Annotated in this window: 49 protein-coding genes and 2 tRNA genes (2 of these 51 cut by a window edge); 29 read left to right on the plus strand and 22 right to left on the minus strand. The window is 42.6% G+C overall.

From position 1 onward, the window contains the following. From D2V05_RS00600 to D2V05_RS00610, 3 genes are all read right to left on the minus strand, one after another. On the minus strand, positions 1-414 hold the 5' end (the start) of the coding sequence (locus tag D2V05_RS00600; RefSeq protein ID WP_119645686.1) for a MerR family transcriptional regulator. It extends 486 nt beyond the left edge of the window; the window shows 414 of its 900 coding nt (coding positions 1-414); its start codon is at positions 412-414; the stop codon falls past the left edge of the window. Positions 415-569: 155 nt separating this feature from the next. Beyond that, positions 570-653: transfer RNA gene (locus D2V05_RS00605), tRNA-Leu, on the minus strand. 104 nt (positions 654-757) lie between these two features. Then, entirely contained in the window at positions 758-1,399 is a 642-nt protein-coding gene (locus D2V05_RS00610) for a porin family protein (RefSeq protein ID WP_119645688.1), read from the minus strand. Between the two features lie 266 nt (positions 1,400-1,665). On the opposite strand from D2V05_RS00610, the gene D2V05_RS00615 reads away from it, so the two are divergent. The 4 genes from D2V05_RS00615 (at position 1,666) to D2V05_RS00630 (ending at position 4,797) form a co-directional block, all read left to right on the plus strand. After that, positions 1,666-2,676 (plus strand): sensor histidine kinase, encoded by a 1,011-nt coding sequence (locus D2V05_RS00615; RefSeq protein WP_183114757.1) that lies wholly within the window; start codon positions 1,666-1,668, stop codon positions 2,674-2,676. A 3-nt stretch (positions 2,677-2,679) separates the two neighbouring features. Continuing rightward, positions 2,680-3,444 carry a LytR/AlgR family response regulator transcription factor gene (locus D2V05_RS00620; protein ID WP_119645692.1) on the plus strand — a complete coding sequence of 255 codons (765 nt, stop codon included), beginning with the start codon at positions 2,680-2,682 and terminating at the stop codon, positions 3,442-3,444. A 144-nt stretch (positions 3,445-3,588) separates the two neighbouring features. Beyond that, positions 3,589-4,032: a DUF6515 family protein gene (locus tag D2V05_RS00625; protein ID WP_119645694.1), complete on the plus strand. Its 444-nt coding sequence runs from the start codon at positions 3,589-3,591 to the stop codon at positions 4,030-4,032. A 3-nt stretch (positions 4,033-4,035) separates the two neighbouring features. Then, the gene (locus D2V05_RS00630) at positions 4,036-4,797 is read left to right on the plus strand and encodes a hypothetical protein (protein WP_119645696.1); all 762 of its coding nucleotides are present in this window, start codon (positions 4,036-4,038) and stop codon (positions 4,795-4,797) included. 194 nt (positions 4,798-4,991) lie between these two features. Here the strand turns inward: D2V05_RS00630 and D2V05_RS00635 are convergent, their stop codons facing one another. The 6 genes from D2V05_RS00635 to D2V05_RS00660 are packed head-to-tail and all read right to left on the minus strand — an operon-like array spanning position 4,992 to position 10,670. Then, positions 4,992-5,873, minus strand: coding sequence for a DUF6268 family outer membrane beta-barrel protein (locus tag D2V05_RS00635; RefSeq protein ID WP_147378199.1), 882 nt, complete (start codon positions 5,871-5,873; stop codon positions 4,992-4,994). 6 nt (positions 5,874-5,879) lie between these two features. Then, positions 5,880-6,560 carry an ABC transporter ATP-binding protein gene (locus D2V05_RS00640; RefSeq protein WP_119645700.1) on the minus strand — a complete coding sequence of 227 codons (681 nt, stop codon included), beginning with the start codon at positions 6,558-6,560 and terminating at the stop codon, positions 5,880-5,882. 4 nt (positions 6,561-6,564) lie between these two features. After that, a complete protein-coding gene (locus tag D2V05_RS00645) occupies positions 6,565-7,812 on the minus strand; it encodes an ABC transporter permease (protein ID WP_183114758.1) in 1,248 nt (415 codons plus the stop codon). Beyond that, positions 7,809-8,915: an efflux RND transporter periplasmic adaptor subunit gene (locus tag D2V05_RS00650; RefSeq protein ID WP_183114759.1), complete on the minus strand. Its 1,107-nt coding sequence runs from the start codon at positions 8,913-8,915 to the stop codon at positions 7,809-7,811. Before D2V05_RS00650 ends, D2V05_RS00645 begins: the two co-directional genes overlap by 4 nt. Next, entirely contained in the window at positions 8,905-10,257 is a 1,353-nt protein-coding gene (locus D2V05_RS00655) for a TolC family protein (protein WP_119645704.1), read from the minus strand. The genes D2V05_RS00650 and D2V05_RS00655 overlap by 11 nt, the downstream gene beginning before the upstream one ends. Then, on the minus strand, positions 10,242-10,670 hold the full coding sequence (locus D2V05_RS00660) for a DUF2147 domain-containing protein (RefSeq protein WP_119645706.1): 429 nt from the start codon (positions 10,668-10,670) through the stop codon (positions 10,242-10,244). Before D2V05_RS00660 ends, D2V05_RS00655 begins: the two co-directional genes overlap by 16 nt. Positions 10,671-10,937: 267 nt before the next feature. Between D2V05_RS00660 and D2V05_RS00665 the strand changes: the two genes are divergently transcribed. From D2V05_RS00665 to D2V05_RS00690, 6 genes are all read left to right on the plus strand, one after another. Continuing rightward, complete coding sequence (locus D2V05_RS00665) at positions 10,938-11,501, plus strand: RNA polymerase sigma-70 factor (protein WP_119645709.1); 564 nt, start codon at positions 10,938-10,940, stop codon at positions 11,499-11,501. 121 nt (positions 11,502-11,622) lie between these two features. Continuing rightward, positions 11,623-12,579, plus strand: coding sequence for a FecR family protein (locus D2V05_RS00670; protein WP_119645710.1), 957 nt, complete (start codon positions 11,623-11,625; stop codon positions 12,577-12,579). Between the two features lie 145 nt (positions 12,580-12,724). After that, entirely contained in the window at positions 12,725-15,979 is a 3,255-nt protein-coding gene (locus D2V05_RS00675) for a SusC/RagA family TonB-linked outer membrane protein (RefSeq protein ID WP_119645711.1), read from the plus strand. A 19-nt stretch (positions 15,980-15,998) separates the two neighbouring features. Then, positions 15,999-17,744, plus strand: a complete 1,746-nt coding sequence (locus tag D2V05_RS00680; protein WP_119645742.1) for a RagB/SusD family nutrient uptake outer membrane protein — start codon at positions 15,999-16,001, stop codon at positions 17,742-17,744. A gap of 84 nt (positions 17,745-17,828) precedes the next feature. After that, on the plus strand, positions 17,829-18,959 hold the full coding sequence (locus D2V05_RS00685) for an alkaline phosphatase (protein WP_235855349.1): 1,131 nt from the start codon (positions 17,829-17,831) through the stop codon (positions 18,957-18,959). Between the two features lies 1 nt (position 18,960). Then, entirely contained in the window at positions 18,961-20,727 is a 1,767-nt protein-coding gene (locus D2V05_RS00690; protein WP_119645712.1) for an alkaline phosphatase, read from the plus strand. 76 nt (positions 20,728-20,803) lie between these two features. Here D2V05_RS00690 and D2V05_RS00695 read toward each other — a convergent pair whose 3' ends face one another. Then, positions 20,804-21,154 carry a winged helix-turn-helix transcriptional regulator gene (locus D2V05_RS00695; RefSeq protein WP_119645713.1) on the minus strand — a complete coding sequence of 117 codons (351 nt, stop codon included), beginning with the start codon at positions 21,152-21,154 and terminating at the stop codon, positions 20,804-20,806. A 116-nt stretch (positions 21,155-21,270) separates the two neighbouring features. On the opposite strand from D2V05_RS00695, the gene D2V05_RS00700 reads away from it, so the two are divergent. The 5 genes from D2V05_RS00700 to D2V05_RS00720 all read left to right on the plus strand — a co-directional run bounded on the left by D2V05_RS00700 (position 21,271) and on the right by D2V05_RS00720 (position 26,534). After that, positions 21,271-21,870 (plus strand): nitroreductase family protein, encoded by a 600-nt coding sequence (locus D2V05_RS00700; RefSeq protein WP_119645714.1) that lies wholly within the window; start codon positions 21,271-21,273, stop codon positions 21,868-21,870. 79 nt (positions 21,871-21,949) lie between these two features. Continuing rightward, positions 21,950-22,543 (plus strand): NAD(P)H-dependent oxidoreductase, encoded by a 594-nt coding sequence (locus D2V05_RS00705; protein WP_119645715.1) that lies wholly within the window; start codon positions 21,950-21,952, stop codon positions 22,541-22,543. Between the two features lie 22 nt (positions 22,544-22,565). Further along, positions 22,566-22,853, plus strand: a complete 288-nt coding sequence (locus D2V05_RS00710) for a putative quinol monooxygenase (protein WP_119645716.1) — start codon at positions 22,566-22,568, stop codon at positions 22,851-22,853. A gap of 112 nt (positions 22,854-22,965) precedes the next feature. Next, complete coding sequence (locus D2V05_RS00715; protein WP_119645744.1) at positions 22,966-24,222, plus strand: mechanosensitive ion channel family protein; 1,257 nt, start codon at positions 22,966-22,968, stop codon at positions 24,220-24,222. Between the two features lie 197 nt (positions 24,223-24,419). After that, positions 24,420-26,534, plus strand: a complete 2,115-nt coding sequence (locus D2V05_RS00720; protein WP_183114761.1) for a M28 family peptidase — start codon at positions 24,420-24,422, stop codon at positions 26,532-26,534. A 90-nt stretch (positions 26,535-26,624) separates the two neighbouring features. Here D2V05_RS00720 and D2V05_RS00725 read toward each other — a convergent pair whose 3' ends face one another. The 6 genes from D2V05_RS00725 to D2V05_RS00750 all read right to left on the minus strand — a co-directional run bounded on the left by D2V05_RS00725 (position 26,625) and on the right by D2V05_RS00750 (position 34,854). Continuing rightward, positions 26,625-27,305 (minus strand): DUF6624 domain-containing protein, encoded by a 681-nt coding sequence (locus D2V05_RS00725; RefSeq protein WP_119645717.1) that lies wholly within the window; start codon positions 27,303-27,305, stop codon positions 26,625-26,627. 128 nt (positions 27,306-27,433) lie between these two features. After that, positions 27,434-28,030 (minus strand): hypothetical protein, encoded by a 597-nt coding sequence (locus D2V05_RS00730; protein ID WP_147378200.1) that lies wholly within the window; start codon positions 28,028-28,030, stop codon positions 27,434-27,436. A 170-nt stretch (positions 28,031-28,200) separates the two neighbouring features. Next, the gene (locus D2V05_RS00735; RefSeq protein ID WP_119645719.1) at positions 28,201-29,019 is read right to left on the minus strand and encodes a formylglycine-generating enzyme family protein; all 819 of its coding nucleotides are present in this window, start codon (positions 29,017-29,019) and stop codon (positions 28,201-28,203) included. Positions 29,020-29,098: 79 nt separating this feature from the next. Then, the gene (locus tag D2V05_RS00740; RefSeq protein WP_119645720.1) at positions 29,099-30,775 is read right to left on the minus strand and encodes a serine hydrolase domain-containing protein; all 1,677 of its coding nucleotides are present in this window, start codon (positions 30,773-30,775) and stop codon (positions 29,099-29,101) included. Positions 30,776-30,845: 70 nt separating this feature from the next. Next, positions 30,846-31,943 carry a helix-turn-helix domain-containing protein gene (locus D2V05_RS00745; protein ID WP_119645721.1) on the minus strand — a complete coding sequence of 366 codons (1,098 nt, stop codon included), beginning with the start codon at positions 31,941-31,943 and terminating at the stop codon, positions 30,846-30,848. 100 nt (positions 31,944-32,043) lie between these two features. Then, entirely contained in the window at positions 32,044-34,854 is a 2,811-nt protein-coding gene (locus tag D2V05_RS00750; protein WP_235855350.1) for a triple tyrosine motif-containing protein, read from the minus strand. A gap of 404 nt (positions 34,855-35,258) precedes the next feature. On the opposite strand from D2V05_RS00750, the gene D2V05_RS00755 reads away from it, so the two are divergent. The 8 genes from D2V05_RS00755 to D2V05_RS00790 all read left to right on the plus strand — a co-directional run bounded on the left by D2V05_RS00755 (position 35,259) and on the right by D2V05_RS00790 (position 48,060). Next, entirely contained in the window at positions 35,259-38,381 is a 3,123-nt protein-coding gene (locus D2V05_RS00755; protein WP_119645722.1) for a SusC/RagA family TonB-linked outer membrane protein, read from the plus strand. Positions 38,382-38,391: 10 nt separating this feature from the next. After that, positions 38,392-39,903, plus strand: a complete 1,512-nt coding sequence (locus D2V05_RS00760; protein WP_119645723.1) for a RagB/SusD family nutrient uptake outer membrane protein — start codon at positions 38,392-38,394, stop codon at positions 39,901-39,903. A 24-nt stretch (positions 39,904-39,927) separates the two neighbouring features. After that, on the plus strand, positions 39,928-40,779 hold the full coding sequence (locus tag D2V05_RS00765) for a hypothetical protein (RefSeq protein WP_147378201.1): 852 nt from the start codon (positions 39,928-39,930) through the stop codon (positions 40,777-40,779). A 67-nt stretch (positions 40,780-40,846) separates the two neighbouring features. Then, positions 40,847-42,376: a glycoside hydrolase family 30 protein gene (locus D2V05_RS00770; RefSeq protein WP_235855351.1), complete on the plus strand. Its 1,530-nt coding sequence runs from the start codon at positions 40,847-40,849 to the stop codon at positions 42,374-42,376. 24 nt (positions 42,377-42,400) lie between these two features. Then, positions 42,401-43,876 carry a glycoside hydrolase family 30 protein gene (locus tag D2V05_RS00775; RefSeq protein WP_119645725.1) on the plus strand — a complete coding sequence of 492 codons (1,476 nt, stop codon included), beginning with the start codon at positions 42,401-42,403 and terminating at the stop codon, positions 43,874-43,876. A gap of 12 nt (positions 43,877-43,888) precedes the next feature. Further along, positions 43,889-45,625, plus strand: a complete 1,737-nt coding sequence (locus D2V05_RS00780) for a cellulase family glycosylhydrolase (RefSeq protein ID WP_119645748.1) — start codon at positions 43,889-43,891, stop codon at positions 45,623-45,625. A 23-nt stretch (positions 45,626-45,648) separates the two neighbouring features. Next, positions 45,649-46,716: a family 16 glycosylhydrolase gene (locus tag D2V05_RS00785; protein ID WP_235855353.1), complete on the plus strand. Its 1,068-nt coding sequence runs from the start codon at positions 45,649-45,651 to the stop codon at positions 46,714-46,716. Positions 46,717-46,728: 12 nt separating this feature from the next. Next, on the plus strand, positions 46,729-48,060 hold the full coding sequence (locus D2V05_RS00790) for a glycoside hydrolase family 16 protein (protein ID WP_119645727.1): 1,332 nt from the start codon (positions 46,729-46,731) through the stop codon (positions 48,058-48,060). A gap of 229 nt (positions 48,061-48,289) precedes the next feature. On the opposite strand, the gene D2V05_RS00795 is transcribed toward D2V05_RS00790, so the two are convergent. Next, positions 48,290-48,362, minus strand: a tRNA-Lys gene (locus D2V05_RS00795). A gap of 119 nt (positions 48,363-48,481) precedes the next feature. Between D2V05_RS00795 and D2V05_RS00800 the strand changes: the two genes are divergently transcribed. Next, positions 48,482-48,994 (plus strand): shikimate kinase, encoded by a 513-nt coding sequence (locus D2V05_RS00800; RefSeq protein WP_119645728.1) that lies wholly within the window; start codon positions 48,482-48,484, stop codon positions 48,992-48,994. Here D2V05_RS00800 and D2V05_RS00805 read toward each other — a convergent pair. Beyond that, positions 48,986-49,480, minus strand: a complete 495-nt coding sequence (locus tag D2V05_RS00805) for a phosphoribosyltransferase family protein (protein ID WP_119645749.1) — start codon at positions 49,478-49,480, stop codon at positions 48,986-48,988. The genes D2V05_RS00800 and D2V05_RS00805 overlap by 9 nt on opposite strands. Positions 49,481-49,515: 35 nt before the next feature. Then, positions 49,516-49,887, minus strand: a complete 372-nt coding sequence (locus tag D2V05_RS00810) for an RNA-binding S4 domain-containing protein (RefSeq protein WP_119645729.1) — start codon at positions 49,885-49,887, stop codon at positions 49,516-49,518. Between the two features lie 78 nt (positions 49,888-49,965). Between D2V05_RS00810 and D2V05_RS00815 the strand changes: the two genes are divergently transcribed. Continuing rightward, positions 49,966-50,916 (plus strand): FKBP-type peptidyl-prolyl cis-trans isomerase, encoded by a 951-nt coding sequence (locus D2V05_RS00815; RefSeq protein ID WP_119645730.1) that lies wholly within the window; start codon positions 49,966-49,968, stop codon positions 50,914-50,916. Between the two features lie 55 nt (positions 50,917-50,971). Here the strand turns inward: D2V05_RS00815 and D2V05_RS00820 are convergent, their stop codons facing one another. Genes D2V05_RS00820 through D2V05_RS00830 form a run of 3 tightly spaced genes read right to left on the minus strand, consistent with a single transcriptional unit; the run spans position 50,972 to position 53,445 of the window. Beyond that, a complete protein-coding gene (locus tag D2V05_RS00820; protein ID WP_119645731.1) occupies positions 50,972-51,583 on the minus strand; it encodes an outer membrane beta-barrel protein in 612 nt (203 codons plus the stop codon). Positions 51,584-51,629: 46 nt separating this feature from the next. Then, on the minus strand, positions 51,630-52,583 hold the full coding sequence (locus D2V05_RS00825) for a transketolase family protein (protein ID WP_119645732.1): 954 nt from the start codon (positions 52,581-52,583) through the stop codon (positions 51,630-51,632). 16 nt (positions 52,584-52,599) lie between these two features. Further along, positions 52,600-53,445 carry a transketolase gene (locus D2V05_RS00830; protein ID WP_119645733.1) on the minus strand — a complete coding sequence of 282 codons (846 nt, stop codon included), beginning with the start codon at positions 53,443-53,445 and terminating at the stop codon, positions 52,600-52,602. A 153-nt stretch (positions 53,446-53,598) separates the two neighbouring features. Here D2V05_RS00830 and tgt point away from each other — a divergent pair, with 153 nt between their 5' ends. The 4 genes from tgt to dnaB form a co-directional block, all read left to right on the plus strand. Further along, positions 53,599-54,729 (plus strand): tRNA guanosine(34) transglycosylase Tgt, encoded by a 1,131-nt coding sequence (gene tgt, locus D2V05_RS00835; protein WP_119645734.1) that lies wholly within the window; start codon positions 53,599-53,601, stop codon positions 54,727-54,729. Further along, positions 54,729-55,811 carry an LptF/LptG family permease gene (locus D2V05_RS00840; protein WP_119645735.1) on the plus strand — a complete coding sequence of 361 codons (1,083 nt, stop codon included), beginning with the start codon at positions 54,729-54,731 and terminating at the stop codon, positions 55,809-55,811. Before tgt ends, D2V05_RS00840 begins: the two co-directional genes overlap by 1 nt. Positions 55,812-55,923: 112 nt before the next feature. Then, positions 55,924-56,877: an acetyl-CoA carboxylase carboxyltransferase subunit alpha gene (locus D2V05_RS00845; RefSeq protein ID WP_119642224.1), complete on the plus strand. Its 954-nt coding sequence runs from the start codon at positions 55,924-55,926 to the stop codon at positions 56,875-56,877. Between the two features lie 167 nt (positions 56,878-57,044). Then, positions 57,045-57,671 carry the start of a replicative DNA helicase gene (gene dnaB / locus D2V05_RS00850; protein ID WP_119645736.1) on the plus strand. The gene runs 921 nt beyond the window's last position, so only the first 627 of its 1,548 coding nucleotides appear in the window; its start codon is at positions 57,045-57,047; its stop codon lies beyond the right edge, outside the window.

Here is a 57,671-nt window from a genome sequence, read left to right on the forward strand (position 1 = left end):
CTCGTTCAAAAAAGGGATAAATACCTCATTGAAGATTTGGGTAAAGGATCTTTCCTTTAAAAGACTGTTATAGGTTTGCAGAAAAAGCGATTGATCAAAATTGAGCATGGCCAGTTTAAGGGAATTCAATGCATGGCTCTTTTCGCTGTTCTTGGCAACGATATCCCTGACCAAAACAGGTATCTTGGTGTCATCCAATTTGGCAATCTTGGAAATTTTGTACCCATTGTTGTAGAGCATGGTCACGTTCAGCAACTTTTGAAGGCTTACCACATTATAGGTGCGGATGTTCGTATCGGTCCTTTCCGGGCTGAACAGGTTATATCGCTTTTCCCAGATTCGAATCGTATGGGCCTTGATGCCCGACAGGTTTTCCATATCCCGAATACTGAAAGATTTTTTTACGTTGTTCATCTTTTTTAAGTAAACGTTAAACAAATTTACAATTTAAACGATGCCAACCTATTTTTTTATCTTAAAATTTGAAAGGATTTCTAAAAGGCCTAGGTTTTCGTGGATGTATTAAGGAATATCCATAAACAAAAAAACCGCAACAATTTGCGGTTTTGTGCCCACGACTGGATTCGAACCAGCACGTCCTTACGAACACCACCCCCTCAAGATGGCGTGTCTACCAATTTCACCACGTGGGCCTTCATGGATTTAAACAAAAAAAGTTAAGCAAAGCACTTAACTTTTGGTTTGCAAATATAATTGTTTTGCACAAATCGATGGACTACAAACTCGGTTTTTAAGTTTACTTCAGATAACCGATATAGGAGAAGGAAAACCCATGGTTCTTTGCCCCTTCCAAAAATAGATAGGCATTGCCTTCTTTGGCCACATCGCTCAACCCATAGTTGTATTTGAACACGATCTTTCCGTTGGGCAGGTTTATCCCTATGCCGCCTATCAGGCCAAAGTCTACTTTTTCAAATTGGTCATTGTCCAATTCGCCATAGCCATAGTAGTAAGGGGTACTGTAATCAAAATTACTATCCAATAAAAACCCTGCATATCCTCCCATAACAATATCCACAACACTTCTGGTATGGATGTTCAGCAATAGTGGGGTTTCAATGTATTGCAATTTAAACCTGATGGTGCCGTCATAGTAGTTGTTGATGTAATAGTCCCCTTTACCACCTTTTCTGGAATAAAGGAGTTGGGGTTCCAGACCAATGCGTTTGCTGAGGGGCAAGCTCAGGGATCCGCCGATGAAGAAACCAAATTGGAACTCGGAATCATAAGGGTCGTTATGGAAGCTGGTGACCTGGGGCCCAAACGTGATTCCAAAATGTGGGTCGTGGATACTGTAAATGGGATAATAACCGGAATTTTCCTGGGCACTGGCCCCAAATGTGATGGCCACAAAGGCCAAAAGCAAGATTCTTCTCATGTTCGATATTTAAATTGATGAATTACGTATGGCGAAAGTATTCCCTGAGTTTTGTCCCAAGATTTCAAAAAGGAATGAAACGTCTGTATTGGTGGGTGAAGAAACCAAATACCCCGCTTAGATAAATGTCCTTAATATTTGTTTTCCCGACCCTCGGTTTTGGGTTGTATTGCCTCAACGGGGAAATAGGTTACTTCACCCTGAATATTTTCTGTTTGGGGATATATGTATGTAGCAGTGCACGGCATGTCCAATACTTTTGCCCGATGAAAAAGGTGAATTGGGGCATAGGGATTCCGTTTTCGGTAATTTTATCAGTATTGGGTTCATTGCCCATACTGCTTCATTTTTCCACGGATGAAGTAAACCTGTTCTTGAGATCGATTTCCTATAATCTTATCATTACCTTGCTTTCATGGTATATTTTCCATCGGGTTTTGGAAAGCAGATATTTTAACCTCTCCAAAGGGCGGGGTACTTATTTTGCATTTTGTACTTCCATTACCATTGTCTTTGCCTTTGTCCTGAACTTTTTTTTCACCTCCTTGATTGGATTTTCAATAAAACCCATTATGGATTCGGGAAGCCTCCGATATTTCCTTCTAATTCTTTTTAGGGGATTGATGTTGGGTGCACTCATTTCTTTTGTGGTCAATTACTTGGATGTAATCCGGGAGAAGCAAAGAAATGCCTTGGTAATCGAACAGTTGAAACAGAAACAATTGGAAGCCAACCTGTCTTCCCTGAAGGAGCAGATGAGCCCTCATTTTTTGTTCAATTCGCTCAATTCACTCATATCCGTCATCAAAAGGGATAGCAACGGAGCGGTAAATTTTGTGATACGACTATCGGAGGTGTATCGCTATCTGTTACAACATCGGGAGCATCAAACGGTCAGTCTAAAAGAAGAACTCGATTTTATTGACGCCTACATTTTTCTGCTGAAGGTCCGGTTCAAGAACAACATTCGGGTTAAAGTAAACATCCCTGAAAAGTATATCAATACAAGAATACCTCCCTTGACCTTGCAACTGCTCTTGGAAAATGCGGTGAAGCATAACATCGTATCAAAGACCAAACCCTTGGATATTGAGATCGGCGTGGATAACCAAATGATCATAGTGAGCAACCAAGTACAACCTAAGGTGTCCTTGGAAACCTCCCACGGTTTCGGTTTGGGAAGTATGGAAGAACAATATTGGCTGCTTGCCCAAAAGGAGATATTGATCAAGGAAGACAACAATAAGTTCAAAGTTTTATTACCATTATTGATATAGGCCATGGATATTTTGATCATAGAGGACGAACCGGCTACGGCCAAGGATTTGGAAGAAACTATCCATAACCTAAATATGGATTTGAAGGTTTTGGATATTGTGGACAGCATTTCTGAGGGAACGGAATGGTTTCGAAAAAACGGACAACCCGATTTGATCTTAAGCGATATTCAACTGGCGGACGGTCTCAGTTTTGAGCTCTTAAAAAAAGCGGATGTTAGCTGTCCCGTAATATTCTGCACGGCCTATGACGAATATGCCATAAGGGCATTTGAGGCCAATGGCATTGATTATCTGCTGAAACCCATCAACGAGGACAAGCTTTCTAAAAGCCTAAAAAGGTACCAGTTGTTGAACGACCATTTTGCAAGGAACAATCCACATCTGCAGCAACTCTTGCAGAAAGTGCGAGGTCAACTGCAGACATACCGATCCAATTTTTTGATTTCCTTCCAGGATAAGATGATTCCGATCGGGGTGGTGGACATTGCCTTTTTTTATACCGAAAACGGCATTACAAAATTGTACACCTCGTCTGGCAAAAGTTATACACTGCCCTATACCTTGGAGCAGTTGGAACAATTGTTGGATCCCAAAATGTTCTTTAGGGCCAATAGGCAATATATCATTTCGTACAGTGCCATAAGTTCGGTGGAATCCTATGTTTCCAGAAAGATGTGTGTGAATATGTTGGTGGATGTTCCAACACCATTGCTGGTAAGCAAAAAGAGAAGCCCGGTCTTCTTGGGCTGGCTCAAAGAGCGATAATACTTCTCCTTTAGGGATAATCTTAAAAACTTCGGGGACCCATAATGTTACTTCAGCATTGGATTTGTCCACTTGCATTGATTATGGACAATTCAGTATGAAGACCTAGGGTAATATTGCTACTGAACTTTAAAAAGTAGCGTTATGAAAAAAATCATTCAAACATCAAAATTGTGGGTGGTCCCCCTTTTGTTTTTTGCACTTACTTCTGAACTGAGTGCACAGGTAGTGGTGCGTAGGCCAGCGGTAACGGTAGTAAGACGACCCGTGGTAAGGCCCTATGTATATCCTGTGGCCCGTCCAGTTGTGGTGGCACCGGTTCCTCTTCCCAGATATTACACACCCGTTTATTACGCAGGCAATCCCTACTACTATTCAGATGGTGTGTTTTATGTAAGGATTGAACAATCGGAGTCGTATAAAGTGGTTGTGCCACCTGTTGGCACCATAGTGCCCAGCCTGCCCGAAGGTGCAAGAGTGACCATTATAGATGACAGGGAGTATTTCGAATATGGAGAGGTGATTTATAAAAGAATCCTCGTGGAGAATTTGGTGAAATATGAAGTAGTGGGTTATACAAAACAATAATAAATGGAAACCAAAAAGATGATGATGAAAAGAGTTTTGTTTTTGATATTGATGTCCATGCTCTTGGGAGCATTAGCTCTCTTACAGAGTTGTGATGACGATGATGAAATCATCGTGATAACTCGGTATTATGCCTATGAAGATGCAGAAGAAGCGGTAGCCGTCTCACTTTCCTATGCAACCTATGGCTTGGTGGCCAATATGAACAAGGCCAGTAACGAAATTCAAGAAAATAGTGATTGCGATGTGTTGTACCAAGAAAGCGATTCTTTTTACGACGAGACCATTACTGGCTATATCAGCTATGAATACAACTATCAGGAGGAATATATGTGGTCCTGTGAACCTGATATGGCAGTAGATTATGAACTCTCCGCAACGCAGAACATGAAATCACTCAGATATACCTACGATCATGACATTGATTTGAGTTTTGACATTACAGGTTTGGAAGATACCAGCGCCGATGAAAATTATGAGGGAAGTTATCAGCGTGAAGGTGAATGGGAATCCAATTATAATGGTGAAACGTATAGATTCACTTTTGAGAGCGATATTGATGGGGTTTTGGTATCCAAGGAATCGAATAAGATATATAATGGAACCGCCACTTTTTCATTGGTGCAGACGTATAGTTACTCCAACGTCACCTATACCTATAAAGGCACTGTGGAGTTTGTTGATGAGGATGAAGCTCGGGTAGAGTTTGACAGTGGAGAGGTATTCTATGTCGATTTGAACAACATTAGTATTTCTGAAGACTGATATAACGATTGTATTCCCCCCAATTGCCCCCGATCCCGGATAGTGTTGCATGCAGTATCCGGGATTTTTTATAGGGTGGATGCAGATGTAATGAAAACTGCCAGTCCATAAAAAAAGCCCTGGGAAAAATATCCCAAGGCTCTTACAAACATCACTAACCTAAAAAAATGCTTGTTGAAATAATATAGAAAACCCTAAAAAGAGTACAGGAAACCTATTTGAACAAAGGGCCCATTATTCTGTAATTCCTCAATGGGTTCCGGTTGGTCGGACAGGGGAATCGTCACAATGGTCCATCCTCCGGAATCCGAATCGTTGAACCATTGGAATTTTTGACCTGCAATACCCCCGGATAGTTTCATATGCCAATTCTTGTAAAGCCTGTGGCTATAAAAAACTGTACCATTAAAATGACGGTATTGGAGGTATTCACTATTATGGGTTTCTTCGGATAGCCGATAGCTGTCAGCACCTAGGTTCCATTCCAATCCAGAGGTGCTCCTTCCTCCCATGTTCCAAGCCAAGGTACCCTGTATGGGGAACCTTCCATAAAAATGTAACTTTTCACTGATCTGATAGTCAAAATCAAAAAGAGGGATAAGCTGGTCGCCAAAAAATTGGTGGGAATATCCCAATCCCAATCCTAAGGTTAATTTTTCCGAGAACTTTCGATGTAAGCCAATGCCCACTGCAAATGTGAAATCCTCAGCGGAGATATCCTCCAAATCACTACTCAATACCATCTTGGTGGCCAAGAACATCTCATCCCTGTCGTTCAGTTTCAGTTTTCCGCCAATAGGGATTCCCAATCCATATAACCTATTGCCAATATCCATCGGAAAGTTTTCCAAATACATCACTTCGGGGGTTATTCCAGTGGCTAAGCTGAATGTTTTTCCTCTGTGTATGGGTAGCAATAGTTGTGCTTCCAGTTGGGAAATATGACCACCGTCCACTTCTTCAATAGGGGTATGGCTATATTTGATGTAGAATGGGGATTTTTCTTGACCAAAGCTTTTCAATGATGAAAAGGATAGGAGTATTATAACGAGGCTACGGTATAGATTTCTGTTCATGCTTTTTTATTGGTGGATCAATTTTCCGTCCATCAGTTCCAAGACCCTGTCACAATTGGCGGCAAAATCATCATCGTGTGTCACGGCGATGATGGTCTGGCCCCTTTCCACGGCCAATTCCCTGAAAATGTCGAATACGATCTGGGTGTTTTTGGAATCCAGGTTTCCAGTGGGTTCATCGCCCATAATAATGGTCGGTTCGTTGATGAGTGCCCTGGCAATGGCCACCCGTTGCTGCTGTCCGCCCGAAAGTTTGTTGGCGGGTTTCAATGCCTGATCTTCCAGCCCCAAGAGTTTAAGGTTGGCCATCGCCTTTTCCTCGATTTCCTCCATGGTTTTTTTCTCCAATTTTAATGCTGGGAGCATCACATTGTCCAATGCGGAAAACTCAGGTAGCAGATAATGGAACTGGAAAACAAAGCCGATATGCTCGTTCCGAAAAGCGGCCAGTTCATTCTGGGCCTTGCCTGTTAGCGTTGTACCATTGATGGTCAGGGAGCCTTCATAGGCCGTATCCATAGTGGAAAGAATATAAAGCAAGGTAGATTTACCGGAACCGGACTTGCCCGTAAGTGCCAAAAACTCCCCTTTTTTAATGTCGAAAGAGATATCCTTCAACACATGAAAGGTCTGTGGGTCATAAAAATATTTGTTCAGTTCCTTGACGGATAATGCTAAGTTTTCCATCCTTTTAACCTCTAATGATTTCAACAGGATCTACTTGTGATGCCTTTCTGGATGGAAGATAACCTGCCACAAAAGTGGTGATCAGGCCAAATACAAAGGCCATGATGTAATCTTTGGTTCTATAGGTTATGGGCAAAGTTTCCAATGAGGCAATCTTGAAAGGGATGTGGTTGACCAATAAAGAGACCAAATACCCGAGTATGATACCGACAACACCTCCCAAAATACCGATGATCACGGATTGAGTAAGGAATATCTGGATGATGTCCTTCCCATCAAATCCCATGGCCTTGAGAATGGCAATCTCCCTAATCTTCTCGTTCACTGTCATGTTCATAATGTTGTAGATGCCAAATCCGGCCACAATGAGTATGGTCAGGGATACGGCCACGGCAATAATGTTCCGAAGTTTGTTGGCGGCCTCCAATTGTCCGTTGGCCTCTTGCCAGGGTTCCACTTTATAGGGTGTCATCTTACCAAGTCGCTCGGAGAGCTCCACTGTTTTGTTGTAGTCTTTCAAATTAACTTGGATATCAGTGACATACCCCATGTTTTTGGAAATCAGCTGTCGCGCAAACCCAATACGGATATAGGCTTTGGCATTGTCCACACTGGCCAAGGTGGTTTCCACGATGCCGATGACCTTGTAATTTTTAGTGATGCCTTCCTCTGTGGTCACTACAACATTATCGTTGAGGTGAAGACTTAATTTTTTGGCCAGTCCACTGCCCAAAAGAATACCGTCGCTCCTTCGGTTCAAGTCCATCCAATCACCTTCAACAACATATTGTGCGGTTCCAAAAAGTTGGTCCTCATTGACCACGTCGATACCCGACAGCATCCCATTGACTTTGGTGGCACCGTTCCTGAAGAATACATTGATGTTCAATTGAGGGGTGACCCCACTGATCTCTGGAACGGAATCTAATAGATTCAATATTTTGTCCGAATTTTTGATGCCTTCGGTGTACTGGATCACTTTGGGATTTCTAATGTTGACCAAGGTGTTTTTGTCCACCCGACTGGCAAACAAGTTGGTGTTGTCCTTGGGGATGTCATTGTAAATCCTGATATGGGCCAGGGTGCTGAATGCGAGACCTGTCTGTGTGTCATTCACCCCGGTCATAAAACTGTTCATGAAAATGTACATGGAAATGCCAAAGGTCACACTCAAGATGGCCACCAAGGTTTGCTTTAACCGAGAGGTCAAATGGGCGTTGGCAATCTTGTAATTGGTTTTGTTCACGATCATTCCTTCTCCTTTTTTGGGGTGATGATACGTGTGGATTCATCCAAACCTTCCAGAACCTGTACCCATTCACTGGTTTTGATGCCGATTTTGATTGGTACTTCCTTTTTGTCCTTCTCCAAAATCACTATGTCTTCCTTCACCAAATAATCAGTTGGGATGACCAGTGCATTTTTAATGTCGGCGATCACAATATTGGCCTGTAGTTGTGTCCCTGCATACATGGAAGTCGGTGCATTGGTAAAGGTGGCCTCAACCACAAAGGATTGCTCTTTCTCGTCAAAGGCGGGATAGATCTTTGTGATCACGGCATCAAAAGTGGCATCTTTTTCCGTGTTCAGGGATATTTTTGCCCGTTGGCCCAAAGCAATTCTTGAAATATCTTCTTCGGCCACAAACAGTTTGAGGATGTTTCCGCCACCGCCAATTTTTGCGATGCTTTCCCCTCGTTTTACAAGCTCTCCCTGTTCTTTGTACACATTCAATACAGTGCCCGAAATTTGGGATTTGATAAAGTAATCGTCGTTGTTCTCTTGTTGGATTCTTAACTGGCTCTTGGCATTCGCCAAATTCACCTGCAATGATTGTTGAAGGTCGGACAGTGATTTTTTTAAGATTTCCACATGGGCCTTGGAATTTTCGAACTGTACCTTGACTTTGTCAAAATCCAATTGGGATACGGCATTTGTTTGGAGGAGTGCACTGTAACGATCTAGGTTTTTACGGTCCAGTTCCAATTGGGTCTCTGCCTGTTCAATTTGAAGCTGTAATTGTGCAATTTGAGGAGAATCTGGTTTTGCCTTGGTCACCGCATCTTGGTAGTTCACCAAGGCATTGTCCAGTTGATTGGATTGTACACCATTGGACAATTGGAACAGATCATTACCGACTTTGACTTCGTCCCCTTCCTTCACCAAGCTGAGGTTGAGAAACCCTTCGGTATTGGCTGTAACGGTATACTCGTTGGTTTTGGCCAAGTAGCCACTGGCGAAGACCACATCGATGATATCCCTTTTCATTGGGGTAGTGGTATTGTTTTTGCCACAACCAATAAGGAATGAAAAGCTGAAGCCCAGCAAGATTTTGTATATGGTTTTATAGTTCATTGTCGTTTTTTCTGGAAAGGATGGTTGCATAATTGCCGTACACGTTTGAGAGTGTGTTCAAATAGTTGTTCTCGGCTCTTAGATAGTCTTCAAAAACCTTGAAATAGGCATCGAGCCCAATGATTCCCTGTTGCAACTTCTGAAAGGTCAAATCCACATTGTCTTGGTACAACATGAAATTATCATAGGCGGTGGTCGAGGCTTGAAGGCTTATGTCATACTCTTTCAATAGCAGGTCATCCTGTAATGCAGATTGCTGCTTCTGCTGTTCCAGGTTTTTTTGGGCGATACCGTACTCAATTTTGGAAACCTTGGTTTTATTATGGTTGGCAAGACCTGTAAAAATGGGTACTGAAAGGTTGAGACCCACATAGCTATAATCTGTCCATGCCTCACCATCCAAGGAGAAGGTAAAATCGTTCTGGAATTGTTGCTGCCCAAAATAGGCGTTTAGGGAAAGCTTAGGATAATGTAGGGCCCTTTGCTGTTTTACATCCAATCGTGCTTGTTCCAGTTGGTGTTCATACAACAGAATGTTTTTGTCCATGGCCAATGTTTCAGATATGGGAAATCCCTGTTCTTCAGTTTTTTCGACTTCTTGCAGTTCTATATTTGAATCTGCTGGCAACCCGAGCAAGTTTTTCAACTGGTTGAGGGACTGCTCCAACGAACTATGGTTGGCGAGTACACTTTGCTCAATATTGTTAACGTTGATGATTGCCTGATTCAGTGATGATTTGTCGATCAATCCATTGTTGAACTTATCTTGGGTCAATGTGCGGATACTATCGGCCAGCGATTGGTCTTTTTTATTGATTTCCAGTGCTTTTTGGGCTATGATGGCATTATAGTAGAACAAAGCGATCTGCTCCATGAGTTTCTCATCAAAAAGACTTGATTGCACTTGAGTGATCTCTTTGCCTACCTTGGCAATTCTGGCCTTGATACTGTTTTGCCAATCCAGCACCGTTTGCGTGATGGTGATACCCGCATTGTAGTTGTATTCCTGCCCAAATTGAACATTGACCAGTGTACCAGGCTGTCCCACCAACTCCCCCGGAATAGGAGTAGTGGCCAAGTTCAGGTTGTTTTGGGCGGTAAAGCTCCCTAAAATTGTGGGTAGAAGATAGCTTTTTGATAGTTTGTGTTCCGCGCGGGCCCTATCTTGTTGAAGCTCTTGGATGTTTCTATCTATATTGTACTTTTTGCCATATGCAATGGCCTCGTTCACATTGAACAATACAATAGTGTTGGGATCCTGTTGGGCAAACAGGTTTTTGGAACATACCAAGAACATCAAAATCCATAGCAATCTCGCCACCTTCATTATAATCTTGTCCATGTTACGCTGGTAGAAAACCAGAGTTTGGTAATATGGAGCGCTAAACTATTGTGGTCTTCGGACAGCTCCGCACTACAATCGGCTTCTTTACCTTTTTTGGGTAGGTACACTTTGCCATCTTCCCAAGTTTTACCGTCAAAAGACAGGTCTGATATGATGTCAATACCCATTATTTCTCTGGTCCGTAAGGATTTGGTTGGATTGTTTCGGTCCGTTTTGGGCTCTCCATTGGGTGTATTGGGTTCCTTCAACCAAACAATTTTCCCGAAGAAATTGCCACCTTTTTGATAAATTTCTACATGGGCATCCTTCTTATCGTTCAACCACGTTCCCGTGATATCCGTGCTTTTGGTTTGCCCATGGGTTTTCAATAGCAACAAACAGAAAAAAGCCAACGCCATCAATGATCTCATGATTACTCTTTTTGATTGATACAGGGGCAAAATTGGTCAAGGCATTATGGTTGGAATAGGTGGAATATGGCAAAGGGTACATTATGGTAACCGAAGGGGACAATTTTTAGGATTAATTTTTTTTGAAATGACCTAGACCTCTTGGATTGCCAGTGAAATCAAGTGAAATAAGAGAATGTTTTTTGGTGTACAGGATACACAAAACCCATGTAAAGTTTACAATATCATAATCTCCGGCCTCTCTTATTTTTATGAAATTTGTGTTCGATGATAGAGTACTCATACGACAAGGCTACTCCAGAAAAGCTCGCCAAAATGATCAACCAATCGGATAGGAACGCATTCAATTCCCTGTTTGAAATGCTTTGGGAGCCCATGTACATTTATGCGTCATCATTGATCATGGACGATTCCATTGCTAAGGATTTGGTACAGGAAGTCTGGATTGATTATTGGCAGCGCAGGGAAGCTGTCGAAGTTGAAAATATAAAATCCTATCTCTTTAAGGCGATTCGTTATAAGTGCTACAATGCACTTAGGGATATGAAGTTCAATCAAACACAGATTGAGGCGGCCCATGCAGTTTGCATTAACTCAGAAGTGGAAATGGAAGCGGATGTCATGGACTTGTCCAAAAGAATCAACGAGACCATTTCAAGTCTGCCCAAAAGATGTCAGGAAGTTTTCATTTTGAGCCGTATGAACCACATCAACAATAAGGACATAGCCGAAAAATTGAACATTTCCCAACGCTCCGTGGAAAATCAAATCTCTTTTGCCCTTCGAAGACTACGCAAAGAACTTTCCACTGTTAAATCATTGTTTTTTTAAAACCCCTCCGTTTTACCTAAAGGTTAATTAGGCGCCAGGAAGTTTAAGGAATCATTAAAACCCATTTTTGGAATGTGCGTACCTGCATGCCAATGGTACTTGTTATTGAAACGAGCATACAATGACCGAAAATGAAATCAAGGGATTAATGGAAAAGTACCTTAATGGTACGATTACCAAAAAAGAGGAATCCCTTCTGGAACAGTTTGACGGCAACCTTTTGTCCAAAAACCGTAAAGGCATCTTCAAAAACGAGAGGCATAAAAAGCGTATTGCAAAGCAACTGTCCCAAAATATAGTTGGCCCAGATAAAAGAATTTCCTTTTTAAAGTGGACCAGGGTTGCGGCATCATTGGCCGTGATGGCAAGTTTAGGGTATCTTCTTTATTCCAAAACAGAAACAAAGGAAGTGGAAGAACCTATTGTGGAGATTGTACGAACAACGGAATGGGGTCAGAAGTTGAACCTTACCTTGGCCGATGGTACCCAAGTACGTTTGAATTCAGGCAGTACCCTAAAATATCCCAACCGATTTGAAGGAGATATGCGCCATGTAGCGTTGATCGGCGAGGCCTTTTTCGACGTGGCAAAAAATCCCGATAAACCTTTCGTTATAGAATCCGGAGAAGTACGGACCACGGTTTTGGGCACTTCGTTCAATGTAAACACTTATCCGGACAATGACCAAATTGCGGTAACCGTGGCCACTGGAAAAGTGAAGGTGGCATCCCAAGAAAGCGAGATTTTTTTAGAACCCAATGAGCAAGGGGTGTTCAACACAAAAACAAAATCCATGACCAAGGAAAGAGTGGATATTACAACAGCCCTGAATTGGAAAAAGGGCGTTATCCATTTTGAGGATGTGCCACTCTCGCAGGTCTTGGAAACCTTGGAAAAGTGGTATGGCGTATCCTTTGTGTTGGACAACCAGAATGCCGGAAATTGCCATATCAGCGCAAGCTACGATAATGAATTGCTTTCCACGGTAATGGAAAGCATCGTATTCGCCAAAAAAGGATTACGATACGAATTTTTGGAGGATCATAAAATCCTGATCAAAGGAAAATGCACTGACTAAAAAACCAGCTTAATCAAAAATCAATGCCTATGAAATGAAACAACCTAACAAAAAAACAGCCTGCAACACTTTGGCGAGCGGAAACAGGCTGTCGAAAGTTCAATGATTACAAATACTTATAACCATTTAAACATTATGTGAAATTATGAATTCACTAACTATTAAACAATTTATCAAGTTGACATTCCGTACATTTTGCTTTATGATCATCTTGGCACTGTTGAATCCAGTGTTGGCAGCCAATGTAAGGGGTCAAAAACTGGAGAACTACAGAGTGGATGTATCCGTGAACGATGCCACGGTAGTTGAGGTCTTGAAGCAGATAGAGGAACAAACAGACTTCAAATTTGTGTATGACCGCAAAGTGGAGCGATTGCACAAGACTTACGACATTGCTTACAACAAAGTTTCCCTTAGGTCCATTTTGGAATTGATGGCCAAGGATGCGGACCTTACGTTTAGAAGGATCAACCATACCATTTCCATCGATGTAAAGCCCCAAGCCCCAAAAAGGGTAGTGGAAGTTGCCTTTGTTACCGTTACAGGTACCGTAACCGACGAAAACGGGGTTCCATTGGCGGGTGCATCCGTACAGGAAAAGGGAACGGGAAATGGTTCCATTACCGATTTTGATGGTAATTACACTATTGATGTAGAGAGCAACGCAGTGCTCCAATTTTCGTATTTGGGATACACCCCAAAAGAAGTTGCCGTGGACGGCCGTACTACCATTGATGTACAATTACAGCAAGATGCCACACAATTGGAAGATGTAGTGGTAGTTGGGTATGGAACCCAAAGAAAAACTGATGTGACCGGTTCCATCGCTTCAGTGGAAAGCGAGGATTTCAACAAAGGAATCGTAATGAACCCAGGGCAGCTTTTGCAAGGTAAGGTTGCAGGTGTAAACATTTCCAATGTAAGTGGTGAGCCAGGTGCCGCACAGGATGTGATCATCCGTGGGGTGGGAAGTTTACGTTCCGGTACTACACCTTTGTATGTAATCGATGGTTTTGCACTGGACAATACAAGTACAGGAGTGCCTACCAACCCCTTGAACTTTATCAACCCACAGGATATTGAAAGTATCGATGTGTTGAAGGATGCCTCCGCCGCAGCTATTTATGGAGCCAGGGCGGCCAACGGGGTAATCGTGATCACCACCAAAAAAGGAAAATCGGGACGTACCCAAATGGACTTGAGTGTCTCTACAGGTTTCTCGTCTTTGGCCAATAAAGTGGATGTATTCAGCGCCAATGAGTTCCGTCAACAAGTGGTGGCTGCAGGTGGAAATTTGGACGATGGAGGGGCCAATACCGATTGGCAAGATGCCTTAAGTCGTACCGGTTTTTCCAAAAACGTGAATTTGTCCATGGGCGGTGGCGCGGACAAGTTTACCTATCATGCCTCTTTGGGTGTGAATGATCAAGAAGGTATTTTGAGGGCCAACGACCTGAAAAGGTATTCAGGGCGTTTGAACTTGGTTCAAAAAGCCTTGAACGACCGTTTCAAGGTAGAATTCAACATGACTGCCAGTAGAACGGAAAACCTTAGGGCAGATGCAAGGTCCATAGTGGGGGACATGCTTCAGTTGAACCCAACCCTTCCCTTGTATACCGACGGGCAACCCACCTTGTTGGACAATGCGTTGAACCCTTTGACCAGGGAAAAAATCTTTAGTGATGAGGCCGTTAACCATAGAATTTTGGCCAATGTGGCACCTTCCATTGAGATCATTGATGGGTTGACGTATAAGCTAAACTTGGGTGTTGATTACTCCACTACCGATCGCGATGAGCAATACATACCCTATTCTTTGTTGGAAGGCTATGCCAATGGATCGTTGACTTCAACGTACACGACCAACAAGAACACCTTGGTAGAAAATACCCTTACCTATAATTTCGAAAAGGACAAGCACAACTTTACGGTTCTGGCAGGGCATACCTACCAGAAAACTTTTGTGCACCAAAAGAGCTTTGAATTGGAAGGTTTTGCGGACAATGGCATAGAGCCTAAATACCAAGATCAGATCAGTGGGGAAAGTACACAGACCTATATGTACACCTATGCCACTGAAAATGAACTACAGTCTTTCTTTGGTAGGGTCAATTATGCTTTTGACAATAAATATTTGTTGACTGCGACCATGCGTGCCGATGGTTCCTCAAAATTTGGGGGTAACAACAAGTATGGTTATTTCCCTTCCGTGGCATTGGGCTGGAACATCATGAACGAGGATTTCATGAGCACCAACACAACCATCAATAACCTGAAGTTAAGAGCTAGTTGGGGTAAGACCGGTAACCAAGAGATTCCATCCAAGATCACCAAATTGAGCTATACCGATAGCAAGGATGGAAACGATTCCTATCCTATCAATGGAGATGAGAGTTCCTTGGAGGACTATCCATACGGTACTATTTTTACTCGTTTGGCAAATCCCGATATCCAGTGGGAGGTATCCCAACAGACCGACATCGGTTTGGATTTTGGATTGTTCAACAATCGCTTGTCAGGAACCGTGGATTATTTTCAAAAAGTGTCCAAGAACATTTTGTTGGAGGTGACCCCTGCAGACCCGATACAACCGACGGATAAATTCTGGACCAATATTCCCGATATGGAAATCAAGAACAACGGTATTGAATTTGCCTTGGATTACCACAGCGACTATAGCAAAGATTTTTCCTATAACATTGGAGGAAACTTGGCCTATACCAAAAATGAAGTGGCCAATTCGCCATACAAGGTGTTGACCACAGGTGCTGCACAGGGAGCAGGCCAGACCGATGCTACCATCAACGGAAACATCAATGGTGAACCAATAGGTTCGTTCTATATGCAAGAGTTTTTGGGTATCGGTGATGACGGATTGAGTATCTTGTCCGAAGACAGAAAAGTGGTAGGCAGCGCCCTTCCTCCTTTAGTGTATGCCTTTTACCTGAACTTCAAATACAAGGACTTTGACCTTGGGTTGAACTTCAACGGGGTTTCTGGCAACAAGGTGTACAACCACACCGCCATGTCCTTGTTCAAAAAGGGATTATTGGCTTCCAATTACAACACCACATCGATTGCATCGGAATATCCAAATGAGGACATTACCAACTCCAACGCGGTTTCTACCCGCTATTTGGAAGATGGGGATTTCTTACGTCTGAACAATGCCACTTTGGGTTATAACTTGAGACCGGCCCTTATCGGTTTGGATGGATTGGTAAATACCATACGTCTTTCCGTGACCGGCCAGAACCTTTTTGTAATTACCGATTACACTGGTTTTGATCCTGAGATCAACTCGAACTTGACCATTGATGGCATCCAGACCTTCGGGATCGATTACTTCAATTATCCTAAGGCAAGAACGGTTGTATTTGGCTTAAATGTATCATTCTAATCAAAAAAACACTTCAAAGATGAAGAACAAAATAATAATAGCACTATTGGGGATTTCCTTATTCTCAAACCTGAGCTGTACCGATTTGGAAGAAGAAGTTTTGGACGAATCCTTGGAAGGAAGCGGACAGGCGGAACTGATCAGCGGAGCCATTGCACCAGCTTATGGGCAAGTGGCATGGACTTGGAGGCATACCAATTATTACGGATTGCAATTGATTGCAGCCGATGAGGCCATATTGCCTTACCGTGGAGGAACGGATTGGTATGATGGTGGTAAATTCTTGGAAACCCATGCCCATACCATTTCAACAGGTAATGATTTGGTGGGAAGCTCTTGGAACGAAGTGACCAAGAACATTTCAAGGGCCCTTTCGGCCATTGAAGTATTACAACCCCTTGCCGAGGCAGGTGATACAGAGGCCGAAGGAGCACTTTACGAAATGATCGCACTTCGAGCCTATATGAACATGTTGGTGCTCGATAGTTGGGGATTGGTGTTCAAAAAAGAGACTTCCGAGGATCTTTCCGAGATTTTGAGGGGGCAGGATGCCATTGACTATATTGAAAGTGAGTTCTTGTCCGTTGTGGATGTCATCAACACCAGCAAGGGCCCCGGAAGGATTACCCAAGCGGCGGTATGGGGCTTTTTGGCACGATTGAACCTAAATGCAGCGGTCTATCGTGACCCCTACGGAACCCCAAGCTTCAGCAATGAGGATATGGACAAAGTGATCCAATACACGGACAATATCATCAACTCGGGAGCATTTTCATTGTCGCCAGAGTACTTTGATCTGTTCAACGATGACAACAATGATAACTCCGAAATCATTTTTGCCGCCGATCAACGCGGTGTCATGAAAAATGAGCACAGCCGATGGGCCTATTGGTCATTGGCAGGCTCTTGGTTTCCTAGACCTGAATTCCCGGATGCAGATGGTACCGACGGTCCGGCCATTACCTCCGATTTCTACCAAACCTGGGTAGATGCCTATGGCGCTACCGACCCAGCTGAAGCTGATGCAAGGTTCTTCAAGGAAAACCAGATAATCCCTGCTGAATTGCAGGATTTGACAGGGGTTACTCCAGAAAATGATGAAGACCATTATTACTGTATTTCCGCCGAGGATTTCGAGATCAATAGGGGAATTCTCCGAGGTGTCATTTGGGGACCAAGGAAAGATGAAGGTGGTTCTTTTTATACGTGTGATGGTGGATACCGAATCTACCCTGTCATCCAAAGAAAAGGAAACGGCCCCGATAAGGATGTGGATTATGTGAACCACGTGTTGCAAGTTGATTTTACAAACGAGGGAAGGTTGCACCGAAATGGCTACAGGGTATCCAAGTACCAGTTTAGCCATACCTCGCCCAATGGTAACAACTATAGCAGCGTGGACCTTGTGTTGATGCGTTTGGCTGAAATCTATTTGATGCGTGCCGAAGCAAAATTGAGAAAAGGCGACAGCGCAGGTGCCTTGGCCGATGTAAATTTCATTAGGACCGAAAGGAATGCACGCCCAGACCAAACTCCAGAGGCCTTGCCTTCCATTGACTTGGAAATCCTGTTCCGTGAGCGTGGTTTTGAGTTATACTGGGAAGGTTTTAGGAGAAGCGACCAGATCCGATTTGGCCACTACGAGGATTCCTGGACTGAAAAAACGGATAACGATGTTCACCATAGATTGTTCCCCATCCCACAGGATGCCATCGATGGAGCATCGAATGTGCCAGGCTATCTGGAACAGAATGAAGGCTATTGATCAAGTGTATTTTTTAGCACATGCGGCAAGATGGATTTTCCTCTTGCCGCTTGCTTTTTATGAACAAATCAAACGAATGGAAAAATGAAGATTTCATATCACAAGACCATTGCTTCGATTTTAGCGATGTTAGTACTGGGCTGCACGGCAAAGAAGCAAGAAGAGCCATCCAAAACAACCCAAGAGGAACCCTTGAGCATTATCTTTATGATTGGTGATGGCATGGGGATTCCACAGGTATCCTCAGCCTATTACTTTGGTGAAGGAACCCCCAATTTTTCAAGGTTTACCCATATCGGTTTACACAAGACCTCTGATAAAAGTTCTAAGATTACCGATTCCGCTGCCGGGGCCACAGCCTTTTCAACCGGGCAAAAAACGTATAAAAGGGCCATTGGGGTTTCGGTGGACAGCATTCCGCAAGAAACCATTTTGGAACAACTTCAAAAAGAAGGTTATCAGACCGGTTTAATCAGCCTTACTTCCATTACCCATGCTACGCCGGCCAGTTTTTATGCACATGTAAAGGACCGCGACATGCATGAGGAAATAGCCGCGCAATTGGTGACATCCAAGGTGGATTTCTTTGCGGGCGGTGGAAAAAAATTCTTTAACCAAAGGGAGGATGGAAAAGATCTCTTTCAATATTTGGTGGAAGAAAATTATCATTTGGATACCTTACAACTTTCCAATCCAGTTTTGGGTCAATCCAATGCCTATGTGTTGGCCGAGGATGGGATTCCCTCAAAAATAGAAGGTAGGGGAGATTTTCTAAAGGATGCCACGGAAATGGCCTTGGATTATTTCGATCAAAAGGGAAAACCTTTCTTTTTAATGGTGGAAGGTTCTTATATTGACTGGGGCGGACATGCGGAGGATGCCGATATGATGGTTGCCGAAGTCCTAGATTTTGATAAAACCTTGGGAGCGGTACTGGATTATGTAAAAGAGCATCCCAACACATTGTTGGTGGTCACCGCCGATCATGAAACAGGAGGGGTGAGCATCGGCAAGTACTATGAAATGGATGAAAGCACTGGAAATAAGAAGGAAGTGGCCGATAAGGTTGCTGTATATTTTAATTCCAACCAGCATAGCGGGGAGTTGATCCCTGTTTTTGCGGAAGGAAAAGGAGCTGAAAATTTTCAGGGAATCTATGAGAACAACGAAATTTATCATAAGTTTTTACAATCGCTGAACCAGAACAAGCAATAAGATGAAAAAAATCATTGGAGTAGCAGTGCTGATATTATGGTTTTTGGGTGTGCAACATAATTTGTTGGCTCAGGAAACCTACAAAGTCCATTCCCACAACGATTATGAACAGGAACTGCCGTTTTGGTATGCCTATAGCAATGGGGCAGCATCCATTGAGGCGGATGTATTCCTTAAAAATGGAACGCTGTATGTGACCCATGCCGAAAACGAAATCAAGGAAGGGAAAACCTTGGAAAAACTTTATCTGGACAGATTGGCAAGTTTGGAGAAATCAGGGGAATTAAGGAACCTTCAATTGCTCATTGATGTAAAATCCGAGGCCCATTCGACCTTGAAGAAGCTGGTTGAGGTGTTGGGACACTACCCATCCTTGGGCAAGGTTAAGTTTGTCATTTCGGGAAATCGCCCCAAAGCCGAGGAATATCAAAACTACCCTGATTTTATTTGGTTCGACCATCAAAATTTGGAGGAACTGGACAACATCGATTTAACCAAGGTAGGTTTGGTGAGCGTCAGTTTTAAGGATTTTTCGGTTTGGAACGGATATGGTAGAATGACGGCACCAGATTTTGAAACCGTTCAAAAGGCCATTGCTAAGGCCAAGGCATCAGGAAAACCATTTCGTTTTTGGGCCACACCCGATACCAAGACCGCCTGGACCCGATTGGCTAAAATGGGAGTGGATTTCATCAATACCGATGAACCAGCCTTGGCAGTACAATATCTGGAAAAACTTGTTGGAAATATCTTCCAACTTAAAAACGAAATTCCTGTTTATGAGCCAAAATATGGTTACGATCCCCAGTCAAAACCCAAGAATGTCATTTTAATGATCGGGGATGGCAATGGATTGGCCCAGATTACCTCGGCGATGATTGCCAACCGCGGAAAGCTTACCGTTGCTGGGTTGAAGAACATCGGTTTGGTAAAGACGGCATCTTATGATGATTTGATTACTGATTCGGCTGCAGGTGGAACGGCCATGGCCACTGGCAACAAAACGAACAATCGTGCCATTGGTGTGGGACCCAAAGGCGAAATTTTGACCAATCTGGTTGACATTACGAACCAAAAAGGTTTCAACACCGCCATTATTTCTACGGATGCCATTTACGGGGCCACCCCATCCGCTTTTTTTGCCCACCAAGTGGAGCGAGACAATACCGAGGGTCTTGTGGCAGATTTGACAAAGAGCCCATTGGATTTTTTCATGGCAGGCGGCCAAAATCAGGAGAGCACTATTTCCTACGTTTTTAAAACCATAAGTTTTGATGCGTTTGAAGATTTTTCCGGACCAACTGCGGTTTACCTAGGTGAGAACAAAGTACCCTCCATGAAGAATGGAAGGGGAGAAGCATTGCCCGAAGCGGTTAAAAAATCATTGGATGTATTGGGAGCCAAGTCCGAACCTTTTTTCTTAATGGTGGAAGGAGCGCAAATCGATAATGGGGGACACTCTAACAGTACCATTGATATTGTCCAGGAAATGTTGGATTTTGACCAGGCCATTGCAGAGGCCATCCGTTTTGCGGATGCCGATCAAAATACGTTGGTAATCATTACCGCGGATCATGAAACATCAGGTTTTGGAATCGTTGGAGGAAGCTTGCAGGATGGTACAGTTCAAGGTGATTTCTTGACCGTAGACCATACTGGAATTATGGTGCCGTTGTTTGCTTATGGTCCCCATGCGGAAGATTTTAACGGGGTATATGAGAATACCGAGATTTTTCAAAAAATCTTGTTGGCCCTGGGGCTCAAATAAAATTTTAGGTGCGTCTGCCTTTGGTAGGCGCACTTATTTATAGCCTTGCAAGCGTCTAAACCCAAATGGATATCATTCAAGGCTCAATCTTGATTTTTTTATGAGCCTTTGAAGCCTCTTTGCCCCAATGGGATATGGCATCCAGAACGGGGATCAGTGTTTGTCCAAATGAGGTAAGTCCGTACTCCACCTTCAACGGTGGCTTGCTGGTGTACACTTTTCTGCATACGAGACCGTCGGCTTCCAATTCCTTTAATTGAAGGCTCAAGGTACGTTCGGTGATTGTGGGGATTTCCTTGCGGAGTTCATTGTACCTTTTTTTATCCTTGGTGAGATGTATTAATATCACCGATTTCCATTTTCCTCCTATGTATTTCATTGTGAGGCTGGTACTGCAAGGGAAATGTTTGTTGTCAACACAATACATATGTTAAAATTGTTTTAAAAATGTATGCTATACATTTTGACCGTTATTGCAAAGATATAAAACTGTATATATGTTTGTAACTATAAAAAGTATAGTTTATATAAAACACTTGAACAATGGATTTTTTACATCTGGCAGAACAACGTTACACAACAAAAAAATATAATCCCGATCAAAAAATACCCGAAGATCGAATACGTGCACTGAAGAACATACTTCGGTTAAGTCCCTCTTCCATCAACAGTCAGCCATGGCGATTCGTATTTGTATCTGATGAAGCCATAAAAGAGGAGCTGGCCAAACAGTCTTTTTTCAATGAGCAAAAGATCAAGGATGCCAGTCATTTGGTAGTGTTTACAGTAGTCAATGACATCAATAAGTTTGAGGAACAAATAGAAAAACATTTACAGCCGGGGAGTGTAGGATACTTCAAACAATTTTTAAAACCACTACCGGAAGATCAGATCAAATCATGGCTTTCGCACCAAGTATATTTATCCCTTGGCTTCTTTCTAGGAGCCTGTGCCTCAATGGGTATTGATTCCACACCTATGGAGGGCATCCAAAAGGAGGGATACGACTCCATTTTGAAACTGGATGGATATACCACTTTGTTTGCCGTTGCCATAGGATACCGCGATGAGGACGATGCCAATCAGCCAGCCTTAAAGCAAAAATCCAGGATGGATCTCGAAGCCGTGGTCCAATCCCTATAACTCCCTATTTACATTTTAAAATATTGATACGGAAGACGCTGGGATCATCCGTCCAAATACTATTTTTTAAAACAAACCAATGAAGCACTTACACATTATCAACGCCCATCAATATTATCAAGGGATTGCCGAAGGAAAACTGACCAAAACCTTGGCAGAGACCACCAAGACTTTCTGTGAAGATCACGGATATACCTATTCCGAAACCATAATTGAGGATGGGTATGACCCTGCGGAGGAAGTGGAAAAATATGTAAAGGCGGATTATATTGTATTGCATACGCCCGTCTATTGGTTCAACACGCCTTGGATCCATAAAAAATACGTGGATGAGGTCTTCAATACCGGGTTGGCTTTGAGTAAATTGTTGAAAGATGATGGCCGTACCCGAAAGGATCCCTCCAAAAATTATGGCACTGGCGGGCTGATGCAGGGAAGAAAAATGACCATGGTAACTTCATGGAATGCCCCGGAAGAATTTTCGGGAAACAAAGATCAATATTTATTGAGTGGAAAGACCGCAGACGATGTACTGTACAATGTTGGGGTCAATTACCGATTTTGCGGATATGAGGTGCTGCCCAATTTTCATTGTTTTAATGTGATCAAAGATCCACAAATTGAGATGTATCTTCGCGATTACAGAAATCATCTCGAACACATCATAAAATAGATAAACCATTTACAACAGCATCATGAAAGTATATGTAATTGCCATCATTACCAGTAAACCGGAATACGTTAGTGAGGTTAAAAATGCCTTGGTAGAGCTTATGGAGGAAACCCATAAGGAAGAAGCCTGTATTCAATATGACCTTCATCAGGACAAGGAGGATGAAAACCGATTCATCTTTTATGAGATTTGGGAAGATCAAGAAGGTTTGGACAAGCATAATGGACAGCCCCACATTAAAAAATTCCAGGCTTTTGCCAACGGAAAACTGCAGGAAACCCCAGTGGTCATCAAGGCAAACAAGGTTTAGTCTGTTGGTTTGATAAACCCCCGAAAAAACCATTTCTGAATAAGGAGTTAATAATTGCATACAGCTCGATCAGATGCTGTAGTTTTGCACCATGTTAGCGGAAATTATAGCCATGTACAAGGATTGGGGGAGGTTGCTTTACGATTACCTCCTTAAAACAGGGATGGGGGAAGGTTTGGCTTCCTATATCAACCTGTTGATATTGTTGTTGGGAGTTTTGATCGTGGCCTTCGTGCTCGACCTGATCTTATGGAAGGTGTTGCGTGCGGTTTCCATCCGGTTGGCTCGTAAGTCGAAGAATAACTTTGACAATTTTTTAGTGATGCACCAGGTGCCCCGCTACGTGGCACATATATTTCCATTGGTGCTTCTACTTGAGTTTGTTCCAATTGCCTTCATGGATTTCGACTATGCTGGGACCATTGCGTTGAAGACCATCAAAATTCTTTTTGTATTCCTTACCCTGGTCATTTTTAGAAAATTCTTCAAAAGTACCAACGGCTATTTAAAAACATTGCCAAGGTTCAAGGATAAGCCCATCGACAGCTATGTGCAGGTGTTCATGATCTTTGCTTGGGTGGTGGGTATCCTTACCATATTTGCCATTGTGACCGAGACCACGGTCTGGAAGTTTTTTACAGCATTGGGCGCCGCCTCGGCCATCATATTGCTCATTTTTAAAGATTCTATTTTGGGGCTGGTAGCCAGTATTCAGGTCACCATCAACGATATGGTACGGATAGGGGATTGGATCACTTTTGAAAAATATGGCGCCGATGGGGATGTGATCGAAATTTCCCTGGCCACGGTAAAGGTCCAGAATTTTGACAAGACCATTACCACCATCCCAACCTACGCTTTGATTTCGGATTCCTTCAAAAACTGGAGAGGGATGCAGGTATCGGGTGGAAGACGTATCAAGCGGGCTTTGATCATCCGTCAAAAAAGCATACGGTTTTTGACCGAGAAGGATCTTGAGGCCTTAAGGAAAATCCAATTGGTTGAATCATACATCAACACCAGAAGCGAACAGATTAATACCTACAATAGGGACAATAATATTGACAAAGCACTATTGGTGAACGGCCGCAACCTTACCAATTTTGGGGTATTCCGGAAATATGTCACCAATTATCTCCAAAACCACTCTGCCATCAACAAAAACATGACATTGATGGTACGGCAATTGGAACCTACCCCAAAAGGAATTCCTTTGGAAATTTACGCCTTCAGTTCTGATAAGCGTTGGGAGAACTACGAATATGTCATGGCAGATATCTTTGATCATCTACTAGCTGCCCTGCCTTATTTTTCTTTGGAAATTTTTGAATTCCCCACCTCCCTTACCACCGATATGTCCGAACATTGATTTTGGATTTTTAAGTGGGTTTGTTCTAACCATTTTAATTGTGTTCTCCCAAAGGAAAGCTGAAGTACATATGGGTTAATCCATAATTATTGATAGACCATATCAAGAATAATCCAAAAGTTGTTCCTCGGAAACAAAAGGTACCAATCTTGAAGGATTAAAGCCGTATTTTTGGAAAATACCAAACCAATAACATTATGAATTGTAGAGTTTCCCTTAAATCAATTTTTTATTTTTCCATTGCATTATTGACCAGTCACTTTGTGACAGCCCAAGATTGGAACGGATACACGGCCACATCCTTCCAGAATCAAGAAAAAATGGAAGCCATGTTACTCCAGAGCATGGATTTTCCCAGTTATAGGGAACACTTGAAAAAATTAACGGAAAGGCCCCATATTGCCGGTACACCCGCCAATGAAAAAGTAGCCGATTATATGGCAAAGGTCATGGAAGGAGCAGGGATGAAGGTGGATCGCTATCCTTATGACATTTATATGTCCACAGATGGAGGAACGTCCAGTATTGATCTTGTCACCCCAATTAGATTGCCCCTCAACCAGCAGGAGTACATCATGCCAGAAGACCCTTTTTCTTCAGACCCTGCTTTGGGCAAAGGATGGAATGCCTATTCAGGAAGTGGCGATGTGACTTCTACCGTTGTTTATGCCAATTATGGTACCAAGGAAGATTTTGAAAAGCTCATGGAAATGGGCATCGAGATCAAAGGAAAAATTGTAATCGCCCGTTATGGAGGAAACTTTAGGGGGTATAAGGCTAAGTTTGCCGAGCAATATGGCGCGGCAGGATTGATTATTTACACCGATCCGGCCGATAGTGGCTATATGAAAGGGTTGGTGTATCCGAACGGGGTGTATTATGATGAAAGTGCCATACAAAGAGGTTCACTCCTCACAACCGATTATGAAGGGGACCCATTGACTCCTTTTGAACCTTCCCTACCATTGGATGGTAAAAAGAAAATTAAGCGGATGGACCCGTCCGAAGCCAGTTTGCACACTATCCCTGTCCTTCCCATTGCCTATGGTGCGGCCAAGGAGATTTTTGCAAGGATGAACGGAAAAGTGGTTCCTTCGGGTTGGCAAGGTGGCTTGCCGTATACCTATCGTTTGGAAGGTGGAGAAGGGCTCACCGTTCGGGTACAGGTAGACCAGAAAAAGGATTTTACACGGATCAATAATGTGGTGGGAACTTTTAAAGGTTCCGAATATCCGGATGAATGGATCATCTTGGGCTGCCACTACGACGCCTGGGCCTTTGGGGCCACCGACCCGAACAGTGGTACGGCCATGCTTTTGTCTTTGAGCGAAGCTTTGGGCAAGATGGTGAAAGAAGGTAATTCCCCCAAACGATCCATACTTATTGCCCATTGGGATGCCGAGGAGCACGGTGTGATTGGATCATCGGAATGGGTGGAGCAAATGCGTGATGCATTGGGCGCCAAAGCGGTTGCCTATCTCAATTTTGATGGGGGTGTTTCCGGTAAAAATTTCGGGGCAGCTTCTTCCCCCACTTTAAAAGGTCTGGTGACCGAAATGGCCCATAAAGTGGATTATCCTTATACTGACAAAACGCTCTATGATCAATGGAGAGGGGCAAAGGAAACACCTTCCATCGGCAATTTGGGAGGAGGTTCTGACCATATCGGTTTTTATATGCATGTTGGCGTTCCCTCGCTAAGTGGAGGGTCTCACGGGCCTACGCTTTACCATACCAATTATGATGATTTCCATTTTTATGAAACCTATGTGGATCCAGAATTTAAAATGGGTGGGACCATCGGACAATGGGCCGGCTTAATGGCACTGAGAATGGCCAATGCAGAGGTTATCCCTTATGATGTAAAACGGTATGCCACTGATTTGAAAGGTCATTTTGAAAATGCCATCAAAAAAATACAGCAGTTCGATAGTGGGTTTAAAGGTTTTGAAAAGGTCGATAAAGCCATTGCTGTCTTGGAAAAGAACACAACTGTCTTGGATGCAGCCTTGTCCAAAGCTCTGAGCGGGGATAAATTGTCCAAAAAGCAGCTTACAAGTATCAACCAGCAACTGATTGCCTTGGAGAAAAGTTTTATTGATGAAAAGGGCATGTATTACGGTTCTTGGTACAAATCCTTGTATGCCTCCACTGACCCGTTCAGTGGGTATGCCTCATGGATCTTACCGGGATTGGAATATGAAATATCACTTACCTCTACCGATAGGTTGGAGGAATGGGACCAACGTTATGCCGCCGCCATCGAATCCTTGGCCAACAAAATATTGGTATTGGCGAACAGTTTGTCCTAAAAAACTTAAAGATATCAAATGGAAAGCAGGCCTTTCGGCCTGCTTTTTTATAGCTTGTTTTAAGTAGGGTTGTGCACAGTTCGTGTTTCGTTATTCCTTATTTTTTTGTCGTTCCATTTCAAATGCCTCGCTCCTCTTTATTTGTTCTTCAAGATTCCATTCAAAATCGAATCTATTTTTAAGAAATTCCGCTATTGGCCCAAGCCCAATTTCAGCTCTTCTTTTATCTACATTTATTGGGTCAAGTACAGGCCATACATTAAAACTTTTAGTTTCCGGATAGTATTTCATCTGACCCCCGTAGATTTGTAAATCCCCTCTTTCCGTTGCAATTCTATCCTCGGCTCTAACTAGAAAGCGAGGTTCCAGCTTTTTATCTTTTACAGCTTTTCTCATCATCGGAAGATATTTTATTCGGATTTCATTGTCCGAATGTTGAATGACATTGCATATCGTCCAATTTCCTTGTTCTCCGATCATTTCTTTTGTTGGCCAACCATACTTGTCAAGTATGGTCCTCACTTTTTTTTCATTGACGATATGGTTCTTCTCATAGATCAATTGCTGTTCATTGTACTCCTTTGATTCCGCTCCGTAGATTCTCATTAAAGAATCCCTTAATCTTATTGGTGTTTGTTCCGTTTGCCAGATAGTGTCTAAAACTGCAATTAGGCTTTCAGTTTTATGAGCATTTGTTGTGATCTTTTTTGAACTGTTTTTGTTTGAGCAAGAAGTCGTAATAAGCAGAAGTAGTATGAAGAGAAATCTCATTTTTGATTTTAAATTAGCTCTAAGCCAGGTTTGGTAATGAATGCAAACGGTCCGGTATAACTGTCAGCGGAATTAAAGTTACTGTTTTTTAGTTTTTAGCTAGGGGACAACATTGTTTTGGGGTGTATTTATTTTACAAAACCCACTACTTGATAGGGTTCCTTTGGGAAACCGTATAAGACTACTTTATCGTAGTCAATTTCCTTGATTGCCAACAAAATGACCCTATTTCCATTATCGTACAAAGTACCAAAATAGGTATCTTTTATTTTTTCCAATACAAGCTTTCTTCCTTCTTTTCCGAGCCTTTTGTTGAGTTCCTGTATTGTTATGCTGTCCAATGTTTGGTTGAATTTAAAATCCAGTATTTCGTTGTTCCATTCTATAAAAAACTGAAGCTTTTGGATTTCCTCTTCAGTTAATTCGGTCAAAGTAGGTGTTAGTCGCTCATAGTGTATGGTAAATTCAGTGTATTCTGTTTTGGATTCGTTTTCACTGATTATGGTATGTGTTTTTCCCATCCGAAAAAATCGAATTCGATTTTCGTTGATGACTTCATTTTTAGTTTCCGACCATTTTTCGCTGTATAACAACTTCTTTTGCAAAAATCCATCTTTTAACTGGTCCAATATTTCATAATGAAATATTTGATCCCCTTCAAATTCGATGACCATCGGCTTTCCATAATATTTTCCATCGTTGATCATTAACCAAGTTCCGCTCATTTTTGAATTGATAACTAATGTTCCATAAGTTAGGAATTTTAATCAAAAATTATGTGTTCCAGAAAAGTTGATCGATGTTATTTTTTGATTGGATAGCCAACGTGTACAAAAAGAGTTTTAGGGAAAAGATAAATCAATCACTTTCAAGATGTTTCTATAAGCAGAAATTTTTACTTATTTTTTGCAATCCTAAATCCGAATCCGTCATTTCGTGTATCAGGTGGGGATTGGTATCTTACTTCTGGCATATGAATGCCATATTCCAAAGGTTTTCCATTGGCATCTTGTGTTTCGTAATACCAACTCACCCCTTTGGAAATTTTATATGCGCCTTTGGGAGGTCCTTGCGGGTTTGTTTTGTTGATTAAACTATCTTTTTCTGGATTGTACCAATCAAAAACCCATTCCCCTATATTTCCGGTCATATCATAAATACCGAGTTCGTTTGGCTTGAGTAGTCCAACCTTATGAAAAGTACTATCCGAGTTTTCCCTGACCCAGCCTACTTCCACTGGGTCATTACTCCCGCTATATGTAAAGTTTTTACTTTTTCGCCCACCTTTTGCGGCATATTCCCATTCTGCTTCCGTTGGTAACCTTCCTCCAGCCCATTTGGCAAATTCGTTTGCTTCATCCCAAGTTGCCAACATGGGTTTTTCATCTTCCCATTGATAAAACACTTTTTTTCCGTAAGCATTTTCAATGGGTGCTTCCGGCATGCTTCTTCCGGTGCTTTTACAAAATTCTTTGAATTGTTCCACAGTAATCTCATATTTACTGATGTAGAAGTCGCTAATTTCCACAAACCGGTGCGGGCTGGTAAAACCTGTAATGGTATCTCCTTTTGGACTGATGATTACTTGATTCTTACCTTGTTCAAAGGTTCCGCCTTTTACAAAGACCCATTCGATTTCCGTTTTATTCTGGTTTTGTTTGCAAGAAAGGAAAACCAGAATTCCTAATACTAGTAAAGTTTGTTTTTTTATCATTTTTTGATTTTTGTTTGGTTTAATAACATGGGTTCAAGGGAGAATCATTGGAAAGATGTTTAGCTGCCATAATTAAATTTTAGTCTTCTATCCTGATGAATTCAATGTGCTTTAAATTTTGACCGGATACCTTAAATTTAATGACACTACCCTGTATGTCCCTTATAAAATCCAGTTTGCCGAAAAAGGATTTTCTAGAGTAAAAACTATCCTTGGTGAGTGGTTGGAGTGCTATGTCTTCATCTGAACAATGTTTTGCCATCAATACTGCGTCTTGGATGACCAATTCAAAAATGGAATTCAATTCCTCATTTTTATATAAGCCTGTAAAGTCGGTAAGTTTTACTTCCTTAGGTCGAATCGTTTCCAAGGTTATCTTTTCACAATCGTATTTGAAATCGGCAATATGAAAAATGAAACCGTTTTTATAAAACGAAAATTTAGCGGTTGGGATGTAGGGGAACAGGAATTCATCATCGCCTATTATAGGAAGTGGAGCTTTATCCTTGGTTCCATAGGATTGGAAATAGAGTGTGTCTTTGTTGGCGATAATGTTGAAATAGTTTCCAGGAAACATTTCGTAAGTGCCTTCAAATGATTTTAACTCCCTTTCGGTATAATGTGTTTTCTTGGGGGGCAAGGGTTCTTTTAAATGGTCTTTGAGGAATGTATCCACTATTTGGTAGACAACTTCTAGCGGCGTAAAGTCATTGTTGTTTCCAAGGATGACAACTGAAAATTGAAATTTTGGAACATGCAGAATATATGAACGATATCCCGCATCGCCACCTCCATGAAAAACCAAATTCAGGCCTTTATAATTTTTGAATTCCAACCCTAAGCCATATTGAACCACTTTGCCTGAATTGAGTTTAGTTGGTTTTTGCATCTCCTGAAAAATCTCTTTGGCTTCAGCAGGGTTTTGGAACATAGATGCCCATCTACCCATATCGTTAATTGTAGTACTTATCCCTGTGGAACCGTTGGATTTTAAATTAAAGGGGTAATTAACGTAGGTCCCATGTTCCAACTTGTATGAATGCGCCTTGTTTTTCACAATAAGCTCTGGACTGTCTACAGCATTACTCCGCATCATTCCAGCTGGTTCAAAAACTTTGTCTTTTAGTGCCTGCTGAAATGATTTTTCTCCAACACGTTCTATAATTTCTGCCAGTAGAGCAAGACCTGTGTTATTGTATTCATATTTTTCTCCCGGTTTAAAATTAGTCGTCTTAATGTTCAACAGCATTTTTATTACCTCTTTATGTGTCATTCGATCTTGAGGTCCAATGCCGATCAAATGGGCCAATTCATTCAAATTAGGTAGGCCATGGGTATGGTTGGCCAATTGGTATAGATTTATTTTGAACGGAAGATCCTTCAATTCTGGCAGGTACTTCCGTATGTCGTCACTCATGGACAGCTTGCCCTCTTTCTCCAATAAAAGGGCCAAAAAAGCTGTAAATTGTTTGGAGACCGATGCAATATGAAAGGCTGTTGAGTCGGAAATGGAAATTCCCTGTTCAAGATCGGCCATGCCAATTTGATTTTTATATATGGTTTTCCCCTCTTTTATGATGGCAACCGCAATGCCTGGTTTTTTTGGATCATAATGGCTACCAAGTATTGAATCAACTTGGTGAAATTCTTTTTGATAATTTTTTTGCGCCAAGAAATTTTGAAAGGATAGGCCAAAAAGAAACAGAAGTAAGATCGATTTTCTCATGATGTACAATGATGAATATGGCCCAAACATAGAGGTCGTTTTTCATAAAAGTGTCCGAATAAGAAAGTCGGACTAAATATTGTACTGTATGAGTGGTGGTTTATTGTGAGAGGGCCGCTTTTCTGTAGGCTTTTGGGGTTTGATGGGTGATTTTCTTGAAGGCGGTGTAAAAGGAGGATTTCGAATTGAAACCAACCTGATAGATGATTTCTAAAATGGTGAGTTTTCTATTGTCTGGATTTTCCAGGATTTCCTTGGCCTTGTCTATTCGATATTCGTTTATAAAATCAAAGAAGTGTTTGCCCAAGTGATGGTTGATTAAAATCGACAGGTCTCTATCGGGCATTTGCAAATGGGAAGCCAACTTTTCCAAGGTAAGCTCGAAATCCAGATAAGGCTTCTCGTTTTCCATAAAGTGTAACAATTTTTGGATAGCTTCAAGGGTTTCGTCGTCCTTTTCTGTCTCGGTTTCTTTTTCCCTTAAGATGGAATGAACCGGAACAAGTCCTGTTTTAATGCCTGTGAAAAGCTGCGGGTGGTACAAAGCGGTCAAAACAAACCAGCAAATGATGAATAAGGCCGTAAGACTGATGATAATATACAGGACCTGGATCAAGTTGCCTTCACTTCCCAAAAATAAAGCTCCCATTTTTAGCAATACAAAAACATGGGCAAAACAGAAAAATAGGGTTATTCGAAACAACCATTGATATCCGGTACGATCGGCATTGGAATAATTCTCCAGATAAAGGGTCTTATATCTTTTTAGGGCATGAAAAACAGCGAAGATATAGCTGAAGTATTGCACTTCTACAACGATACTGAAATAGAAAAGACTCTGCTCGGAAATGGATGTGATTTTAAAGACCAGCACAAAAAGCAAAAACAACGCCCCGTGTAACCAATGCTTAGGTTTTATCCTGAAATCAGAGTAACAGACCGAGAGCACATAAAAATAGAACAGGGGCATCTGTAAGAGTGTGGAAGAAGTTTTCAGTATCCTGAAATTGGGATGCTCCATAAAAAAGCCAATGAGGAACAGTCCCGATAAATCCAAGGCGGTAACCAGCAGAAATATGGCAAAGATGCGATTGGCCATTTTCTTCTCGCTTTTGACAGTGAACAAGAAAAATGAAAATAGCACCATCAAAAAAAAGATGATTTTTCCCAAACTGGCGATAAGTTCCAAACTACTCATGCTGTCTATCCACAATTATTTGGTCTTTATAAATGTAGGTGTTTTTGGATGAAAGCAAGATTGGCCTTCATTATCAATGCTGTTATTTATGACGGATGTGTTATATGTTCATCAAAAATCCATTCAGGTTTTCTTTTCTGCCCAACCCCAGCTTTTTTCGCAACCTGTAACGGGCCAACTCCACACCTCCATTGGAAATGTTCATCACTTCCGCGATCTCCTTGGTGGACATATTCATCAACAAATAAGTTGAAAGATCGAGTTCTCTGGGGGAAATGTCGGGGTATTGTTCCTTGAGTCTTTTTAAGAAATCAAAATGTACATTCTTGATGTGTTTTTCAAGATCGTTCCAACTGTTACTATTGATTTCTTTCGTGATGCTTTTCTTTAGGGTGCTCAGTTGAGCTTTACTTTCATCATTCATGGATTCGGTGTCCATCTCTTTTAATTTCTGAATGATGTTGCTCAAGATTTTGTTCTTTTTCACTACTTGGAGCGAGTTGTTCACCAATTCCTTGTCCTTTGCGAGTATTTTGGTCTTTAACCGATCCCTATTGAGTTTCTGTATTTTCTTTTCCAAACGGTATTGTTCCATTCTAATTTTGGACTCTTTTTCAAGGTACAACCTTCGCTGTTCGATGGTCTCATAATATCGGTTCTTTCTTATTTTGGCCCTTACCTGTAGTCGTATCAGATATACAATTAGACAGGCCAACATAAAATACCCGATATAAGCAATAAAGTGCCTGTACCAAGGTGGATTGACGGTGAAGACCAAAGTGGCCGGTTCCGATTCCAAGCCATAGTTGTTTTTTTCCTTCACCCTCATGGTATAGGTACCTTCTTTGAGATTGGTATATTCCTTGATCGACTGTTTGGACCAATGGCTCCATTGCAAGTCAAAAGGTTCTAGTTGATAGGAGTATTGTATGTTGTCCGCGTTCTCGAAATCAGGAGAGGAGAAAGTAAACTTCACATTGTTGTTTGCATATGATAGCTCTAGGTCGGCCGATTTTTCCTGTGGATTGCCCTGTACTATGGTCTCGTTGCCAAAAGAAAAGGTTCTTATGAAAACCTTGGGTTTGGTGAGGTTATCACTTGAAAATCCTGAGTCATAATGAGCCAGTCCGTTGATCATTCCAATGAAGATATTGTGTGGGTCAATCGTATTCACGGACAGATAGTTGTAAACAAAATTACCTTTAAGGATGGAGAAGGGCTCCATCACATTGGTGTAACTACCATCTCTGGCTTTCATTAGAACACCTAGGGATTCCGATTCGTTGTAGGAATACCAAAGGTTTCCGTATGAATCTTGGGATATGGAGTTGATGGGAGGTACTCCTTTGAAGAGTTCACTGAATCCTGTCTCTTCCCTAAAAGAATCAAAGTTTTTCGAGTACGTGTAAAAATGGTTGTTGGAAACAAAGTACAAGGTGTTGTTGATTTTTTGGAGTGTGCTGACTCCATTGCCATCACTGCCCAACGTGGCAAACTTATTTTTTACAGAGAATTCCTCAAGATTATCCGAGAATTCAAGCTGATACAAAAACTGGTCTCGGAGTAACCATAGATAGCCAGATTCGAGTTCAAAGTCCTTTGAACTGTTATAAAATCCCTGTACCCTATTTTTAAAGGCAAAACCATTTGGGGTTATCTCAAACACGGTAAAACCACCATAATTGGAACCTACAAAAAGATTTGGATGTTCAGGAATTTTTTTGAAGCCAAAGTACCCCGTATGGTCCAGGATACGATCTACCTTCCCTTCTTTAATAATCATAGCCCCTTTGTTGTTGGCACAGATAAGTTCACCGGATATCACTTGGATGTTCCATGACTGTGCTGCCGTACCTTCAACCAGTTTAAATGAGTCATCTGTAAAATTGCCTTGTAAACGATGGTAAAAGACCCCTTGATTAGTAGCCACGTATAGGATTCCGTTGTGGGTTGTTGAGGCATAAACGGAACTTAAATTAAGACTGGAACTGAAATAGGTGAAAGGGGAATTGATGTTCAAATAGGAAATTCCGTTATCGAGGCCCAACCAAAGATTGTTCGAACTGTCAATGAACGAACTCAGAACTGTATTGTTTTTTAAACCCTTTTTTAGGTCCACGTGTTGAATGATTTCCCCTTTTGTGTTGCAGATGATAATCCCTCCCAAAACGGAATTCAACACGATGTCATTGGCATTGATCATGACCCCACCTAGGGAGCTGTTCTTTTTAATGAATTCATTGGCTTCGGTATCCCAGGGCAAGACATGGCGACCATCATAGACAAAAAGTCCGGCCTCCAGTGTTGCAATGAGTAATCTATCCGTTTCCAAGGGGAAAATGCCCCATATTTCGTAACCGTTCAAAGCTGTGGTTCCGGACAGGGGAATCATGTTCCCGTTTTGGTATTCAACAATACCTTTGGTGATATCTTGGAAATAAACCTTGTCTTTTACCTTGAAAGAAAATTGAAACCTTCCCTCAACCGGTATTACGGTAATGGATTCATTTTTTAATATGTAGGCCGCGGTAAAGGATTGAAATATCACTTCATCATTGAGCAAATGGATTTTCCAAATAAAATCGGTGGATTGATATCCATCACCCTGAATTTTGGGAATCAATGAAACATAATCCAGATTCCCTTTCTCGTCTGACTCAAAATATCCAAACTCATTATAAGCACCTACATAAATCCTCCCGGAAATGGAATCGAACTTCACCGATCTAATGTTTGTAGAGTTGGGAATTCGATAGGTGCGCCAAGTGGAACCATCATACTGTAGAAGACCATTGTTATTGGCAAAGTATACATTTCCATTTGAGTCTTGGTGTATGTCCCAGTTCTGGGTTCCACTCTGATATTCGGTCTTCGTAAAGTTCTTGATGTTGGGAAGACCGGTTCCCTTCATCTGGCCATGGGCAATTGTTGTAAAAAAGAACGATAATAGTAAAAGTTTGACCGATTTATATATCCGGTTGGTTAAGGTTCTTTTTATGTATGAAAATAGTAGGGCCATCATCCGAAAAGACTTTCAAAATCAGTAGATACCAAGTTTTTTATGAACTCGGAACAGCAATTTATGGATTGTTGTGTTTTTTACAAAAGTGAGTATGCCAAAAGTAAGTATTTATAATTTTTAAAATATTGATTATCAATATTTAAAAGTTTTATATGATGTGTTTTTGTAAATATTTTTTACTGTTTTGATGTGTTTTTGTAGTGGAATACAATTGTGATATTGATAAAATCATACCTAATATCGTTGTCAAATGCACATTTTTTTAACAGTAATTAACTTAAACTAACAAACACATGAAGCTAACTAAGTCATTTGTGCTGTGTGCTTTATCCTTAATGCTATCCATGTATGTACAGGCCCAGAACATCACTGTTCGTGGCATGGTCAAGGATGAAGGTGGTGTTCCGCTCCCAGGGGCATCTGTAATAATTAAAAACACAGATAAGGGGACTTCTACCGATTTTGACGGAAATTTTGAAATTGAAGCCCCTTCTGATGGGATTTTGGTTTTCAGTTACATTGGTTATGTGCCAGTGGAAGAATCGGTCAATGGCAGGTCACAGATTATGGTCACCTTGAATTCCGATGTAAATCTTTTGGATGAAATTGTTGTGGTCGGCTACGGTACCCAAAAGAAAAGTGTGGTGACCGGTGCTATTTCCGGGGTGAAGGAATCCGACTTACAAGATCTGCCTATCAATAGAGTAGAGCAATCCCTCCAAGGTAGAGCATCAGGGATTACCATAGCGGCCAATTCCGGGCAACCAGGGTCTTCGTCTACCATTCGGGTGAGGGGTGTTACGACTTTGAATAACAACGAACCTTTGTGGGTAGTAGATGGGGTAATCGTAGATGCCGGAGGTATAGGTTACCTTAACCAGTCCGATATTGCCTCCATTGAGGTATTAAAAGATGCAGCTTCTGCGGCTATTTATGGATCGCGAGCTGCCGCCGGGGTAATTTTGGTTACCACTAAGAGCGGTAAATCTGGTAAATTGAGTGTCAATTACAGTGGCTACACGGGTATGTCGGCACCGGCAAGAAAGCTGGATCTGCTCAATGCAACACAGTATGCATCGTTGAGGAACGAAGCATCTGTTGCTGGAGGCGGGGGCATACTTTTCCCAAATCCAGAATCTTATGGAAAGGGAACGGATTGGCAAGAACTTATTTTTAACAATAGCGCCAAACGCGAAAACCATGAAATCAGTATAAGCGGTGGTAATGAAAAGTCTACTTTTTATGCCTCTTTTGGATATTTGGATCAAGAGGGTATTGTAGTTTCTGATATTTCCCATTACATGAGGAAGAACTTCCGCTTGAATTCGACCCACAAGATTAACGACTATATAAGATTTGGCCAAACCTTTGGATATTCCAATGAAAAAAATGCGGCCATTGATGGCAATACCTTTTACGGGGGGCCGTTGTCCTCTGCGGTCAACCTGGATCCCATTACCCCCGATATAGAAACTGACCCTGCTGTTCTCAGTGGTGTTCCCTATGTGGATGATACCGGTAGCTTAAGGCCAGACCTGATCTTGGCACCCAATGGCTATCCGTATGGTATTTCCACTTTGGTTGGACAGGAAATGACAAACCCATTGGCCTTCACAAGGACTAGGTTGGGCAATCATACTTGGGCGGATAACTTCGTAGGCAATGCGTATGTGGAAGTGGAGCCCATCAAGAATTTGAGGGTAAGGAGTACCTTTGGAGGTAAATTGGCCTATTGGGGGGGACAGTCCTTTAACCCAGTGGCCTTTTTAACATCTTCCTTTGTTACCTCCCAGAACAGTCTTTCCAGAAATACCAATAAGGGTTTTGGGTGGAATATAGAGAATACTGCATCTTATACCAAGGAAATAGGTGAGCACGATTTCACCGCACTTTTGGGACAGGGCGTTTATGTGGACAACATCACCGAAGGGCAGTCCATTACCTACAACAATATTCCGGTTAACAATTACAAGGATGCCTCTTTTAATTTTGATATTCCTACCGAGCAAATCAATGCAAATGCCTCTACAGGGGTTATCCATAAAGTAACCTCTCTTTTTGCAAGATTGAACTATGCCTATATGGAAAAATATCTGTTTACGGGTATTGTTAGAAGGGACGGTTCCAGTCGTTTTGGTTCCAATAATAAGTTTGGGGTGTTCCCATCCTTCTCATTAGGTTGGGTAGCGGACAGGGAAAACTTCTGGCCGGAGAACGAGATAGTGAACCAATTGAAAATTAGAGGTAGCTACGGGGTTACCGGTAGTGACCAGATTGGGGATTTCAGGTATTTATCCACCATAGGTGATGGGAGGAACTATCCCGTTGGAACCTCAGGATCGGTTACCATTGGTAACAGTCCCGATGCACCTGCCAACCCAGACTTGAAATGGGAGGAGACCAGCCAGACCAACATTGGTTTCGATGCTACATTCTTCCATGGGCTTAGTCTCACATTCGATTGGTATCTGAAAAAAACAACAGGTATTTTAAGGGATGTTCCACTACCAGGTTACGTTGGGGCCACAGGAAGTCCTGCTGGTAATGTGGCCGATATGGAAAACAGGGGGATAGACTTGGGAATGTCCTATAATAAGGATTTTGGTGATTTTGGATTTTCATTGAGTGGAAACGTTTCCACAGTGGACAATGAAGTAACCTTCTTGGGTGCCGGGGTGGACTTTTTATCAGGAGGTACAACCGTTCAGGCCAGTACTTTCCCCATTACCCGTACACAGGTAGGACAACCCGTAAACTCCTTTTACGGCTTTGTGACCGATGGTATTTTCCAAAATCAAGCGGAAATAGATGCTTATGCCAATGGTGAAGGGGTACCTATGCAGCCCAATGCTAAGCCAGGTGATTTTAAATGGAAAGATGTCGATGGGGATGGGACCATTACAGATAGCGACAGGGATTTCTTGGGAAGCTCCATTCCTAAGGTCACTTTTGGTATTAACCTTAACCTGAATTATAAAAGCTTTGATCTTTTGGTATTTGCCCAAGGTGCTGCAGGGAACAAGATCTTTCAGGCCTTGCGCAGATTGGACATTGGAAGTGCAAACTATCAGACCTCTGCATTGGGAAGATGGACAGGGGAAGGAACCTCCAACTCGTTCCCGAGACTTACCACCAACGATACCAATAAAAACTTTACGAACCCCTCGGATTTCTATTTGGAAGATGGGGATTACCTAAGGTTCAAGACCATCCAATTTGGATATACCTTCCCGCAGGATGTAATGGAGAAAGTGGGGATATCAAAATTAAGGCTGTACATCACAGGTGAGAATCTGATAACCTTCACTCGATACACTGGCTTTGATCCTGAAATAGGTGGAGATGTGCTGGGAATAGACAGAGGATATTATCCACAGGCCAGATCGGGAATGTTGGGCGTTAATTTACAATTCTAAAAAAAATATCATGAAACTGAGAAACATTAATTATTTGGTTTTTGGTTCAATAATGGTTCTGGCATTTACCTCTTGTAGCAAAGAGTATTTGGATGTGGAGCCCAAAGGGACCTATTTGGAAGAAAATTATTATAGTAATGAAACCCAGGCCTATTCCGGTTTGATCGCCATCTATGATGTTTTGGGGAAAGAATCCCGGGGATTTGAAAATATGGTGACCATGATGAACGCAGGTTCAGATGATCACTATGCAGGTGGGGGAGGTCCAGATGATGGTGCCGGGATCCATGCGTTCTCCAATTATTCGATTACAGCCTCTACTATTCCTGCAAGTTATTGGGGAGATTATTACCAAGGAATCTTTAGGGCCAATGTGCTCCTTTCCAAACTCCCCGATATTCCAATGGGAGATGCGAACAGGGCAAGGTTCACGGCTGAAGCTAAGGCTTTGCGGGGCTATTTTTATTTTCAATTGGTGCGTATGTTCGGGAATATACCATTGATTGTCGATCCCCTTCCCACTGCAGATATCTACAATGTGGAGCAAGCATCCAAGGAAGCGGTATATGCCCAAATAGAAACCGATTTGGAAGATGCGAAGAACAGCTTGCCGGATATGGTAAATCTTACCACGGAAGCAGGCCGTTTTAGCAAAGGTGCTGTTCAGGCTCTATTGGGCAAGGTGTACCTTTATGATGGAAAAAATGCCCAGGCGGCTGATGAGCTTGCCGAGGTGAATGGAACACCAGGGGGAACCAGCAAATATGGATACAGGTTGTTGGATAATTTTGCCGACCTGTGGGATTTTCAAAACACGTTCAACTCGGAATCCATATTGGAAACGACCAATACCAACCAAAGTAATGCGGATTGGGGATTTTGGGGTTCTGGTGCCGATGAAGGCAACAGTATCAACATCATGGTAGGGCCGCGTAGCTATGTAAGAAGCTCAGGGTCAACTGCGCCTGATTTTGCGCCGGGTTGGAGTTTCAATGTGTTTACCCAAAGCTTTTACGATTTGATCAAGGACGACCCTAGGTTCGATGCAACCGTTGCTGATTTGAAAGCGTATGAAGAGGCGGACGAAATTGAATACCTACACGGGGATCAGGACACGGGTTACTATCTAAGGAAGTTCATGCCCTTGAACAGCGATGCCACAACAGGGGGCGGCGTTAAGGAACTCAATTACCAACAACACGTTTATATGATTCGTTTGGCGGATACCTACTTGCTTGAGGCCGAGGCCTTGGGAGGCTCTGGTGCAAGGGCGCAAGCCTTGTTGGATGCCGTAAGGGCACGGGTTGGATTGCCCTCCGTTCCGGTATCGACCCAGGCCATATGGAACGAACGCCGTTTGGAATTGGCGGGAGAAGGACATAGATGGTTTGATTTGATAAGGACCGGAAATGCTGCCACAGCTCTTGCCAACAAAGGGTTTACAGCAGGAAAAAATGAAGTGCTGCCCATACCATTACGAGAAATGGAGAATACTTTGATTGTCCAAAATCCTAACTATTGATAAACGATGAAAAATAGATTTGTCATGATACCTAAGAAAACTAAATATAGATCAATTGTACTCGGGGTACTGGGCATGATCATGCTGGCTGGTTGCCAACCAGAGGATTCTTTTGAAAACAATGGATTGACCGACCCAAATTTGGATGCTTCGTTCACTATTACACCGGTCAGCGGAACAGCGAACAGGTATGTTTTGGAGGCCCAAAACTTAAATTATATTTTCTCAAAATGGGACATAGGTGAAGGTGCCTACCAAGGAAAATCAACAGAGGAGATTTTTTTGCCCGATGCGGGCACCTATAACATTACGCATATAGCCGTAGGAAGGGGAGGCGAGAGCAAAAGTGCTTCCCAAGAATTGGTGGTTGCCGAATCGGACCCCAATGCAGGTAACCTTGTGGTTGGCGGAAAGTTTGAAACCGACGAGGACATTGCCCAATGGACCATTTTGAACATCAGTGCGTCGGGAGCCAGTTGGACCTTTGATTCAGGCTCGGCTACCATAACTGCAAGTGACTGGAACCAACAGGGCATCTTTCAAGCCATTGAAGTACAGGGTGGTAAAAACTACGCTGTGGATATGAGCGTCCAAGGGGAAGGTTCCGTTGATACTTGGTTTGAAGTATATGTTTCCACTACAGCTCCTGTTCAGCTTAGTGATTATTCCGCTGATGGTACCAGAATCGGATTGAATACCTGGGCAGGCTGTGGGGGAACACCGTTCAGTGGTAAGTTGTCCCAACTGAGTTGCTCTGGTAGTGGCAATGTGGTAAGCTTTGACGAGGATACCACCATTTATTTGGTAATAAAATGTGGCGGAGGAAACGTTGGAGCCATAACCATTGACAACGTAGAGCTAAGGGGGACCAATTAAAAGAAAGTTAGTTAATTTAGTTTTGAGTTAGATTTTTTTAAGTTCATAGCCCATGGTGTGCTGAACCATGGGCTATTTAAACATGCCGGTCTTTGCCGGCCCCAATGCCATGAAATTTACCCCCGTTTACATTTTTTCTTTTTTATGTTTCCTAAGTATTTCTTGTGATGATACCGTAAAGAGCAGTACATCCTCCGATACTGCAGAGGAAGAGGCCATAGATTTTTCCGCCAAGGGAAAACCAATAACCATTTACACCACTGCCAATAGCACCGCTCTTCGGCTTGCCGTTTCTGAAGGTCCTGTATTCTCAGACGCTGAGCAACCCTTGGAAAAAGAGGTTTCGGTATTTGTGGAACCTAAAAAAATGTTTCAGACCATTTTGGGAATTGGCGGGGCCATTACCGATGCCAGTGCAGAAACGTTTGCGAAGTTGGATGCTACAAAACAGGAAGAGCTGTTGGATGCCTATTATAGCAAGGACAAAGGTCTGGGCTACACGCTGCTGAGGACCAATATCCACAGTTGCGATTTTAGCAGTGGAAGTTACACATACATACAAGAAGGGGATTCTGCTTTGACCTCCTTCTCCATAGCCCATGATCAGGAATTCCGTATCCCAATGATCAAGAAAGCCTTGTCAAGGGCAGGTGGGTCTTTGGTTACCTATGTTTCCCCATGGAGTCCACCGGCTTTTATGAAAAGCAACAAAAATATGCTGCAGGGAGGCACTTTGTTGCCCGAATACTACCAATCTTGGGCCAATTACTTTGTAAAGTTCATTCAGGCCTATGAGGAAGAGAATATTCCCATTTGGGGGTTGACAGTTCAAAATGAACCAATGGCGAAACAAACCTGGGAGTCCTGTATTTTCAGTTCGGAGGCAGAAAGGGATTTTGTGAAGAACTATTTGGGCCCAGCCTTGGAAAAAAGTGGATTGGCCGAAAAGAATATTGTGGTCTGGGACCACAACAGGGATTTGATGGATCAGAGGGCCAATGTCATTTTTGGTGATCCTGAAGCATCAAAATATATATGGGGAATGGGATTTCACTGGTACGAGGATTGGTCAGGTGGAGATCAGCTGTATGAGAATGTGGGAAAGGTACAAGAGAGCTATCCTTCAAAGAATTTGTTGTTTACTGAAGGTTGTAATGACCGTTTTGATGCTGCTAAATATCAGTTTTGGCCAAACGCGGAGCGTTACGGCAAAAGTATGATCAATGATTTTAATAATGGAACTGTCGGTTGGACGGATTGGAACATCCTTTTGGATGAAAATGGAGGGCCCAACCATGTGGGCAATTTTTGTTTTGCCCCGATTCATGCGGATACCCGAACAGGGGAGCTGATCTACACGCCATCATACTACTATATTGGACATTTCTCAAAATTTGTTAGGCCGCAGGCAAAAAGAGTGGCAACAGCTGTGAGCAGAAGTACGTTGCTCAGTGCCTCCTTTTTGAATCCCGATGGAAAAATGGCCACCGTGGTGATGAATCAAACTGATAGCTCCATTTCATATAATCTATACGTAGGTGACCAAAGAACAAGGATCGAGATTCCGGCACATGCCATTCAAACGGTTGTCTATTAATTAAATAGAAAGAAATTGTTGTTCATGAACACAAAAAATATATTGATTGCCGCATCCTTTGCGATCGGATTGTTGCTGGTACATTGTTCATCTTCTACTGATGATGGTGGTTCGGATAGCCCAACACCAAACCCTCCAAACACAGGGACACCGCCTACCGTTTCGGAATCCGTGGATGTTTGGTTGACCAAACCGGACAAAAGTGTATTGCTGACGAAACAGTCGAACGCCCTGCCGTTCGGTACCAATCCCAACAACTATCCAAATATTGAGGTAAATCCATCTTTGACCTATCAAACTATCGACGGTTTCGGGTTTACATTGACAGGGGGTAGTGCGGAGGTCATCAACCAATTAAGCGCTGGTGATAGGAACGAGTTGTTGCAAGAATTGTTCGGCACTTCGGAAAACGATATATCCATCAGCTACATCAGGGTAAGTATCGGCGCATCCGACCTGAATGCCGAACCCTTCACTTATGATGACATGCCAGAAGGTGAGACGGATGAATCGCTCGATAATTTTAGCCTGGATCCGGATAGGGACGGTGTTATTTCAGTTCTTAAAGAGATTTTGGAAATAAGCCCAAACATTAAAATATTAGGTTCCCCATGGTCTGCCCCGGTTTGGATGAAGGACAACGGCAGTTTTGTTGGTGGAAGCCTTAAGCCTGAATATTACGGAGTATATGCCCAATATTTTGTGAAGTATATTCAAGCAATGGAGGCAGAAGGCATAACCATTGATGCCATCACCATTCAGAATGAGCCCATGCATGATGGGAACAATCCCAGTATGGTCATGACGGCTGAGGAACAGGCTGAATTCATCAAAGACCACCTTGGACCAGCCTTTGGGGATGCAAATATTTCAACCAAGATCATTGCTTGGGACCATAACTGTGATAATCCACAATATCCCATTACGGTACTGAGCGATACAGATGCTTACCCTTATGTGGATGGTTCCGCTTTCCACTTGTACAATGGGGACATCAGTGCACTTTCCACGGTACACAACTCATTTCCGGAGAAGAATCTTTACTTTACAGAGCAGTATACTTCTTCCAACGGATCTTTTGACGGGGATTTGAAGTGGCATGTAAAAAATGTAATTATTGGGTCCATGCGCAACTGGAGCCGAAATGCCCTGGAATGGAACTTGGCGAACGATGAAAGCTTTGGTCCGCACACGGATGGTGGTTGTACCATCTGTAAGGGAGGCTTGACCATAAGTTCTGGAGGTAATATCACCAGAAATGTAGGGTATTATATTGTGGCCCACGCTTCAAAGTTTGTACCACAAGGGTCTACCCGGATTTCTTCCAATATTTCCGGGAACCTTCAAAATGTGGCCTTCAAGACACCTGATGGCAACATAGTTCTCCTTGTGGAAAATGATGGGGATGCTTTGGAATCTTTCAACATTAAATATAAGAACGAATGGACCGCCGCTTCACTGAGTCCCGGTGCGGTCGCTACCTATATTTGGAAACAATAAATGGACAACCTCATGAAAAAAATACTATTCCTTTTAACCATTCTGGTAAGTTCAACAGTGTTCGGCCAAGGCTTTTTGCATACAGATGGACAAAAAATCGTTGACGGCCAAGGCAACAATGTGCTCCTTAGAGGTCTTGGTCTGGGCGGTTGGATGGTACAAGAGGGGTATATGTTGCAAACAGCTGGTTTTGCTGGGCCACAGCACTCCATCAAACAAAAGATAACGGAACTAATTGGCAAGAAAAATACCGAGGAGTTTTATGAGGCCTATTTGGCCAATGGGGTCACCAAACGTGACATAGATTCACTAAAAGCTTGGGGATTCAATTCCGTTAGGTTGCCCATGCATTACAACCTGTACACCCCACCCATTGAAGAAGAAAAGGATGGAACAAATACATGGTTGGAAAAAGGATTCACCATGACCGACAATCTTTTGAAATGGTGTGCGGATAACGAGATGTACCTTATCCTTGATTTACATGCCGCCCCGGGAGGACAAGGCCATGATGCCAATATCTCGGATTATGACGACACAAAACCTTCCCTTTGGGAAAGTGAGGCGAACAAACAAAAAATGATTGCTTTTTGGGAAAAAATGGCCGAACGATACAAGGACAGCCCATGGATGGGTGGCTACGACATCATTAACGAGCCCAACTGGAACTTTGAAGGTGAAAACCCCAATGGATGTGATGAAATGAACAATGCCCCATTGCGCCAATTGATGGTGGATATTACCATGGCTATCCGAAAAATAGACAAAAAACACATCATCATTATTGAAGGGAATTGCTGGGGGAACAATTACAATGGTGTTTTTCCACTTTGGGACGACAATATGGTCATAAGCTTCCACAAATATTGGAATTTCAACACCACGGCATCCATTCAACAAGTGCTGGATTACAGGGAAATGTACAATGCGCCGATTTGGCTGGGAGAAAGTGGGGAAAATTCCAATGTCTGGTTCAAGGATGTTTTATCATTGATGGAATCCCACAACATTGGCTGGGCATTTTGGCCCATGAAAAAGGTGGAAAATATTGCAGGCGTTACATCGGTCACCAAAAACCCTGGGTATGAAACACTTTTAAACTATTGGCAGAATGGAGGTGAAAAACCTTCTGTTGAGTTTGCCAAAAACGCTTTAATGCAGTTGGCCGAGAACTATAAAATGGAAAATGTGACCATTAAGCCCGGCGTTGTGGATGCTATGTTCAGGCAAGTGCACACTTTTGAGACCAAAGCCTACAAAACACATACAATTCCTGGTCTTATCTATGCCACAGAGTATGATATGGGGACCAACAATTATGCATACAAAGATGCCGATTATATCAATTATCGGGTGAGTACAGGGGAGCGTGGAGATTGGAACAAAGGTCGTAAAATGCGAAATGATGGGGTGGATATTCAAAATTGTGGGGATGTAAAAACCAATGGCTACGAAGTTTTTGATATACAGGATGGGGAATGGTTGCTGTTTACCGTAAATGTGAAGGAGTCCGGCACCTATAATATGAACGTGAGATATTTAGGCTTGGAGGGCACAGGAAAACTTTCCCTAAAAGTTGACGGGGAAACCGTATCGGGCAGTTTGGAGTTGGCCGCCACAGGAAATGACACTTCATACAAAACAGCGACTTTGTCCGGTGTTGATTTGAAAGAAGGTGTCCACAAGCTAAAGGTGATGTTTGAAAAAGGCGGGTTCAATCTAAATTATATTGAATTTACAGCCAAATAGATAGCTTCAAAAACATGGTCAAAATGAATTGTTTAGGATTACTGATTTCGTTGCTGTTCCTTTCGTGTAGTGATGGAGGTGACAATGATGGGGGTGTGAGTGACATAAAACCTTCTAACCTTTCCATAACGGCCAATGTAGCCGGGGTCGATAGCGAAAATCCAAATGGTGATGGAAGCGGAATCGTGGATTTCACCATCAGCTCAACCAATGCGGCCTATTACAAGGTCAATGTGGATGGCAAAAGCGTGGAATTGACAGAAAATACATTTTCCCATACCTTTCTTAAAAAAGGCACTCATGAGTACCCTGTGACGGTTTCTGCCTATAATTCTGGAGGATATGTCAGCACTAGTATCTCTGTAAAGGTTTATGTTGATGATGAACTGGAATTGGTCTGGCAAGATGAGTTTGACCAAGATGGCGCCCCCGACCCAAACCATTGGGGATATGACATAGGCAACGGGAGCAATGGTTGGGGCAATAATGAATCGGAGTATTATACGGACAGATTGGAGAATGCTAAGGTCGAAAACGGCGTTTTAAAGATAACCGCACAGAGAGAGGACTATGAAGGATTTGAATATACTTCGGCCAGACTTCTTACCGCGAACAAATTCGATTTTACGTATGGACGTATAGATGTGAGGGCGAAATTGGCAGGGGGAGGAGGTACATGGCCAGCCATTTGGATGCTGGGTTCCAGTATCGGCACCGTGGGATGGCCTGCCTGTGGCGAAATTGATATTATGGAATACACAGGTAATAATCCAGGCAAGGTGCAAAGTGCTCTACATACCTCTTCCAGTTTTGGAAATACCATAAATTATAAGGCAGTTTCCATTGCCAATGAGACTACAGAGTTCCACCTGTATTCCATGATCTGGACAGAGGAAAGCATTGTTTTTCTATTGGATGATGTGGCTTATTACACCTATAGTCCAACTCCCCGAAATGACCAGACATGGCCGTTCAACAAGGACCAGTTCATTATTTTGAATGTTGCCATGGGAGGCAATTTAGGCGGTAATATCGATCCAAATTTTGAGACCTCGACCATGGAAATCGATTACGTGCGTGTGTATCAATAAACTTTCAAGGAAATGGTCGTTCAATTGGTGAAATTGTGTCTGTTGTTTGTTGGACTATCATTTGTGGCCCAATCCTGTAGTGGAAGCGATGGGAACTCGGATAATTTTTCCCAACCAACAAAACCTTCAGGTCTTACCATTGATGTTGATATTGTGGGGCAATCCAGTGAGAATCCCAATGGGGATGGTAGTGGAGAGGTCAATCTTACCTTTCAGGCAACCAATGCAACACTATACAAGATACTTATCGAAGGCCAACTTAAGGAATCCAACTCCAATACCTTGTCCTATACCTTTACTGACGAAGGCACCCATGATTATAGCATAGTGGTGTCAGCCTATAACCAAGGACAATTTATAAGTAAGACCATTTCTGTTACCGTTTATGTTGAAGAACTTACAGGGTTGGTCTGGTCCGATGAATTCAACAACGGAAGTCTGGACTTGGACAAATGGAACTATGAAACGGGCACTGGGGTCAATGGAGATTGGGGAACCGGACAATTGGACCGTGCAACCGATAGACCTGAAAATATCAGCTTTCAAAATGGGATCACAGATGCAGATGGAGGTTGCTTGGTGATTACTACACGCGATGAAACCTTTATGGATAGGGAATATACCAGTGGGAGGATCAATACCAAGGACAAAGGTTCCTGGGGAACTGGGCATCGAATCGTGGCTCGGGTCAAAGCCAGCGGTGTCAGGTATCAAGGGCAGGGGTTTGCTTTTTGGATGATGCCCCAGGAAAAACCTGTTACGGTGGATGCGATCATGTGGCCCCAGGGAGGTGAAATTGATATTATGGAGTATGTAGGTTCCATACCTTATCACAATTTAGGGACCGTCCATTATGCCTGGGAATGGCAGAACAACCAATATCAAGATTGGAACCATGGGCACTTGGGCGGATATTATAGTTACGAAACCCAACAGACACCCAATCCCGAAGAGCCTGGCTACGGAAATTTCCCGCCTCCAGAAAATGACCCCAACGTGGGAAGTTCGGGATTTCACGAATACGGCATAGATTGGTATGATGACCGGATAGAGTTCTTTGTGGACGATAATATTTACCATATCCACTATTTAAAAGATGGTGGTGGATATACCGTGGATGGACAGGATGAAAAATCTGTGGAACTGGTCGATGGGCGTAGGGTTACCATTTCCGAGTATTCCAACCATTTTGATGAATGGCATCCTTTTGAGCATAAAATGTACGCCATTCTTAGCGCAGGGGTGGGGGGCAGTGATTATACCTACGGCGGGCCTATTGTACCGGAAGCCCAGTTTCCATGCTCTGTATACATTGATTGGGTCAGGGTCTACAAAATGGAATAGATTTAAAAAATTCTATTGGTATTTTTGATGTATGTCCGATCCATCGCGTAAACCTTCTAAAATGATACGACCGTGAGGGTCTGTACCCTAAAAAACAGTGTCGGCATTTTGCCAATAAACATTGAAAATCTTGAGTCTGTAAAACGGTTCGGAGACCATCAAACAAAATGGTCCAAAAAAGAAAAACCTTGATCAATCTGTGATTGTCAAGGTTTTTCTTTTTGTTTTGTGACCTGGCCGGGGCTCGAACCCGGGACCCTTTCATTAAAAGTGAAATGCTCTACCAACTGAGCTACCAGGTCATTTTAACAGTGCCTAGGTGTTTTGCTAAGCGGCTGCAAATATAACATCAATAATCTATTTTACAAGGTGAATTAATGATAAATTTGTGTTTTTTTGAAATCACTAGGAAATCGAATATATGAAAGTAGTTTTGATGGGATATATGGCAAGCGGAAAGTCAACCGTTGGGCGACTGTTGGCCAGTGAATTAGGGATACGGTTCATCGACCTTGATGACTATATCGAGGAGCAGGAAAAAAAATCCATCAAAAGTATTTTTTCTGAAAAAGGTGAAATCCATTTTCGGAAATTGGAGCATCAGACACTACAAAAAATATTACAGGAAAACGAATCCGTTGTATTGTCTACCGGAGGGGGCACCCCTTGCTACGGAAATAATTTACAAACCATTTTGGAACAAGCAGATTGCTCTATCTACCTACAAATGTCCATCCCCGATTTGGTAGACCGCATTGCCAGGGAAAAAGAACATCGCCCGTTAGTTAAGGATATTCCCGATATGGATTTGCCAGAATTTGTGGGGAAACATCTTTTTGAGCGTGTTCCTTATTATTCCCAAGCCAATCATGTGGTCAATGGGAAGGGAAAACCTGAGGCAGTAGTAACCGAAATCAAAAAAATCCTATTCTAGGTAAACGGCATCGTTATTGGGCTCGAACACCACTTTGATATGCTCGTTCAAGGAAGTGGAGAGTGAAATGCCTTTAAAATCGGCCTTAATCGGATATTTTTTATGGTTCCTGTTCACCAGTACGGCCGTCTTCAATTGCTTGATGGGCGTTTTCAAGAAGTGATGGGTGCCATAGATCAAGGTAGTGCCGGAATTCAGTACATCATCAACCAAAACAATGGATTTATTGGTATAATCCTTTTCATTCATAGAAGTACTCACCCCGCTTTTCAATGGATTTTTTTTGTCCATATCCATCTTGCACAGGATAATGTCCGCTTCGGTGATCTTTTTGAGTATGGCAGCAATCTTTTTCGCGAAACTCATCCCACCACCGTTTATTCCGGCAATGATGATCTCTTTTTCATCCACATTGGTCTCGTAGATTTGGTAGGCAATGCGTTTTGCAATATGCTGGATCTGTTCGTGGGTAAGTATGCGGTTCATCGTATTGTTGCTTAATGTTTCAAAGATAAAACAGTTCATTCAGATTCGTCCAAATAATCCTCAATGTCCCTTCTGTCCTTTTTAGTGGGGCGTCCCAAGCCCTTTTTGCGGTAATGGGTTTTGGCATGTTGGAGCAGTTCGTTATGCTCAAAGGCCTCTTTTGGAGTGGTGTCCTTTCTATAAATATCCACCAATTTGGCCCCGACTCGGCTTTCGGGAATGTCCAGAACGGTCAGTTGGTAATCCACTTGATCTTTTCTTAGCACGATCTTATCCATGGGGTAAACCTCCCTCGAAGGTTTGATCGGGCTACCATTTATCTTTACTTGCCCCTTTTTAATAGCAGTGGAGGCGAGGTTTCTTGTTTTGAAATATCTGGTACACCAAAGATACTTGTCAATGCGCATGGTCTTCGCAATTCTTTGTTAATGGACAAAGCAAAAATAATGGAAAATTGTATCTTGCGCAGCTAAATAACATACTTGATGAGGTACGGGATTTTTGTTTCTTTGATTTTTGTAATGGCGGTTGTTTCATGTAAAAAGGATGATAATGGTGTGGTGGAAGTGCCACCGAGTCTATTGAGTGATGTGGCTCCAGAAGATGATGCAACAATCAAGGAATATCTGAATACACATTTTTACAATTACGAAGATTTTGAAAACGAGCCCGATGGGTTTGACTATAAAATTGTGATCGATACTTTGGCCGGGGATAACGCTGATAAGCGATCGTTGATGGAAGATGCCCAATCCATGGTAATCAAAGTATCTTCGGATTATCTAGGACTAAGTGCAGGGGAAGAAGATATAGAACATACTCTATATTATGTTGTAGTAAGAACAGGTGAAGGGGGTAGCCCTACTTATGCCGATTCTACCTTGGTCCGATATCAAGGTTCTCTTCTGAACGGGAAATTGTTTGATGAAAGCCAGGATTTTGTATGGCAGGAACTTCCAGCCACGGTAAGGGGATACGGTAATGGCGTGGCCATGTTTAATGCGGGTACCGAGGACCAAATAGTAGAAAATCCAGATGGGACCTACAATATTACGAATAGTGGCTTGGGTATTATAGTGATACCATCGGGCCTGGCATACTTTAATAATTCAAACAGTTCCCTTATACCAAGTTATTCACCTTTGGTTTTCAAGATTGAGTTGGGGCTGTATGTGGAAAATACGGATAGGGATAATGATGGTGTGCCTTCCATAGAGGAAGATTTAAACGGTAATGGATATTTGTTTGACGATAATACAGATTATGATGATGAAAGTGTTTATGCCCGCTTACCCAATTTTAACGATGCTGATGATGATGGGGATGGGGTTTCCACAAGAAGTGAGATTACCGATGACAACGGAAATATTATAAAACCCTACCCGGACAAGGATGGGGATGGCGTTCCGGATTACTTGGACCCAGATACCAATTAAACATAAAAAAGGCCCGATGGATCCATCGGGCCTTTTTTATTTCAATTTTTACATTTTACAACTTGAGTGAAAGAGCGAAAATAACCTGTGAAGGTCTGGAATCTACCCTTCCGGAAATGTCGGTAACATTATTCCCGATGAACTCGGCCTCATTTTCGGAAAAACCACGTTCATAGCGTACGTCCAATCCGATATTTCCTAAATTGACCCCTACACCGGCATTTAATCCAACGGTAAAGTCATTTTTAACATCCTCCACTTCCAAATCACCCAAATCATTGTTTAAGGTGTATTGAAAAGCTGGACCTGCAAAAATGTGCAAGGGGCCGATTAATTTATAACCCAAAAGAACGGGCATGTCCAATTTGGAGATGTCGTAATCTTGGGTATCTCCATCCACGTCATAGGAACTTTTCGTTTTGGAATATACCAATTCAGGTCTAAGGTAAATTTTGGGAAAATCCAATTTTCCCCAAAAACCAAAATGATACCCTGCTTTACCCTTGGCGCCTTCAACGATATCCTGCCCGCCATCGCCGACAGAACTGATCAAGTCGCCATTTTTGTTGTAAGATAATCCGGCCTTAATACCGAATCCTGAGCCACTCTGGGCTAAGGCAGTGGCCCCAATAAGGGCAAATACTGCTACTAGAAGCGTTTTTTTCATACATGTTCGTTTTAATGGGTTGAAGTAATATCAAAGATATCGGAAACTATTTCCGCTTCAACACTCTTAAAACGGCTGCTTCTATGGCTTTATTGTTCAAACCGTACTTCTCCATGAGTTGTTCGGGTGTACCACTTTCTCCAAAAGTATCCTTTGTGGCCACAAACTCTTGAGGGGTAGGATGGTGCATACCCAATACGCCGGCAACGCTTTCCCCAAGGCCTCCCAAATAATTATGCTCTTCCGCGGTCACTATACATCCTGTCTTTTTCACGGAGTCCAAAATAGCCTTTTCGTCCAACGGTTTAATGGTGTGTATGTTGATCACTTCAGCAGAAATGCCCTGGTTCTCTAAACTTTCGGCTGCTTGTAGGGCTTCCCATACCAAGTGTCCGGTAGCAACGATGGTGACATCGGTTCCCTCACTCAACATAAGGGCTTTCCCAATTTCGAATTTTTGATCAACTGGGGTAAAGTTGGCCACTTTAGGTCTTCCGAAACGAAGATAGACAGGCCCATGGTGTTCCGCAATGGCAATGGTGGCTGCTTTGGTCTGGTTAAAGTCACAGGGGTTGATCACTGTCATCCCGGGGAGCATTTTCATCAGACCGATATCCTCCAAAATTTGGTGGGTGGCTCCATCTTCCCCCAAGGTAAGACCCGCATGGGATGCACATATTTTTACATTCTTGTCCGAATAGGCAATGGACTGGCGAATTTGATCGTAGACCCTTCCTGTTGCAAAATTGGCAAAGGAAGAGGCAAAAGGGATTTTTCCACCAATGGTCAATCCGGCTGCGATGCCCATCATGTTCGCTTCGGCAATCCCCACTTGAAAAAATCTTTCGGGATTCTCCTCAATGAACGTTTCGATTTTTAAGGAACCTACCAAGTCGGCACAAAGTGCCACCACATTGGGGTTGGTCCTTCCCAGTTCCGTCATTCCTGCGCCATAGCCGCTTCGGGTATCCTGTTTTCCTTGATCTGTATATTTAGTCATGGTGTCTGTTTCTTAATTAATAATCGCCTAGGGTTTCTGGGTTTTGTGCCAATGCTGTGGCCAATTGCTCATCATTTGGAGCTTTACCGTGCCAAGCATGGGTGTGCATCATGAAATCCACTCCATGGCCCATTTCGGTATCCATAACCATACAAACGGGTTTGCCTTTCCCCGTTCTGCTTTTGGCTTCTTTCAATCCGGCTATCACTCTTTCCAGGTCGTTTCCACTTTCCACTTCCAATACATCCCATCCAAACACCCGGAATTTTTCGGCAACATCGCCCAACGGCAATACTTTTTCGGTAGGGCCGTCTATCTGTTGGCCATTTCTGTCTATGGTGGAAATGAGGTTGTCTACTTTGTTGCCTGCAGCAAACATGATGGCCTCCCAATTCTGTCCTTCCTGAAGTTCTCCATCCCCATGGAGGCTAAAAACCAAATGGTCGTCCCCGTTCAATTTTTTGGCCAATGCGGCCCCGATGGCCACGGACATCCCTTGGCCCAATGAACCGGATGCCACGCGTACGCCAGGTAGGCCTTCGTGGGTGGTAGGGTGGCCCTGTAATCTTGAATTGATCAACCTGAAAGTGTTGAGTTCCTCAAGGGGGAAATAACCCCTTCGCGCCAAAACGCTATAAAAAACAGGGGAGATGTGTCCATTGGACAAAAAGAAGATGTCCTCTCCAATTCCATCCATGTCAAACCCTTCCTTCAGATCCATAATTTCGTTGTAGAGGGCTACCATAAATTCGGTACAACCCAAGGATCCTCCCGGATGTCCTGAATTTACGTTGTGGACCATTCGTAAGATGTCCCTTCTGACCTGTATGACCAAGTCCTGTAATTCTTTCGTATTTGGCATTGCGTAATATTTAATGCATCAAAAGTAAAGGCATTCGATCGGCTAAACAAACGGAAACGCATTATTTATCAAGAGCCTTATTGACAAACTTTATTTTTTTGTTAAGGGTTGGCGAAAATGAGATCGTTATATTTGCGCTTTTAAACGAAACCATTGGATTTTACCTTAATAAAGAAGGATAGCCAGAGTAAGGCCAGGGCAGGGGAGATGACTACGGATCATGGCACCATCCAAACCCCTATTTTTATGCCGGTGGGTACCGTTGCCTCGGTAAAGGGGGTTCACCAACGCGAGTTGACGGATGAGATCAATCCCGACATCATTTTGGGCAACACCTATCATTTATACCTTCGACCCGGCACAGGAATTTTGGAAGAGGCAGGGGGACTGCATAAATTTATGGGGTGGAACCGAAATATTCTAACCGATAGTGGGGGATACCAAGTATACTCGCTCTCCGAAAACCGTAAGATCAGAGAAGAAGGAGTAAAATTCAAATCCCATATTGATGGCTCCCATCACGTGTTCACCCCAGAAAATGTGATGGAGATCCAGCGTACCATCGGGGCCGATATCATAATGGCCTTTGATGAATGTACCCCATATCCCTGCGATTATAATTATGCCAAACGTTCCATGCACCTTACCCACAGATGGTTGGACCGATGCATCGACCATTTGGAGAAGCTTCCATATAAATATGGATATGCACAAAGTTTTTTCCCCATTGTTCAAGGTTCCACGTATAAGGACTTAAGAAAGCAATCAGCTGAATATATAGCTTCGGTTGGTGCCGAAGGAAATGCCATTGGAGGACTTTCGGTAGGGGAACCGGCCGAAGAAATGTACGAAATGGCGGAACTGGTCTGCGACATTCTTCCAGAGGATAAACCCCGTTATTTGATGGGCGTGGGGACACCGATCAATATTTTGGAGAATATTGCATTGGGGGTGGACATGTTCGATTGTGTGATGCCGACCCGAAATGCACGGAACGGAATGTTGTTCACGGCGCACGGCACCATCAACATCAAAAATAAAAAATGGGAGAACGATTTTTCTCCCATAGATGAGATGGGAATCACTTTTGTGGACACGGAATATTCGAAGGCCTATTTGCGACATTTGTTCGCGGCCAATGAGTATTTGGGCAAACAGATTGCTACCATCCATAATCTGGGATTTTATCTTTGGTTGGTACGTACGGCCAGAGAACGTATTTTAGCAGGGGATTTTCTGGAATGGAAAACCAAGATGGTTCAACAAATGGATAAAAGACTCTGATGCTCACCATACTCGACAGGTATATCTTAAAACGCTATCTGGTCACCTTTTTGGGGATGCTCATGCTTTTTGTTCCCATTGGGATCATGGCCAATCTGGCGGAAAAGATTGGGAAGATCATCGATAATGAGGCGCCACTTTCCGAAGTCATGGTCTTTTACGGCAATTTCACTTTAGTGATCGGTAATCTGTTATTGCCCATATTCCTTTTCCTTTCCATTATTTTCTTTACCTCCAAACTGGCCAGCAATACCGAAATTGTGGCTATTTTGAGTTCGGGAGTGTCCTATTGGAGATTCTTGCGACCTTATTTTATTGGGGCCACACTGGTCGCCATCCTTATTTTTATGATGGGAATGTTCATTGTGCCCCATGCGAGCATTGGATTCAACGAATTCGAGTACAAATACTTTAAAAAGGGTCGTCAGGACAGGGTCACGGAAAACATTTTCAATCAGTTGAACGAAACGGATTATATCTATGTGAGCAGTTTCGATCCCAACAGACAGATCGGGTACAATTTTACCTATGAACATTTTGATACCATCGGTAAATTAGATTATAAGATTTCCGCAAGTAACATCAGGTGGGTTGAAAAGGACAGTGTGTACCGATTGACGAATTATGAGAAACGCGAGATCAGGAACGAAACGGAATACATAAATTCAAAACGCAGGTTGGATACCATTTTTTCGTTCGAGATAGATGATCTTACCCCAGTTTCCTATATCGCCGAGACCAAAAACCTGTTCGAACTGAATGATTTTATCAAGGACCAGAAAAGCAAAGGGGCCTCCAATATCAATGCCTATGTATTGGTCAAATACAAGCGTTGGGCATTGCCTATTGCTGCGTTCATTCTAACCGTGATTGCAGTAGCGGTTTCTTCCGTAAAACGACGTGGCGGGATGGGGCTCAATCTGGCGTTCGGTATAGGCGTGGCCTTCGTATATATTTTCTTTGATAAGGTATTTGGCACTTTGGCCGAACAATCAGGATTTTCGCCTTTATTGGCGGTGCTGATCCCCAACCTAATTTTTGGTGCCTTTGCCGTTTACATGCTCATGAAGGCCAAGCGTTAATACATAAAAACCTCGTATTGAATTGACGTTAAATGGCTTGGACAATTTATTTGGGTAACCTATAATGTTATATATTTGTCCCCATTGTTTTTATTGAAAATATCAACTTTCCATGGAATATCTAGAATTTGAACTTCCCATTAAAGAACTTGAAGAACAACTTCAAAAATGTATGATCATCGGGGAAGAAAGTGATGTGGATGTCACAGAGACCTGCTCACAGATTGAAAAGAAACTGGAAGAGACCCGAAAGGATATCTATAAAAATTTGACCGCATGGCAACGGGTACAACTGTCCAGACATCCCAATAGGCCCTACACCATGGATTACATCAAGGCCATTTGTGGAGATACCTTTTTGGAACTACATGGGGATAGGAATGTGAAGGATGACAAGGCCATGATCGGTGGTTTGGGCAAGATAGGTGACCAGAGTTATATGTTCATCGGCCAGCAAAAAGGATACAATACCAAAACTCGGCAGTACCGTAACTTCGGTATGGCCAACCCTGAGGGATATAGAAAAGCTTTAAGGTTGATGAAATCGGCTGAGAAATTCGGGATTCCCGTGGTGAGTTTTATCGATACCCCAGGAGCATATCCGGGTATCGAGGCCGAAGAAAGGGGACAGGGCGAGGCGATTGCCCGAAATATTTTAGAAATGACCCGACTTAAAGTGCCGATCATTGTCATCATCATTGGGGAAGGAGCTTCCGGTGGAGCCTTGGGCATTGGAGTGGGCGATAAGGTACTGATGTTGGAAAATACGTGGTACTCGGTAATTTCCCCTGAATCTTGTTCATCCATTTTATGGAGAAGCTGGGAGTTTAAAGAACAAGCTGCCGATGCGCTAAAATTGACCGCTGCCGATATGAAAAAGCAGAAATTGGTCGATGAGATCGTGAAGGAACCCCTTGGTGGGGCGCATAGCAATAGAGAGAAAACTTTTGAGACCGTCAAAAATAAAATTTCATCTCATTACGAGGAACTTAAAAAGTTATCACCAAAAGAACTGGTCAAAACCCGAATGGAAAAATACTCCGAAATGGGTGTCTACGACGAATAAGTCATGGTTTTCAGAGGTTAACCTTTTTAATTAGGTTATATCCTAGAATTTTTTTATGTTATCAACAGGTATTTTAAGTTATCAACATTTTAATTGTTGAGTACCTGTGGAAATCGCTTCTATCATTATTAAAGTTAACTAAAGGTTAATTAGCTACTTTCGCATTCATGGATAAGCCTAGCCCCGTAGTCGGACATCGAGTGGACAAATCCACTCTGATAAGCCTTGAAAAAGGCAAAATACCTCCACAAGCAGTTGATTTAGAGGAGGTTGTATTGGGTGCTATGATGATTGACAAGAAAGGGGTAGATGAAGTAATAGATATCCTACATCCTGATGTCTTTTACAAAGATGCCCATAAATACATCTACGAGGCTATCTTCAAATTGTTCGAATCCTCTGAACCAGTGGATTTATTAACCGTTTCCTCGCAATTAAAGAAGGATGGTAAGCTCGAAGCTGTTGGAGGGGATTTTTATTTGATAAAACTCACCCAAAAAGTGGCTTCTTCCGCGCATATCGAGTTCCATGCCCGGATTATTCTACAAAAATATATTCAGCGGAGCCTTATCAAGATTTCAAACGAAATCATTGAGGATGCCTATAGCGATTCCGCAGACGTTTTTGATCTTTTGGACACTGCGGAAGCCAAATTATACGAGGTAACCCAAGGTAATTTGAAACGCTCTGCAGAGACGGCTCAAAATTTGGTGATCCAGGCCAAAAAGAAGATTGAGGAAATTTCCAATAAGGAAGGGCTCAGCGGAATTCCATCCGGTTTTGACAAATTAGAT

Source organism: Flagellimonas pelagia, assembly GCF_003584135.1.
Taxonomy (GTDB): Bacteria; Bacteroidota; Bacteroidia; order Flavobacteriales; family Flavobacteriaceae; genus Flagellimonas; species Flagellimonas pelagia.

What these genes read in the sequence shown, in the direction of transcription:
- D2V05_RS00610 (WP_119645688.1), bottom strand. Translation starts at nt 1,399, where the DNA reads ATGAGAAGAATCTTGCTTTTGGCCTTTGTGGCCATCACATTTGGGGCC.
- D2V05_RS00615 (WP_183114757.1), top strand. Translation starts at nt 1,666, where the DNA reads ATGAAAAAGGTGAATTGGGGCATAGGGATTCCGTTTTCGGTAATTTTA.
- D2V05_RS00620 (WP_119645692.1), top strand. Translation starts at nt 2,680, where the DNA reads ATGGATATTTTGATCATAGAGGACGAACCGGCTACGGCCAAGGATTTG.
- D2V05_RS00625 (WP_119645694.1), top strand. Translation starts at nt 3,589, where the DNA reads ATGAAAAAAATCATTCAAACATCAAAATTGTGGGTGGTCCCCCTTTTG.
- D2V05_RS00630 (WP_119645696.1), top strand. Translation starts at nt 4,036, where the DNA reads ATGGAAACCAAAAAGATGATGATGAAAAGAGTTTTGTTTTTGATATTG.
- D2V05_RS00635 (WP_147378199.1), bottom strand. Translation starts at nt 5,873, where the DNA reads ATGAACAGAAATCTATACCGTAGCCTCGTTATAATACTCCTATCCTTT.
- D2V05_RS00640 (WP_119645700.1), bottom strand. Translation starts at nt 6,560, where the DNA reads ATGGAAAACTTAGCATTATCCGTCAAGGAACTGAACAAATATTTTTAT.
- D2V05_RS00645 (WP_183114758.1), bottom strand. Translation starts at nt 7,812, where the DNA reads ATGATCGTGAACAAAACCAATTACAAGATTGCCAACGCCCATTTGACC.
- D2V05_RS00650 (WP_183114759.1), bottom strand. Translation starts at nt 8,915, where the DNA reads ATGAACTATAAAACCATATACAAAATCTTGCTGGGCTTCAGCTTTTCA.
- D2V05_RS00655 (WP_119645704.1), bottom strand. Translation starts at nt 10,257, where the DNA reads ATGGACAAGATTATAATGAAGGTGGCGAGATTGCTATGGATTTTGATG.
- D2V05_RS00660 (WP_119645706.1), bottom strand. Translation starts at nt 10,670, where the DNA reads ATGAGATCATTGATGGCGTTGGCTTTTTTCTGTTTGTTGCTATTGAAA.
- D2V05_RS00665 (WP_119645709.1), top strand. Translation starts at nt 10,938, where the DNA reads ATGATAGAGTACTCATACGACAAGGCTACTCCAGAAAAGCTCGCCAAA.
- D2V05_RS00670 (WP_119645710.1), top strand. Translation starts at nt 11,623, where the DNA reads ATGACCGAAAATGAAATCAAGGGATTAATGGAAAAGTACCTTAATGGT.
- D2V05_RS00675 (WP_119645711.1), top strand. Translation starts at nt 12,725, where the DNA reads ATGAATTCACTAACTATTAAACAATTTATCAAGTTGACATTCCGTACA.
- D2V05_RS00680 (WP_119645742.1), top strand. Translation starts at nt 15,999, where the DNA reads ATGAAGAACAAAATAATAATAGCACTATTGGGGATTTCCTTATTCTCA.
- D2V05_RS00685 (WP_235855349.1), top strand. Translation starts at nt 17,829, where the DNA reads ATGAAGATTTCATATCACAAGACCATTGCTTCGATTTTAGCGATGTTA.
- D2V05_RS00690 (WP_119645712.1), top strand. Translation starts at nt 18,961, where the DNA reads ATGAAAAAAATCATTGGAGTAGCAGTGCTGATATTATGGTTTTTGGGT.
- D2V05_RS00695 (WP_119645713.1), bottom strand. Translation starts at nt 21,154, where the DNA reads ATGTATTGTGTTGACAACAAACATTTCCCTTGCAGTACCAGCCTCACA.
- D2V05_RS00700 (WP_119645714.1), top strand. Translation starts at nt 21,271, where the DNA reads ATGGATTTTTTACATCTGGCAGAACAACGTTACACAACAAAAAAATAT.
- D2V05_RS00705 (WP_119645715.1), top strand. Translation starts at nt 21,950, where the DNA reads ATGAAGCACTTACACATTATCAACGCCCATCAATATTATCAAGGGATT.
- D2V05_RS00710 (WP_119645716.1), top strand. Translation starts at nt 22,566, where the DNA reads ATGAAAGTATATGTAATTGCCATCATTACCAGTAAACCGGAATACGTT.
- D2V05_RS00715 (WP_119645744.1), top strand. Translation starts at nt 22,966, where the DNA reads ATGTACAAGGATTGGGGGAGGTTGCTTTACGATTACCTCCTTAAAACA.
- D2V05_RS00720 (WP_183114761.1), top strand. Translation starts at nt 24,420, where the DNA reads ATGAATTGTAGAGTTTCCCTTAAATCAATTTTTTATTTTTCCATTGCA.
- D2V05_RS00725 (WP_119645717.1), bottom strand. Translation starts at nt 27,305, where the DNA reads ATGAGATTTCTCTTCATACTACTTCTGCTTATTACGACTTCTTGCTCA.
- D2V05_RS00730 (WP_147378200.1), bottom strand. Translation starts at nt 28,030, where the DNA reads ATGAGCGGAACTTGGTTAATGATCAACGATGGAAAATATTATGGAAAG.
- D2V05_RS00735 (WP_119645719.1), bottom strand. Translation starts at nt 29,019, where the DNA reads ATGATAAAAAAACAAACTTTACTAGTATTAGGAATTCTGGTTTTCCTT.
- D2V05_RS00740 (WP_119645720.1), bottom strand. Translation starts at nt 30,775, where the DNA reads ATGTTTGGGCCATATTCATCATTGTACATCATGAGAAAATCGATCTTA.
- D2V05_RS00745 (WP_119645721.1), bottom strand. Translation starts at nt 31,943, where the DNA reads ATGAGTAGTTTGGAACTTATCGCCAGTTTGGGAAAAATCATCTTTTTT.
- D2V05_RS00750 (WP_235855350.1), bottom strand. Translation starts at nt 34,854, where the DNA reads ATGAAGGGAACCGGTCTTCCCAACATCAAGAACTTTACGAAGACCGAA.
- D2V05_RS00755 (WP_119645722.1), top strand. Translation starts at nt 35,259, where the DNA reads ATGAAGCTAACTAAGTCATTTGTGCTGTGTGCTTTATCCTTAATGCTA.
- D2V05_RS00760 (WP_119645723.1), top strand. Translation starts at nt 38,392, where the DNA reads ATGAAACTGAGAAACATTAATTATTTGGTTTTTGGTTCAATAATGGTT.
- D2V05_RS00765 (WP_147378201.1), top strand. Translation starts at nt 39,928, where the DNA reads ATGATACCTAAGAAAACTAAATATAGATCAATTGTACTCGGGGTACTG.
- D2V05_RS00770 (WP_235855351.1), top strand. Translation starts at nt 40,847, where the DNA reads ATGGGCTATTTAAACATGCCGGTCTTTGCCGGCCCCAATGCCATGAAA.
- D2V05_RS00775 (WP_119645725.1), top strand. Translation starts at nt 42,401, where the DNA reads ATGAACACAAAAAATATATTGATTGCCGCATCCTTTGCGATCGGATTG.
- D2V05_RS00780 (WP_119645748.1), top strand. Translation starts at nt 43,889, where the DNA reads ATGAAAAAAATACTATTCCTTTTAACCATTCTGGTAAGTTCAACAGTG.
- D2V05_RS00785 (WP_235855353.1), top strand. Translation starts at nt 45,649, where the DNA reads ATGAATTGTTTAGGATTACTGATTTCGTTGCTGTTCCTTTCGTGTAGT.
- D2V05_RS00790 (WP_119645727.1), top strand. Translation starts at nt 46,729, where the DNA reads ATGGTCGTTCAATTGGTGAAATTGTGTCTGTTGTTTGTTGGACTATCA.
- D2V05_RS00800 (WP_119645728.1), top strand. Translation starts at nt 48,482, where the DNA reads ATGAAAGTAGTTTTGATGGGATATATGGCAAGCGGAAAGTCAACCGTT.
- D2V05_RS00805 (WP_119645749.1), bottom strand. Translation starts at nt 49,480, where the DNA reads ATGAACCGCATACTTACCCACGAACAGATCCAGCATATTGCAAAACGC.
- D2V05_RS00810 (WP_119645729.1), bottom strand. Translation starts at nt 49,887, where the DNA reads ATGCGCATTGACAAGTATCTTTGGTGTACCAGATATTTCAAAACAAGA.
- D2V05_RS00815 (WP_119645730.1), top strand. Translation starts at nt 49,966, where the DNA reads ATGAGGTACGGGATTTTTGTTTCTTTGATTTTTGTAATGGCGGTTGTT.
- D2V05_RS00820 (WP_119645731.1), bottom strand. Translation starts at nt 51,583, where the DNA reads ATGAAAAAAACGCTTCTAGTAGCAGTATTTGCCCTTATTGGGGCCACT.
- D2V05_RS00825 (WP_119645732.1), bottom strand. Translation starts at nt 52,583, where the DNA reads ATGACTAAATATACAGATCAAGGAAAACAGGATACCCGAAGCGGCTAT.
- D2V05_RS00830 (WP_119645733.1), bottom strand. Translation starts at nt 53,445, where the DNA reads ATGCCAAATACGAAAGAATTACAGGACTTGGTCATACAGGTCAGAAGG.
- D2V05_RS00840 (WP_119645735.1), top strand. Translation starts at nt 54,729, where the DNA reads ATGCTCACCATACTCGACAGGTATATCTTAAAACGCTATCTGGTCACC.
- D2V05_RS00845 (WP_119642224.1), top strand. Translation starts at nt 55,924, where the DNA reads ATGGAATATCTAGAATTTGAACTTCCCATTAAAGAACTTGAAGAACAA.